Here is a 57,671-nt window from a genome sequence, read left to right on the forward strand (position 1 = left end):
AACCATGATTAAAATACTGGTGGCCATAGTGGAGAGGCAATACCCGTTCCCATACCGAACACGGAAGTCAAGCTCTCTTACGCCGATGATACTGCTCTTCAGCGGGAAAGTAGGTAGCTGCCAGTTTTTTTTATTTAACTTACTTTTTTCAAGGCTCCCTAAAACTTGGGAGTTTTTCTTTTTAACCCGCTGAAGAGCAGTGTAGGACCCCTAGAGCGCCGGAGGCGCGAGCGGCCGGCAGTGCGTAGCACTGGCGGGTAAGCAGGAGCTTTGCTCCTGCGACGAAAGCAGGTAGCTGCCAGTTTTTTTATTTAACTTACTTTTTTCAAGGCTCCCTAAAACTTGGGAGTTTTATTTTTTAACTTTCCCGCTGAAGAGCAGTGTAGGGAGCCTAGAGCGCCTGGAAGGCGCGAGCGCTCACAAGCGGCCTGCAGCCGCTTGTGAGTAAGCAGACGCATAGCGGCTGCGACGGAAAGTAGTGTAGGGAGTTTGAACTCCATGTTGTAAATCAGTGCTTCTGACGTAACTGCCTGTGAGTCACAAGACTTAAAATTTATCAGATTAGACTTCCAATTTTGATGCTTTCACAAGCACCAGTCTGTTCTCTAAAAATAATAGACTTCCCTTTATCAGCTTTGCCTTGGGAAGTTTTATTTTCAATTTTGAAGCTTTTAATAAAATTCGTCCTCTCCACATAGATTTACCAAAGTTGCTTAAATCCCAGTGAATACAAATCATAAGTATGAATTGAAGAATAATCTGAAAGACCTTTACCTTTTAGATATTTTTTTGTGCGGTTAATTTCAATTTTGACAGAATCCGGATTATCAGGATCATAAATAAAAGCTGCATTATTTTTTAAAAGGTAAGTTCCCTGACTGAATAATATATGTTCTTTCTCTACTTCAGCATACTGATCAAACGTGTTGTCGCTGTAGTATATCCACAATGTATCAATTAAATTGTCCTCATTATCTGAAAAAGGTTGTTTATCAATTCCAGAAAAAATTGCAATTATGTGTTTTTCTTCTTCTGTTTTTACGTTCTTTTTATTACATGAAACAAGTCCTGAAACTAGAAGAATTGTTGCAAATATAATTGAAATATGTTTTTTCATAGAAAAATCCTCACTGTAAAAAATTATAACATAGGGAAAGTTTAAGTCAAAAATTTTTGATGGCAGCAGGCGGGAGAAACGGAGGGCTTGTTCGGGAGCGGAGCGGACGAATGAGCGTCAGCGAACCCGTAGTTGCGACTGGGAACGGCGACTCGCCTATGTTTTCTTAAAAATGACAGACTTTGACTAAGTTTTGGGTAAAAAATGAATAAAAGTTGGTTAAATGTGGCGAAAAATGAAAGAAAATGATTGACAATGAACGAATGTGAGTTAAAATGAATTCTAGAATGAACGAGAATGACAGGAGGACGTCAAAATCGTTCAAAATAGGAGTTATTTTTATGAAAAAAACATTAGTTAAAATGGTTTTGGCCGGGGCTATGGCTTTGAGTTTTATGAGCTGCGGCAAAAAGAAAGTTGACATTGGAATCGTTCTTCCAACTAACGCAGAACCTCGCTGGAGTCGTGAGGGTGAAAATTTTGCTGCTCTTGTAAAGGACAAGTTTTCTGCTGAAATTATGTACAGCCAGAGAAGCTCGGATCTTGAGCGCACAAACATCGACTCGCTCATTAACAAGGGAATGAAGGTTCTTATTATTTCTACACCGGAATCTACTGCTGCTGCTTCTGCTATCGAAGAGGCTCACAAAAATGGCGTAACTGTTATCTGTTATGACCGTCTCATTTTGAATACTGATGCTGTAGACTACTTTGTAACTTTTAACTTCCACAAAGTTGGTATGGCTCAGGCTCAGTATCTTCTTGATAAAACTGTACCTGGCAGCAAGGGAAACTCTTTGTTCCTCTACGCTGGTGCTCCATCTGATAACAATGCTTTCCTTATTTTTGGCGGTGCCTGGGAAGTTTTGCAGCCTAAAATTGTTGACGGAACTTTTGTAATCCGTAACTCAAGCAAGGCTGTTGCTCTTCAGAATAAAAAAGAGCTTACACGTGCTGAAATGGCTGAAATCATCGATCAGATTACTACTGACTGGGATTTTGATGTTGCTAAAAAACGCGCTGCTGATAACCTGACTATGCTTAAGGACAGCGAAAAGGGTGTTTGCTATGTACTTTCTCCTAATGATGGTACTGCACGTTCTATGGGTGATGAATTTGCAAAGGATTCAGCTGTAACAAAATACTACACAACTGGTCTTGATGCTGAACTTGCTTCTTTGCAGTACATCGTTGACGGTAAGCAATCTATGACTGTATTCAACGATACAGATACTCTTGAAAAAGACGTTCTTGAACTTGCTTCTAAGATTCTTGCCGGTCAGCGTCCTACTATGACTGCTTTCAGTGATAACGGTAAGAAAAAGGTTCCTGCTCAGCAGTCGGCTATTACTGCAATTGATAAAGACAATATTCAGAAATTAATTGATATTGACTATAATGGTGCTAAGACAAAATTACAGATGTAATTTAAGTTAAAAACGGCGGGTCCTTCGGGACTCGCCCGCACCAGGAGTTTTTTTATGCTTTCAGAAGCCAGACAGAGTAAAATCGTAAATCTTGTAAATGAAAACCGCAGTATGACCATCCAGATGCTGATGAAGGAACTGGATACGTCGGAATCTACTATCCGTCGGGATTTGAATGAGCTTGATGCTCAGGGCAGAATTGAAAAGGTTTACGGCGGTGCAATCGCTAAAGATATTACTTTTTCACGCAGGGATGAAAGCGTAAATTTCAGAAAAGAACAGAATAAAGATTCAAAAATTGCAATTGCAAAATATGCTGCATCGCTCATCAATGATGATGATTTTGTTTATCTGGATGCAGGTACTACTACGGAACTTATGATTCCTTTTATTACGGCAAAAAATGCCACTTTTGTAACAAACGGATTTTCGCACGCAAGAAAGCTTTCTGAAGCAGGTTTTTTAACGTACATTCTTGGCGGCGAAATCAAATTTCCAACTGAAGCTGTGGTTGGAGAAGAGGCTATCCTCACACTTTTTAAGTATCATTTTACCAAGGGCTTTTGGGGCAGCAACGGCGTAACACCTTCGGGGGGCTTCAGCACTCCGGACGTAAAGGAAGCCCTTGTAAAACAAATGTCTATGAACCGCACCCGCGAGCGTTATGTGCTTTGTGATGCTACAAAGTTTTCGCAGATTTCTTGTGTTACTTTTGCGGATTTTTCTGATGCAACTGTAATTACTTCTAGTCTGGGAGATGATTCTCAGGGCTATCGTTCATATAACAATGTAATTGAGGTAAAAGACTGATGATTTATACTTTGACGGTAAATCCATCTTTGGATTATATAGTTGACGTTGAGCATTTTCAGACGGGGGCAGTAAACCGTACTAAAGCTGAAAAGATTTTTCCGGGCGGAAAGGGAATTAATGTTTCTATTGTCTTGCAGAATCTTGGTTTTAAGAATAAGGCCTTGGGCTTTACGGCGGGCTTTACGGGAAATCAGATTGAAAAACTGCTTTGTGAAAAAGATGTAGACTGTGATTTTATCAGAGTTGAAAATGGTTTTTCCCGCATTAATGTAAAACTTCGTTCTGACAAGGAATCGGAAATTAACGGTCAGGGACCTTCTATCGGACAGGCTGATATCGATGCTCTTTTTGAAAAGCTTGATAAGCTTTCTAAGGATGATGCTCTTGTTCTTGCTGGAAGTATTCCCCAGACTCTTCCTCAGACTTTTTACAGCGACATTATGGCCCGGCTTGAATCTAAGGGAGTTCGTTTTGTAGTTGATGCAACCCGGGATTTATTAAAGAAATCTCTTGCCTATAAGCCTTTCCTTGTAAAACCTAATAATCATGAACTGGGAGAGATTTTTGGCGTGGAACTAAAAACCCGTGATGAGGTTATTCCTTATGCCCTTAAGTTTAAGGAAATGGGAGCTCAGAATGTTCTCGTTTCTATGGCGGGGCAGGGTGCTGTTCTTGCGGCTGCTGACGGTAACATTTATCAGGGGCCTGCGCCGGAATGTAAACTTGTAAACTCTGTCGGGGCGGGCGACTCAATGGTTGCCGGCTTTATTGCAGGTTATATAAAGAGTGGTTCTTATAAAGAAGCCTTGAAAATGGGTCTTTGTACGGGAACTGCAAGTGCCGCTTCTGAAGAGCTGGCAACAAAATCGGATGTAGAGAAAATTATTTCGTCGTATAAAGCGCTTGATTAGTTTTGGAGGACTCTTCGGGGGCTTTTTATAGAAAAAGTTTTCATAAGAAAAATAGGAGGAATTATGAGAATCAAAGATTTGTTGAATCCGGCTTGCATTAAGCTTAACGGATCTGCAAAAAACAAAGCTGATGCCATTGAACAGATGGTTGCTCTTATGGCAAAAAGCGGAAACATTAGTGATGTAGAAGTTTATCACAAGGGTGTTCTTGCCCGTGAAGAAGAAAGTACAACTGCCGTTGGTGAAGGCGTTGCAATTCCGCACTGTAAGAGCGACAGCGTAAAGGCTCCATGTCTTGCCGCAATGACTCTTCCTGCCGGAGTTGATTATGATGCTCCTGACGGAGAGCCTGTAAAGGTTGTTTTCCTTATTGCTGCTCCTAATACTAAAGAGAATGTTCACGTTGATGTTTTGAGTAAGCTTTCGGTTCTGCTCTTGGATGAAAACTTTACTTCATCTCTTTTGAAGGTAGATTCTGTTGAGAAATTTATTGCAGCTGTTGATGCAGCGGAAACTGCAAGAGATGCTGCCGACGCTGCACAGAATGGTTCATCGGAAGGAGCTAAAATTCTTGCTGTTACAGCTTGTCCTACAGGTATTGCCCATACTTATATGGCTGAAGAAAACCTGAAAAAGGCTGCTGACCGCGCTGGAGTTACAATTAAAGTTGAAACACGTGGTTCTTCTGGTACAAAGAATGAATTGACTGCGGCTGAAATTGCAGGTGCCACTGCAATTATTGTTGCTGCTGACGTAAACGTTCCTATGGGACGCTTCAACGGCAAAAAAGTTATTCAGTGCCGTGTTGCAGAGGGAATTAATAAAAGCGATGAGCTTGTTTCAAAAGCATTAAAAGGAGACCTGCCTGTGTTTACTGCAAAAACATCTGATACAGAAAAGAAAGCTGGTGGAAATTCAGCTTATAAGCACCTTATGACTGGTGTTTCACATATGCTTCCATTCGTAGTTGGCGGCGGTATTCTTATTGCTCTTGCCTTCCTCTTTGACGGTATCTACTGTAAGATGAACGGAATTACTCCTGACGGAACTTTTGGTTCTATGCTCCCTATTTCTGCCTTCCTTAAAGGAAAAGTTGGTGGAGTTGCCTTCGGCTTTATGCTTCCTGTTCTGGCAGGTTTTATTGCTTACAGTATCGCTGACCGTCCTGGTCTTGCTCTTGGTTTCCTTGGCGGTGCAATGGCTGCTAACGGAACATCGGGCTTCCTTGGTGCTCTTGTAGCAGGTTTCTTTGCAGGATATACCTGTCTTTTGCTGAAGAAATGGTTCAGTGCTCTTCCTAAGAGTCTTGATGGTCTTAAACCAGTTCTTATCTATCCTTTGATTGGTATGGTAATTGTAGGACTTGGCATGAACTACATTGTTGAGCCGATTGTAGGTGCAATTAACAGCTGGATGAATGCTGGTCTTAATCATATCAGCGGAACCAGCGCTATTCTTCTTGGTCTTATTCTTGGCGGAATGATGGCTGTTGATATGGGTGGTCCTGTAAACAAGGCTGCTTACGTTTTTGCAACTGGTATGCTTGCTGAAGGTCACTATAATATTATGGCTGCTGTAATGGTTGGCGGAATGGTTCCACCTATTGCAATTGCCCTTGCAACAATCATTTTCAAGAATAAATTCACAGAAGAAGAAAGAAAGGCTGGTCCTGTAAACTTCATTATGGGCTTCTCTTTCATCACTGAAGGTGCAATTCCTTATGCTGCTGCTGACCCGGCTCATGTTCTTCCTTCTTGTATTGTAGGCTCTGCTGTTTCCGGTGCTCTTTCTATGGCATTTAAATGTACTTTGATGGCTCCTCATGGCGGTATTTTCGTATTCCCTGTAGTTGGAAATCCTGTTATGTACATTGTAGCTCTTTTGATTGGTTCTGCTGTTACCTGCTTAATGTTAGGAACTTTAAAGAAAGACGCAGCATAAAAATGTTGTCCACAATTTGCAGTTAACCTATGCTGCCACGCAACTTTACATTCGCAAAGTTGCGTGGCAAGGTTTGTAAAAGGTTTGTAAAACTTTTGTAATAATAAATCCTCTGTTCGGGTCATAAAGAAGTTTTCTTTATGACCCTTTTTTTTAAGGATTAGTTGTTGCTGAAGAGTGGAGTTGAAAGGTAGCGGTCACCTGAATCCGGGAGAAGAACTACGATATTCTTTCCTTTGTTTTCAGGGCGGGCAGCAACGATACTTGCAGCCTTGAGTGCGGCACCACTTGAGATACCGACAAGGATTCCTTCGCTCTGTGCAAATTTGCGTCCTTCTGTGAAGGCATCTTCGTTTTCAATTGTGATGATTTCGTCGTAGATTTTTGTATTCAAAACATCTGGAACAAAACCAGCACCGATTCCCTGGATTTTATGAGGACCGGCTTCTCCCTTTGACAATACTGGGCTTGTAGCTGGTTCAACGGCGATAACTTTTACATTTGGATTCTGTTCCTTAAGATATTCACCAACACCAGTAACAGTTCCGCCAGTTCCTACGCCGGCAATGAAAATATCAACTTTTCCGTCTGTCTGTTTCCAGATTTCAGGTCCTGTTGTCTTTTTATGAATTGCAGGGTTTGCAGGGTTTACAAACTGTCCTGCGATGATTGAACCAGGAGTTGCAGCGTGAAGCTCTTCTGCCTTAGCGATTGCTCCTTTCATTCCTTTTGCGCCTTCTGTAAGAACAATTTCTGCACCGTAAGCTTTAAGAAGGTTTCTGCGTTCAACACTCATTGTGTCCGGAAGGGTAAGAATAGCGTGATATCCTTTAGCTGCTGCAACAGCTGCAAGGCCAATACCGGTATTACCAGAAGTTGGTTCGATGATTGTAGCACCAGGTTTTAAGATTCCTTTTGCTTCTGCATCTTCAATCATTGCAAGGGCAACGCGGTCTTTAACACTTCCTGCAGGATTTAAATATTCAAGTTTTGCAAGAATCTTTGCATCTTTGATATCTGATGCCTTTGCATAGCCGTTTAACTGTAAAAGCGGTGTTCCGCCAATCAATTCCAATGCGCTCTGTTTTATATCTGCCATAGTCTGCTCCTGTCTGCCGTTGTCCGGCCAGTTTTTTTTTGATTACCCATTATGTTAGTAGGTTTTGTAATTTTAATTTTATATTATTTCCCTACTTTGTCAATAGGTAATTAAACGGAAAGTGAAAAAATATGAAGGGTAGTGGGGGATTCGGCTTTCAGTCGAAGACGTTGGTTAAAAAATAAAAGAACTCCTAATTTCTTAGAAGTTCTTATTAAAATATCGGGTATACTGGATTCGAACCAGCGACCTCAACGTCCCGAACGTCGCGCGCTACCAGCTGCGCTAATACCCGTAAAAAAAATATAAAATAAGGCAGGAGTATGAAGGTCGCTGGAAGCGACATCAAAGTCCCGAACCTGAAAATAGAAAATCCGTTAAAAAACAGGCTGCGACAGCGGGCTGTTTTAGGATTTACTTACGAAAATCGCGCTACCAGCTGCGCTAATACCCGTAAAAAAAATATAAAATAAGGCAGGAGTATGAAGGTCGCTGGAAGCGACATCAAAGTCCCGAACCTGAAAATAGAAAATCCGTTAAAAAACAGGCTGCGACAGCGGGCTGTTTTAGGATTTACCAAACTTCGCGCTACCAAGAAAAGGGTAGTCACAAATAAAAAAGCCTTCCGGATTGGAAGGCTTTAGCGCGAGTGACGGGGCTCGAACCCGTGATCTCCGGCGTGACAGGCCAGCGCGATAACCAGCTTCGCTACACCCGCGTGATGTTTAATAATATATACTCTTCTCTTATTTTGGTCAATAGGTCAAAACAGAAATTTTGAAAAATTTTTAATTTTTTTTTCACTTTTTTTTTGCTGGGGCAGAGGGCTTTTTCTATGCTATAATGGAAGTATGCTTATAAAAAAGTTTGAACCTACATCTACCGGACTTTGTAAGGTTACGCCGGATTCCGGGGCGATTTTTTATATCAGGAAAGAATATCTTGTTCAGATTGATTTTGATTCGATTTTTGCAGGCGCGGAGTTTAATGAAGAAGAAACTTCTGAACTTCTGGATGCAGGGCTGGCGGCTGTGGTTGAACTTAAGGCAATTACTTATCTTGCCCGCTGCGAGCAGTGCCGCTTTAATCTGACTAATAAGCTTATTCAAAAGGGCTTTCAAAAAAAATACATAAATCAGGCGCTGGACTTTCTTGAAAGCAAAAAGCTTTTGAGTGATTCTCGTTTTGCAACTGCCTGGCTGAATGGCAGGCGGCTTAATCACTATGAAGGACGGACTAAGCTTGCGGCGGAACTGGCGGCAAGGGGAATCGGGCGGGAAGTAGCAGAGCAGGCGCTTAATGAATTCTTTACTGAAAATGATGAAGAAGAAATCTGCCGTAAAGCTTACGAAAAACTTTCGAAAAGTAAGTCTGGCGAAAAATTGACAGCGGCTCTTGTAAAAGCAGGCTTTTCTTACAAAAGGGTAAAGTGTATTATAAATGAAAGGGGCTCTACGCCCGAGAATTGAGCAGCACGAAGTGGTTACCGCCTGAAAGGCGGGAACTGACCGTTAGGGAACTGCGAAATGCGAGTAGGAAGGGGGACTTGCGCCAGATGAAAAATAAAATTAAAAAACTGACCTTTATTGCGGGGCTTTGTGCAATTTTTTCTTCCTGTAAAAAAACGCTGGAACTGGATATTGCCGAAATTGATGCGCTTCAAAAATCTGTAGACTATGAGCTTTTGAAAAAATCCCGCAGCAAACCTTACCAGGACCAGGCTTATGTGGCCGGAAAGGTTGGCGGAATCTGGCACGATTCTATTATTTCTGATCCTAAAACTTTTAATCAGCTTGTGGGCTACCGCGACGGTGCCAGCAATGCAATTATTTCCAAGACAACTGACTATCTTTTTGATTATGAATCTTCGGTGCGGGAGTGGAGGCCTCATCTTGCGTCTGCCCGTATTGAAGTGGACGAGGCTGCGGGTACTTTGACGGTGCATTGTACAATCCGCGAAGATGCCTTCTGGACCTGGTATAATTCTGATAAAAAAATCCCGGTTACCTCTGATGATTTTGTTTTCTGGTACAACGAAATTGAAGGAGATCTGGAAGCAGGACTTGGCGGTTACGAAGGTCAGTGCATTTCCATGCCGGACGGTTCTGAACGCCACATTGACTGCATAAAGCTGGATGACAAGAATTTTGACTTTGTTTTCCCCCGCATTGTTGCTGAACCTTATCTTTCTGTAAATATGGACTGCTGTCCTTCCTTTATATTTGCGCCTGCAAAAAAGAAGGGCGGAATTGCGGCGGTGAAGAATCTTTTTAGTGTGGATGTTGATCCAAAAACTATTCCTTCCTGCGGAATGTTCTATATTACTGAGTATGTGCCTTCGCGCCGTCTTGTTTTTACAAGAAACCCTTATTACTGGGAAAAGGATGAAAATGGAACTTCAATTCCTTATTATGAGCAGCTGGTATGTCAGATTGTAGGCGACCAGAACACTAATTATCTTTTGTTTACTCAGGGCAAAATGGAAGCCTATGCGCCCCGCCCGGAAGAACTGCATGATGTTGTAAACAATCAGAAGGAAGATTATACGGTTTTTAATGCGGATGGTTCTATGTCCAGCCAGATGTGGAGTTTTAACCAGAATCCTCTTCATAAGGAGGAGGCTTACTATAAATGGTTTACAAAAAAGGAATTCCGCCAGGCTATGAGCTGCCTTGTAAACCGCGAAAGAATTATAAGCCAGACTTACCGCGGACTTGCTCAGCCTCAGTATTTCTTCTTTCCACCAAGTAATCCTTATTACAATGAAAAAATCCAGCTGGAATACCGCTATGATCCGCAGAGAGCCCTGAAGCTTTTGAAGGGGCTTGGCTTTACACAAGGGGCAGACGGCATTCTTTATGACTGGGAGGGTCTTCCTGTAGAGTTTGACCTTTCTATTAATTCTGGAATTACGGTAACAAATGATATGGCTCAGATTATTTCTGATGAAGCTTCAAAAATCGGAATTAAAATTAATGTGCGCCAGACTGATTTTCAGAAAATGGTGGAGTCTATTACTGTTACTTACGACTGGCAGTCCTGCTTTATTGCCTTTGGTGCTATTTCCTTTCCGACTCAGGGAAGCAATGTCTGGCAGTCCAGCGGTAACTTTCATGTCTGGTATCCAATGCAGAAAAGCCCTGCTACTGACTGGGAAGCCCGCGTTGACCAGCTTTATGAAGAGGGCGCCTATACGGTTGATCATGGGGCTGCAAAAAAAATATGGGACGAATATCAGAGTATAATTCTGGAAGAATGTCCGATAATATATTTAGTGCGCTCGCGAAGTTTTTTTGCTATCCGTAACCGCTGGAATCTTGAAAACGTTTATTATGATAACCGCCACGGAGCTTTGACAGAACACGTTTTTCTAGACAATTAAAACAGGGTGATTTAATATTACATTATAGAAGACTTTTTTGATTTATGCGCTATAGAAGCAGGGTAAACAGACTTACACTTTTGATTATTCTTTCTCTTTTTGTACTGAATTTTTCATCCAGAATAATTAAGTCTTTTTATGATAAGAGCGTAGTTGCAAAAAATCAGACTGTAATTGATGACGCAATAAATCGGCTGCAATATAAAAAGGAGTCTCATGAGCAGGATTTAAGGCTTATGCTTCCTCTTTTAGATTTGAAACATCTTTCTGACGGACAGTTGGCGCAGATATACCTGCTTGTTACAACCCTGCATTATAGTGCCGGAGATATGACATCCTACTTTAAGGATATTGGAAAAGCATTATTTTACTGTAAAAAAACAAATAATACAGACAGCACGATTTATCTTTATGCCAATATGGCAAAATACTTTCTGGAAGTCTGCGGAGACCAGGAAGCCTATGACATAATTAATGAAGCGGCTTCTTTTGGTTCCTTTTATGAATGTTCGAATGTACTTACCCGCATTCAGATTTTTCAGGTTTATTCAGCATATCTTCTTCATATAAGAGATTATGACAGGGCTCTTCTGGCTGCTCATCAGATTATTTCTGATGCCCCTCTTACGGAAAGTTTTTCTCCCTTTTTCCCTGTAAGTTTTGAACGGGCAGGCTATGCAATCAAGGCTATGATTCTGTTGAATCAGGGAAAAATCAATGAAGCTTATGTTATGGCCTGTTCCCTTTTTGAAAAATATGCTGATCCAAATGAAAAAATAACTCAGTTTAATGCCTTTGATTTTTATATGCCTTTATATTATATAAAGACAATCTGGGCCTTGAATCATCAGGAGTATCAGATAGCAATTGAAGCCTGTGAAGAATACGGAAAACTCTGTGATGAAAACTTCTTTATTCAGAAAAAAATTCTGCTTACAGGACGGCTTATGAATGAACTCCCACTTTCTATGGCGAAAGAAAGAGGTCATTTGTACCAGGAGATTTCCATTGATTCCAGACGACTGTCTGCGTCTTTACTTTCTGAAAATACAAGGCTGTCTAAAGAAAAATTTAATGGAATAATGAATGAGCTTATTCTGAAGAGTGAACTTAAAGAGAAAACGAGGGGCGTTCTTCACGTAGTATTGGTCAACTGTTTTGTTGTTGTTCTGGTTCTTATTTTTTTTTATATAATTTTCAGCGAAATGCAGCTGGACGGTCTTACAAAGCTTTATAACCGCCGTTCCCTTAATTCCCGTATTCGTCAGCTGGAAAAATCAAATAAGAATTATGCTGCCATAATGATGGATCTGGATGACTTTAAGAAGATGAATGATACTTACGGTCATGCTTTTGGTGATGAAGTATTAAAATCTGTTGCTGCAGCTGTTCTTGAATTTGAAGGAAGACTTATAAAGGCTTACCGCTATGGCGGAGAAGAGATTGTTCTTTTATTCGAACATATACCTTTTGAAGATGTAATACGGATAGCTGAATCAATACGGACTAAAATCTGTAAGATAAAATTTTCAAAAGATGTTCGGATAACTGCAAGCTTTGGAGTGGGCTCAAAACCTGGAACCCCTGTAAAGCAGGCTGATGAAAATCTTTACTATGCAAAGGCCAGTGGAAAAAATATCACTGCCTATAAAATTGACGGAAAACAGTATCTTGCTGAAAGACGGCTGGAAATAAGAAATCCTATGCCGGATACAAAATAAAATAAAAAGTACGGGTGGGGCATGAATATAATTAAAAAATCACTTTACCAGATAAAAAGACCCTGGGTGGCCTATAAAGCAAAGGCTCCTATGGCAGCCTTTATAACAGGGCGCCTTATTACAATGCTGGTTCTGCTATTTCTGCTGGGCTTTTCGCTTTTTGGCCTTATGGAACTGGCGCCGGGGGATATCGTTGATCAGATGATGAGTCAGCAGATTATGTCCAGTATGGAAAACAGTCCTAAAAAAAGCGGATCAAAATCTGAAGATGATTTACTGATGAACGAAAAGCAGATGGCTCAGCTGAGGGCGGAATTCGGACTGGATAAGCCTTTTTACGTTCAGTATGCAAAGTGGCTGAACCGCGTTATCGTCCATCACGATTTAGGAACCAGCCTTATTTCGCGGGCTCCTGTAAGTTTTTTAATCCGCAGTCGAATCTGGAATTCAGTTTTGTTAAATCTGATTTCCCTTGTTTTTATTACGCTTTTTTCTTTTATGCTGGGAGTTTATTTTTCTAAGCAAGGCGGGAACTAACGTTGATACTGCCGTTACTTTTTTTGCCCTTTTTTTTCACGCCTTTCCGGGGCTGCTGCTTTTAATTTTAGCCCAGCTTTTTGCTGCAGTTACTGGAATCTTCCCGGTTACTGCCTATCCTGATTTTTCTTTTGCTGACGCGCCTATGCGTTTTACTTTCAGCTATGCGCACCACATTTTTCTGCCGCTTTTGGTTTCTTTTGTAGGCGGGGTTGGCGGCACAATGCGAATGATCCGCGCAACAATGCTTGACCAGATGGGTATGCCTTATATTTTTGCCCTGCGTGCCCGGGGAATCAGTGAGCGCAGGGTTTATCTTAATCATGCCTTCCGCAATACGCTAAATCCTTATATTACGGGAAGTGCAAACCTTCTTGCCTCGCTTTTCAGCGGCTCTCTGGTTCTGGAAATTATTTTTGCATATCCTGGAATCGGACGCCTTATGTACGAGGCTGTAATGCAACAGGATATCAATCTTGTACTTGCAAACTCTATGTTTATTTCTGCCCTTGTTTTAATTGGCATGATTATAAGCGACATTCTTCTTGCCCTTGTGGATCCAAGAATCAGATACGGAAAAGAGTAGGGGGAGTATATGAAAAAGTTTTTTGATTTTTTGCAGGTTCGTCGTCTTGCCCTTATTTCGCTTGTTTTTCTTGCCCTGGTATATTTTGTAATGATTTTTGCGGAATTTTTTGCCCCTTATCCGGCAACTTTTTCCTGGGAACAGAATTCTTATCATCCCGCAAACGTTCAGCTTACCCTGCAGGGTCCAAAAGTCCGTGAATACCGTGTAATTAATCAGATTACCTGGGACTATGCCCGCGTGCGAAATGCCGAATATATTCACAAGCTGGTTTTTTTTGTAAAAGGCCAGCCTTACAAGCTTCTGGGCCTTATTCCCTGCCGCCGCCACCTTTTTGGCTGCAAAGACGGCTATCCGGTTTACCTTTTTGGTGCCGATAACCTTGGCCGCGACCTTTTTTCCCGCATAGTTTACGGAAGCCGAATTTCTCTTACGATTGGTTTTGTTGCAACAGCTGTCTCCCTCCTGCTTGCGGTTCTGCTTGGCGGCATTTCCGGCTATTTTGGTGGCGCTACCGACTGGAGCATCATGCGACTTTCCGAGTTTTTTATGCTGATTCCGTCGCTTTATTTTATTCTCTTTTTGCGCTCACTTTTGAATGCAAAAATGGACACCGGCACTTCCTACATGATAATCACCCTGATTCTTGCCTTGGTCGGCTGGCCTGGTTCTGCCCGTACAATCCGCGGTATAGTCCACGCCGTTAAGCGCGAGGAGTTTGTCGTAGATGCAGCACTGGAAGGCGTTCCTTCTGTGGTCGTAATTTTCCGCCATATAATTCCGCAGACTGCCAGCCTTTTGATTGTAAGTACCGCCCTCAGCATTCCGGGCTTTATTATGAGCGAAACGACCCTTTCTTACCTGGGCCTTGGAATTGCCGACCCTGCCGTAAGCTGGGGTAGCCTTATCAACCGCGACATTTCCACCCTTTCTAACCTCAAGAATTTCCCATGGCTTTTGTACCCGGTTCTTATGCTGCTGCTGGTTACCCTTGCCTTTAATTTTATCGGCGACGCGCTGCGAGATTTCTTTGACCCTTATAATGCGGTCTTCTCTAAGCGAAAATTTAAATGTCAGCAGAATGCGAAGCAGGCTGCTGAGGTTTCCGTTAACGGCACTGATGATGGAGATGTGATTACGACGGAAACCGCCCCCGCAACGCCCCCGCTACTTAGCGTACAAAACCTCCACGTCACTTTCGATGTCCTTCAAGGCACCGAGTTTGTTCCTGTTGAGGCCGCCCGAGGTGTCAGCTTTGAACTTCACCGCGGAGAAATCCTTGGCATTGTAGGAGAGTCTGGAAGCGGAAAATCTGTAAGTACAACTGCAATCCCGGGACTTTTGCCTCGCAACGCTTCTGCCCGCGGTTCTATTTTTTACAATGGGGTAGATTTAATGAAGCTTTCTCAGGCAGAACTTCGACAATACCGCGGGCAGAAAATCAGCTTAATCTTTCAGGAACCTGGAAGAAGTTTTGACCCGCTGCAGAATATTGGAAGCGTTTTCTGGGAAACTTACCGCATTCTCCAGCCTGAAATTACAAAAGAAGAGGCTTACAAAAAGGCCGCAGACCTGCTTGCCGAAGTTGGAATCCCGGAACCTGCATCCCGCCTTACAGCCTTTCCTCATCAGTTCTCTGGCGGCCAGCTTCAGAGAATCGGAATTGCACTGGCCCTTGCCCAGAACTGCGAACTTTTAATTGCAGACGAGCCTACAACAGCCCTGGATGTTACGATTCAGGCTCAGATTGTTTCGCTTTTACTGCGACTTAAAAAAGAACGAAATCTTTCTATTATATTCATTAGCCATAATATTGACCTTGTGGCTCAGATTTCTGACCGCATTGCCGTAATGTACCGGGGAAAAATCATGGAAAGCGGAAAGCCTGCGGATGTGCTTAAAAATCCAAAGCACCCTTACACAAAGGCTCTGGTTGGCGCTGTTCCTCAGTTTGGAAGTCATTATAGCCAAAGCCGCATGCAGTCAATCAGCGATGAAGAGCGGGTAAAACTCAACCAACTCGCAGATCAGCAAGGCTCTGAACTTTCGGGGGAAAACTAATATGGAAAATATAATCGAAGTAAAAAATCTATATAAGCAGTTTAACCTGGAAGCAGGCTTTTTTGCAAAGAACAAACAGAATGTTTATGCGGTGAACGACCTTTCTTTTGATGTTGAACGGGGTACAACTTACGGAATTGTAGGCGAATCAGGCTGTGGAAAAACTACCACTGCAAAAATGCTTATTCAGCTTTACCGCCAGACAGGGGGCGAGATTTTTTATTACCCGGAAAGTGGAGAAAAGCTTTCTCTTGCTGCCCTGAATAAAAAGGAACTTTCCCGCTATCGTGAAGAGGTAAAATATATCTTTCAGGATCCGGCGCGCTCGCTAAATCCACGAATGTCGGTTTTTGACGTAATTACGGCAGGGCTGCGATATTCTTCTCTCTGGCAGGGCAAAAAAGAAGCCCTTGAGCGGGCAGAAACAATCATTAAGGAAGTTGGCTTAAAGGGCGAAGATTTATTCCGCCGCCCCGCAGAGTTTTCCGGCGGTCAGCGCCAGAGAATCTCTATTGCCCGCGGCCTTATTATGAATCCCCGCCTTATTCTCTGCGACGAAGTTGTAAGCGCCCTTGATGTTTCAATTCAGGGGCAGATTATCAATCTTTTGAGTGACCTTAAGGCAGCCCGAAATCTTACCTACGTTTTTATTACCCATGACTTGAAAGTTGCCTGCTACTTCTGTGACAAAATAGGCGTAATGTACCGAGGTGTACTGGTGGAAGAAGCTCCTGCTGCTGATTTGTACAAAAACGCAGCACATCCCTACACAAAACTGCTTTTCAACGGTGCAAAAGGGGAACTTTCTTCTTCTAATAAGGAAGTAAAAACAACTCTTGAAAAGGAAAACTGCTGTCCATTTGCCTACCGCTGCCCACATGCTAGTGACCGCTGCAGTTCAGAACTTCCTCAATTCCGCCAGCTGGAAGAAGGTCACAGAGTAAGATGTTTTTTGGACTAGCTGATAGTGACTGATTGAGAAATCTTCGTTTTTTCTATATACTTACAAAAATATTTAAGAACTTTCGTCATACTTAAGAGCGCATTGTTCAGGGCATGACGGAAAACAGGGGTACAATATGATTACATTGAAATTTGGCGGAACATCTATGGCAAATGCCCGCCGCATCCTTTCGTCTGCGGACATTATTATTAATCGTGCAAAAGAAGACAGACTCAGCGTTGTTGTCAGTGCCGCAGCTGGTGTTTCTAATGCGCTTCAGGCTGCAATTGACGGTTGTACCACCGGGACCCCTGCCGGGACATTCGTTTTTGACATTAAGAAAATCCACGAAGAAATCTGTTTTGAACTTCAGTCTAAATTGAAGGGCTTTGATGCAGAAAAAGTTCTTGCTTCTCTTCAGCCTAACTTTGATGAACTGGAAAAACTTCTTGCGGGCGTCGGCTCTTTCGGCGAATGTCCTGATACTGTTCACTGTCGCATTATGGGTATGGGTGAACTTTGTTCTGCTCCGATTATGGAAGCGGTTTTGCGAGCAAAAGACCAGAGCGTAATGCTGCTGGATTCCCGCAAATACGTATTTACAAACGGAAACCAGAAGGAAGGTGAGGCTGATTACGGTCGTTCTGCCGAAGCCTGCAGACCTTTCCGCGACGGCGAATCAAACAGCCAGACCCGCATTCTTTTGTTCCCGGGCTTTATCTGCTCATGGATTAAGGGTAGCGGAGCATCACCTGTAATGGGCTTGCTGGGCCGCAACGGTTCAGACTTTTCTGCCGCAATCATCGGAACCTGCTTTGGCGTAAAACGCGTTGAGTTCTGGACTGATGTTGACGGTGTTTACACTGCTGACCCTCGCGTTGTAAAAGATGCAATCTTAGTTGATGATATGAGCTACGAAGAGGCTATGGAGCTTTCTTTCTTTGGTTCTAAGGTTCTTCACCCAAAAACTCTGGCACCTTTACAGGCAAAGGGAATTGAAGCCTGGTCTTTGAACAGCCACAATCCTTCTGCCCGCGGTACAAGAATCGGAAAAGGTCCTTTTGAAAGCCGCAAAAAATTCAGCATCTGCGGTATTTCTTCTTTGAAGCACGTTTCTATGGTAAGCGTTGGCGGAACTGCAATGCGTGGACGTACAGGAATGGCAAGCCGCGTTTTCAACGCCGTATCTTCTGCCGGTTCTTCTATCCTTTTGATTACTCAGTCTTCTTCTGAATATACAATTTCCTTCTGCGTACGTGACAGCGAAGTAGACACAGTACGCGATGCAGTTGCAAAAGAGTTTGAACTTGAAATCCGCGAACGCATTATTGACGAAATTGAAGTTATCAAAGACTGTTCAATTGTAAGCGTTGTCGGCGACGGCATGATTAAAAACCGTGGTGTTGCTTCTAAGTTTACAAACGCTCTTTCTTCTCAGGATATCAACATCATCGCTCTGGCACAGGGTTCAAGCGAACGCTGTATTTCTGCTGTTATCAGCGGCGAATTTACCGACACAGCTGTTAAGGCTGTACACCGCTTCTTCTTCCACACAGCTCAGAGTATTGAAGTTTTTGCTTTTGGTGCGGGAACAATCGGTGGTACTTTAATCGACCAGATTTACCAGCAGCACGATAAGCTTTTGAGCGAAAACGTAGACATTAAAGTTCTTGCAATCACAACAATTGACGGAATGATTTTGAACGAGGACGGAATTGACCTTTCTAACTGGCGCGACCAGATGAAAAATCCGGAATTCCCATTCAATTCTGATGCAAACGTTGAACAGATTATCAGCTTTGTAAAAGAAAAGAAGCCTCTGAATCCTGTTTTTGTTGACTGTACTGCTTCTTACGATTTGCCGGACCGCTATCTGGACATTTTGAATGCAGGAATGAGCATTGCAACTCCAAACAAGCGCGCAAACTCTAAGAACATTGAGTTCTACCACGAGCTTCGCCGCACAGCAAACAAGATGCACCGCCGCTTCCTCTACGAAACAAACGTAGGTGCAGGTCTTCCAATCATCGATACTTTGCAGAACCTCTATAAATCTGGCGATAAGCTTTCCAGCTTCAACGGAATTATGTCTGGTTCTCTTTCTTATATCTTTGGAAAACTGGACGAAGGTGTTCCTTTCAGCAAGGCTGTTTTGGAAGCAAAAGAGCTCCGCTACACAGAACCTGATCCTCGTGATGACTTGAACGGAATGGACGTTGCACGCAAGGCTCTTATTATTGCCCGCGAATCAGGCTATGACATCGAGCTTGACGACATCACTTTGTACAAGGTTTTCCCAGACAGCTTTGATTCAACCGGAACTGTTGAAGAGTTCCTCAAGAAGCTTCCAGAAGTTGATGATTACTTTGCAAAAAAGATTGCCGACCTAAAAAAAGCTGGCAAAGTTTTGCGAATGGGTGCTACAATAAAAGATGGAAAAGCAAGCGTTGGAATGATGGAAGTCGGTCAGGATGATCCTCTCTACGGAGTACGCGGCGGTGAAAACGCTTTTGTATTCTACACAGAGCGCTATCAGCCGATTCCTCTTACAGTCCGCGGATACGGTGCCGGTGCCGGAGTAACTGCTGCCGGTGTATTCGGTGACATCCTGCGCACAGTTTCTTTTAATCCTGAAAGATAAGGAGATTTTTTATGAATAAGTTCGTACTTTCTGTTTTAGTAGAAAACCACGCCGGTGTACTTAGCCGTGTTTCTGGTCTTTTCAGCCGCCGTGGATATAATATCGATTCCCTTACAGTTTGTGAGACAAACAAGCCGGGACAGTCGCGCATGACAATCGTTGTAAACGGTGATGAGTACATTCTTGAGCAGATTCAGAAGCAGCTTGCAAAGCTTGTAGAAGTTATTTCTATCAAAAAATGCGAAAAATCTTCTTCAACCCAGCGCGAAATGGCTTTGATTAAGGTAAAAGCCGAAGGCACAAACCGCGCCGTTATCATCGAAACCTGCGAAATCTTCCGCGCTCACATTGTTGACGTAGGAATTGATTCCGTAATCGTAGAAGCAACAGGAAGCGAAGACAAAATCGACAGCCTGGTAAGACTTCTGGAACCTTACGGAATCCTGGAATACGTAAAGACCGGTCTTACTGCAATGGACCGCGGGTCAACAATAATGTAATGCGATGGTTGTAAGGACTTCTTACAACTTCCGAATGCACTGTACCATCGCTTAACTTGCACTGGCGTGCAAGTTCATGGGAATTTTGCGAAGAGCTTCCGTTCAGCACGGAAGCCTTTTTTTTTATACTTTTACTTCAAAGAGCCCATCCTTATTACAATAAGCGTAAATCTTCTGAACGCCTGCAATCTTAAAGCGGGCCTCAGCGTTCTGCTCGGGGTAGAGCTTTGTCAGCTGAATGCTGTCTGCTCCAGCCGCCGCTATGAAGGAAATGTAATGTTCCTTTGTCATAGGGTGGGGCAGGCTAACGTAGTATTCGTCTTCTATAATTTCAATTGAAATCTGGTGGGCGCCGGCAGGTGACGCCTCAGCCTCCTGGGCAGGCAGCCTTATCCCGCAGCAGCTTACCACCGCTTCCCCGGAAGAAAAAATCACGTTGCCGCAAACCGGGCAGACATAAATCTTGCTTTTAGTCATGTTACAAGCCCGGTTTTTGTTCTGAATGCAGTCCCCCGAAAGCAGTTCAATTACAGAAATATCAAGCGCCTTAGAAAGTCCTTCCACAAGACTGATATCCGGAAAGCCCCGCCCGGTTTCCCATTTGCTCACCGCCTTACTTGTAACAAAAATCTTTTCCGCCAGCTCTTCCTGAGTCAGCCCCTTTTTTTCACGAAGCTCTTTTATTACAGCCCCTGTTATGTAATTGTTTGTCATAATGCTACCTCTTAAACTCTCTCATATTTTCCGTACGGTATGAAAAAAGTTTAGCACGGCAGGCGTACAGACGCTACCTACGCGTGGTAGAGAAGGAGGATATGATTTGTATCAGGAATTATTTCTTTTCAGCTTCAATCTGCGTTTTAAGCTCAATAACCTTTTCTACCGGCAGCCCCTGGGCCTCTGCGATTTGTTCAAAAGTTAGCAGCTTCATTTTCAGGAGATTTGTTGCGGCTTCAATGGCTTTTTGCTGAGCGCCCTGAACGAGGCCTTCTTCCATTCCTTCTTTTCTGGCGGCTCGTTGAATGTCTCTATCATGTAAATTCATAGCGGCGTAATCACTCCTGAATTTCTCGTTATCCTTGATTTTCTCGACAAGCTTTGAAAGACGGTTGGTAAAATCATCTTTTCCCGGCTCATTCGTGCTTATAAAATGCAGAAAGGCTTTTATTTTTTCATCCTTTTCTGATTCATATGCACTTGCATTATAAATCACAGTGAGACTTTTGTCATTCAAATTAACCCGGGCATTTTCCTTGCAGACATTCTGAAAGGTGTAACAGGGAAGGCCGTAAGGAATCTTTTTCTCTTCATCAATAAAGAAAGGATCCTGCTTGCAGATAAAAAGAATGTAACTTTCCTTCAATTCCGGATAATCCTGACCTTTCATAAGACTGTCCATATCAATCATCGACTGGTAATATCGCGTACGTTTACCTAATGCTTCCTGGGGATAGCACTGCAATTCAACATCGATAATTTTGTCATCGTCTTTCAGGTAAACATCAAGGCGGACACCCTTCGTCGTGTAAAAAGGCTTAATTGCTTTTTCAAGCTCTGGATATTCAACGTGTCCTACTTTAATGTGCAGAAGCCTTTCTACAAGCTCAGCACTTATTTCAGGATAACGCATAACTTCCTGAAACATTCCGTCGTCGGCGAAAGTCAGTTTATCCACCGGCTTTTTGTCATAAATTGTGATTTTGTCAGTCATATTTTCTCCAAATTTTAATATTAACTCTCTACAGTTAATATGGCCCTGACTTTGCAAATTTGACAAAAATTCGGAAAAAATCTTAGAAAATTTAGAAGAAAATTTTAATAAAGACTATAAAGTATTATATGTATGTAAATATGGTGTGGAAAATCCGGGCGTGCCCGCTTGCTCCACTTTGTTCCGCAGGCGGTCGGGCTATCCGCAATTCCGCTTTCGCTCCAGCCTCCTCGGTCACTTTGTGCCCTGCGGTGGCCACCTTCGGTGTTGCTTCTATCCCTTGTCTATGAGGCTGATGGCGATAAGCTTTATATATTTCAGTGCATGCCCGCAACTATTTTTCTTTATACTTAAAACAAAGACTTTCCAACAATTTGAAATCAGAACAAAATTTAGCGATTTTTCCTGTTTCCATCTGTTTATCATAAAGTTTATTTGCCTTAGAAATTATTTGCGGTAAGATTTTTACACAAAATGTAAACTCTTTATTCATAAGATTTTTATAATTTCTAACATCTGTCGAGTCATTCATTTTTTGTCTTAAATCAACTTTTGAATATAAACCTTCTTTTATCGGAAGCATTTTTTTCAAATCAATAACAGAAAGTATATGTTTTACCGAACCATCCGGATTTTCTTTATAAACTGCATTTTCGGAAAGATTTGCTTTCTGACAATTTTCATAAACCAAAAATCTGTCAGTATCTGTATTTCTCCATGATCTATGTTTTTCTTTTGCAGATGAAATCGGAATAACATACTGATTCTTATCTTCATTAATTAAGATTCCAAGATATGGTTTATTATCATATCCAATGGATTTATAGTAAACTTCAGAGCAATGTTCATGAAGATATTTAAGATATTCTTGATTTATATTTATAAAAGTCAATTTATCTTTTAATTTAAACATACATATTCCTAAAAAACTAAGACCGCCCGAAAATCGGACGGTCTTTCTTAAAGTTCATCTCTTTACGGATTGAAACCGAAGGTTAATGGAGACCTTCTGATTAGAATATACTATATAATAATATTGTCGTCAAGAAAAAAAAGTATCTTTTTTCTTCCTTTAAAAATATAAACTTCCCGCAGAGTAACAGGAAGTATTTTTTCTCTCATCTGGCCGCATCCGCCTGCCTGCGGCAGGCGGTCGGGCTTTTCGTCGTTCCGCTTTCGCTCCAGCCTCCGCACTCCCTCACGTTGTTCGGTCGCTTGCGGTGGCCGCCTTCGGCGCGGCTACAATCCCTTGCGCAGTTTTTACTTCCCAGCTTCAATCTGCATTTTAAGTTCAAGAACCTTTTCTACAGTCAGCCCCTGAGCCTGTGCAATTTGCTCAACAGTACCTAGCTTCATTTTAAGGAGATTTGTTGCGGCTTCAATGGCTTTCTTTTCTTCGCCCTGTTTGAATCCCTCAGCCTCACGTATATCGCCATATTCTTCTACAATCTGACTTGCCATTTGTACCCCCTGTTCATCCTGTTTGTGGAACTTAACCTTCTGGGCAAGCTCTTCGAAATACATTTCATCGGCGTTCACGGCTGAAAAATCGTGCATTAATTTGCCGAGCGGGTTATCGCCTCTATAGTCGCCGTTGACGTACATTATATTACAGCCGTCATCAAATGGCAAATACTTGCCGTCCTCATCTTTGATATCTAGAATCTTGTTCACGCAATAAACAGGTTTCCCTTTACAAAATAAGTCATGCTCCAAAATAAATATAATATACAAATTTGGCAAATCCTCAAATCTGTCATTATTTTTCAACGTATGACTATCCAACATTGCCTGATGATACCTTATTCGACGTCCTCCAGCCCCTTTCTTTACCCTCTGAATTTCAATATTGTATTCAGTCTTAAAAATATCTTCCGCCACAACATCCAGCTTCACCGAGCGCCCAAACAGATTATGCTTTTCAACCTGCGTCATAGATTTCGTCACAGTAAGGTCGTTTCGGTTAAGTAGAATTCTTATCAGCAATTCCGTAGCCTTTTTATCTCCGCTGAAAACAACCGTCATAAGCTCATCATCGATAAGTCGTAAATTCCGAACCCTCTCCAGCACCGCCGGGTTAATGTTATCAAAAACTGTCTCTTGCATTTTTCTGCCTCCACCATACACTAGGCGCAGACAGCAAAAATTCGGAAATGAATCAAGAAAAAAAATTCAAAATTTAGAAGAAAATTTTAATAAAGACTATAAAGTATTATAGATGTGTAAATATTGTGTGATTTATCCGGGCGTGCCCGCTTGCTCCACTTTGTTCCGCAAGCGGTCGGGCTTTTCGGTGTTCCGGCTTTCGCCTTCATTCCTTCACTCTGGTGGTAAACCACCGCCGCTCCGGAACAGCCCTTACGGGCTGAACCTACAATCCCTCACGCAGTTCTTACTTCCCAGCTTCAATCTGAGCCTTAAGTTCAATAACCTTTTCTACCGGCAGCCCCTGTGCCTGCGCAATTTGTTCAACAGTTAGCAGCTTCATTTTCAGGAGATTTGTTGCGGCTTCTATGGCTTTCTTTTCTTCGCCCTGTTTAAATCCCTCGGCTTCACGAATATCGCCATACTCTTCTACAATTTTACTTGCCATTTGGACTCCTTGCTCATCCTGTTTATGAAATCTTACTTTTGAAGCAAGTTCATCAAAATACATATCATCGGCGTTTGACGTTGAAAAATCATGCATTAATTTGCCAAGCGGGGTATCACCCCGATAATCACCATTAATGTACATTATATTACAGCCGTCATCAAATGGCAAATATTTGCCGTCCTCGTCTTTGATATCGAGTGTTTTGTTTACATGATAAACGGCCTGTCCTCTTTCAAACATATCGTGTTCCAGAATGAATATAATATACAGATTTGGTAAGTCCTTAAATTTTTGACTTCTATTGAGTGTATGACTATCAAGCATTGCCTGATGATAACGAATTCTTCTAGGATCCGCACCTTCATCTGCTCTTTGGATTTCAATATTGTATTCAGTTTTAAAAATATCCTCCGCTACTACATCCAGTTTTACCGAGCGCCCAAACAGATTATGCTTTTCAACCTGCGTCATAGATTTCGTCACAGTAAGGTCGTTCCGGTTAAGTAGAATTCTTATCAGCAATTCCGTAGCCTTTTTATCTCCGCTGAACACTACTGTCATAAGCTCATCATCGATAAGTCGTAAATTCCGAACCCTCTCCAGCACCGCCGGGTTAATGTTATCAAAAACTGTCTCTTGCATTTTTCTGCCTCCACCATACACTAGGCGCAGACAGCAAAAATTCGGAAATGAATCAAGAAAAAATCTTAGAAAATTTTGAAGAAAATTTTAATAAATCCTATAAAGTATTATAGGTATGTAAATATTTAAGATTAAAAAAAATGTGCGCATCCGCCTGCCTTGCGTTTTCTCGGCTATTTGCTTTAATTTTTTTTTCTCATCTGGGCGTTCCCCGCCGCGGGGCGGCGGGGGCGGGCGTTACGCGGCTTGCCTGGCGGCCGGTCTGCTGACGCAGACTGCTTCGCACCGCTTCATGCCCTAACGCATTTAACAGGAATTTATTTAATTATGCCAAATGCAGGTAATAACTGAGCGATAGTAGAAAGATTGCTTGTGGCAGCCAAAATATTCTCAACTATTTCTAAAGGGGATTTACCGCTTTTTGTAATCTCATCAATTTTTGCAGCATCTTTTACATCTTTTTTTGCCGATTTTATGAACTCATCTTTTGCAGTCTCATCATTTTTGTAAAGAACTGCACAGAATACGGAAATCGGCATCTCAACCTTACGGCTGTTAAGATAGTTATCGGCAGGGTAGCCGGTTATTTCCTCAGCGGCATTAGCCAGATTCTTTTTTATATGTGGATAAGGCACACTTAGCAAAACATTTTTATTATCTTTTTGCAAATAAATCTTTATGCTTCCGTTTGAAATTCTTGTTTTTAGTTCTGCTATAGATTCTTCCACAGATTGAGGCTTTTTTGCTCTGGCATTTGCCGCCAGTCTTAGCGCAGAAAGTTTTGTTTCTGTAATATGAAGTTCGTTTTCAATTTCGTTTTCCCTCATGGAGGAATCTATATAACCCAAATCTGTAATCAATGAAAAAACAAGAGTATCTATCTCTGATTTTGGAAGCACCCCAAATCCAAGTGACAGGTATTTTTCCAAAAACTGTTGAACAAATATTGAATCTCTTTTTTCGTTGACTGAATATTCCATAGTTTTTTACTCCATCTTTTTTTGCCTTTGCGTTCCCCCGCCGTCGTCACTTCGTGCCACCGGCGGGGCGGGACCACAGGTACTGCAGCCCCTAATTTAGTTTTATTTTTTAGTTAAAAACCCTGATACAACAAACGTTTGTTGACCAGTTACATACATAAACACCCTCCCTCAAAGCTTCATTCACATTATCCTCTTCAAATTTGATATATTGTCCGTTTCCACGGCTATCTAACGTTGATGATAAGTAACCAGCTTCACATTCATTATCATCTGCTGGCATCGCATCATCTTCAAGACTTTTTCCGGTACATAATTTACAGGCTTCATTTACAGTAGACTTCTTTGTCCAAATATCATAAAGTTCTGGAAGAGACGGTATATACCAGCCGTCTTCAAAATCTGTGTTTTTAACATGACTGCCTTCTTTATCTTTGTAATTAATTGCAAATTCAAATGCCGGATAGTGTGTTAAATCGTCTGTGTCGTCCACTGTGTCTTCATTTTCTTCAAGAAAAGCTTTAATCTCCGCCAAATTATCACTTCCATCAGTATCACCAGTAAATGTTCCATTATCATAATTACAGTTACACACTATAGATTCGACATTACGCACATTACCAAAAGCGTCATCTATAACCAATTGCGATGAATGTGTAAACAATTCTAAACCAACCTTATTCTGCAAGATTCCTACCCCATAAGTTTTAGAAGCATCAACCTTATAAATAATGGCAATTGATTTTTCTTTCTGTTCGTCGGTAAGTGTAAGGTCTGAGGTATATGGTGTGGCTGAGCCGTCAGTAAATACAATGTCGCCAACTGCTTTCTGGGCATCTGGCTTTTTTGATCCAACAAACCATTTTGCAGTAATTTCGATAGTTCCTGTAATTGGTGTTGTAAAGTCAAATTCAGTATCTCTGACAAACCAGCCTTTGAAAGCGCTTCCTTCTTTTGTCGGGTCGGCAGGTTTTGTAGCTGTTTTACCATATTCGATTTCCTGCGAGTCAATGTTTGCAGGTGTTCCACCGTTTGTGTTGAAGGAAACTGTGTATGTAGCAGTACTTTCTGTCCACTTTGCGAAAAGTTTAATATCACTTGTAATTGCTGTATTAAAATCAAATGCTGTATCAGAGAGTGTTGTGCCTTCGTCTTCTGAAGTATACCAGTTGTCAAAGGTGTAGGTCATACTTTCTGTCGCATCTTTTGCTGGGTTTGTTGGGCGTGTTGCCTTGTTCCCATGAATTATATTTTGGCTTGTAACTGTGGTGTTTCCGCCTTTTGTATCAAAAGTTACTGTGTGTGTAACTGCATTTTCTGCCCATTTTGCATAAAGGGTAATGTCCTTTGTAATGGCTGTGTCAAAATCAAAGGCTGTATCAGAAAGAGTAGCGCCTTCGTCTTCTGACGTATACCAATTGTCAAAGGTGTAAGTGTTGGCTGCTGTTGCAGTTTTTGTCGGGTTGTCAGGTTTAGAAGCCTTCTTTCCGCTTTCAATCTTCTGGCTTGTAACATCTGTTCCGCCATTTGAATTGAAGGTTACGGTGTAATAAGTTGTGTCATCTCCTGAATCCTGCTGGCAGGAAGTAAAGGCAAAGCCCATTGCCAGAGCCGCCAGCAGAAGAAGAGATTTTGTAAGTTTTTTCATCAATTTTTCTCCTAAGAAAATAAAATTATTCTTAGTATAGCACCGCCCTTTTCCCCTGTATTCAGTGAAAACTCACTTTTTTTTGTGAGTTAACTCTATATATTTTTGCAGACTTATGAATTACAATAATCGTATGATTGAAATAATCAGCCTAGATGACCACGAAATGATAAGCCTGGGGCTTAGAAGCATATTTGCAGAGACTAAAGATATAAGACTGAGCCACTTCTGTAAGACAAAAGCAGAACTCATTCCTCTTATTGAAGCAAAAAGTCCACAGGAATTAGAAAATACAATTGCTATGCTGGACATAAAGCTTGATAACGAAAGCGGCTTTGATTCTGCTGATTATCTTGTTGAAAAGGGAATAAAGTGCCTTATGTACACTTCTTTTTCCAATGCGGGCTTTATCCTCAAAACTATGGAGCACAAAATTAAGGGCTTTATTTCCAAAAGCGCCGTCAATTCAGAAATCCTGGATGCAATCCGGGCTGTAGCCCGCGGCGAAACCTACATCCAGAAAGATTTAATTTCCGACATGATGTATGTAAGCGGAATCCTTGTCACCCTGACCAAAAAAGAGCGCGAAATGTTAGATTTAATTTCCGAGCATCTTCCCAACGAACTGATTGCCGAACGCCTGGGACTTTCCAAACGCACCATCGAAAACTACGTTTCCCGCATCTTCGACAAGTTCAACGTCAAGAACCGCTACGAGCTGGGCCGGTATTTGTAAAAGGGAAGGCGGCGGGCAAGCAGAAAAACTCCCCAGGCGCAAAGGTGCAGATGAAGCGGTCTGCAATGTTTACCGGAATGCGGACGGCGATTTGCAAAAGCAGTTTTGACTCGAATTTATTGTCCCATAAGAAGGTAAGGAAGTCTGTCTGGCTGCTTGCGGCCTTGTAGGCTTCGACATAGCTTAGAATGTAACCGATGATTCCGCCGGAAATACTCATTACCAGGCAGAGGACAAGGCTTAAAACTATCAGTTTTACAAAAATTGTCATGCTGCTGTCTGTTTTTTTGATAAAGAGCATTTTAAAATATCCTGCGGTCAGGGCAGCAAGAAAATGGCAGATTACAAACCAGTGTCCAAGTTCCAGACTCCTGTTCAGGCTGAAGTCAATCAGATGATAGAAAAATCCCGCAAGAACTCCCCACCAGGGGCCGGCAAGAAAACTCAGCGCCATAATAAAAATTGTGTCACAAAAAAGCGGCAGATGGTTTACCCAGGCTACAAAATCACAGATGATATAATCTAAAAAGCCGCAGAGAATGCTGAGGATAAAAAATAAAACTCTCTTCCGATTTGAAAAATCAAAGGGAAAACTCATACTTTATTATATCATTTATATGGAAGAATGTGTTATATTTTTAGTGATGAAAAAACTTATCTTCTTTATTTTATTTGTTTTATTCTCTTTTTCGGCTTTTGCCCACAAGGCTCAGAAACAGACAGAAAAACTTATGCCCGAAGCTCTTACTCAAAAATGGCTGGAATGGGAAGCGGCAGGGGAGGAAGAGGCCCAGCTCCTGCTTGAAGAACTTGCAATTGAAATAAAGAAGGCCCAGCCCTCTGATACTGTAATTTATTATTTTCCGGAAGCAAAGGAAATTCATGAAAATCTGGTCAGCGGCATCAGAAAGGGTGATAAACAGAAACTTGCAGAAAATGTTGGCCGCTGGGAAATACTTCAGAAAAATCTTGTAAGCTTTCAGCTTGAGCAGGTTTATTATTCTTACAGGATTTTGATTCTGGTAATTATTCTGACGCTTGGTATGTCGCTTGTCTTTTTAATTCTCTATCTTGTAACTTACAGACGCCGCAAGGAAAACCTTGCCTATACTGCCCAGGTGATTAAAACTCAGGAGGCCGAGCGCGAACGTATTTCAAACGAGCTTCATGATACTGTCTGCCAGGATTTGCGCGTGCTGCAGTTCCAGCTTAAAAATGAAGAATCCGTAAACCTCTGTAAAAAGATTGCAAGCGATGTCCGTAACTCCTGCTATGCCCTTACTCCGACAGATTTGAACGAAGGTCTTTTTGAAGCCCTTGTTTCCCTCTGCGAAGTCTTAAAAAAGCAGAGCGGTCTTGAAATTATTCTCTGTATTCAGAATGAAGTAAAAAACAATCAGGACTTTAAGAATTTCCCAAAAGAAAAGAATCTGAGCATTTACCGCATTGTGCAGGAAATCCTTTCAAATGCCATAAAACATTCCGGCGCAGAAAAAATAAGCGTGCTGGTCAGAACCTTTGATGAAAAGAATTTTAAAATAATAATTTCAGACGGCGGAAAAGGCTTCGACTTAAAAAGCGCCCTCAAAAAGAAAAATCATTTCGGCCTAAAAAACATCCAGACCCGCGCCAAAAGCCTTGGCGGCCAGGTAAACTTCTTCACCGAAGAAGGCGAAGGCACCCAGGTTTCGGTTACTGTGCCCTATTAAAGGGGCTTTTTAAAGGAACATTACGAAATAAATCGGCAAATATGTAATTCCATTTTCATCGGTATAAATCTGGCCTTCATTGGACAAGACTATTGCCTTTGAGATATTGTAATCCTTGTTTTTTAAGAAAGTATTTAAGGCTGAATGTATGTAATAATCTTTTCCAGATTTGACTTCTATAGGCAGGATTGAAAGCGAATCATAATCATTGATTAAATAATCGACTTCACCCTTTGCTTTATTGTCATAATAAAAAAGCTCTTTTCCATGTGCCTTTAATTCCTGTGCCACGACAGCTTCATATACAGTTCCAAGATTTATATTCTTTTCGCTGTCCAAAATTGCACGGATATTGTTTGCGTAAAGAATAGAAGAAAGAATGCCTACATCATTTAGATAAAGTTTTAAAAGATTTTTACCAGAATGTTCATCAAGCGGAAAAACCGGAGTTGAAATAGCTTTGACTTCAAGCGCTATTCCGGCATTTATAAGATAATCAAATTCATCCTGATAGTTTGAAAAACGTTTTCCTTTTTTATTTTCAATATCCTGAACAATAAGTCGCTTTTTCTTATTTTCCAGACTTGATGGAATCATATCAAAAATTCGTTTGATTTTAAGCTTATGTTCAAAATCATATTTTGAGGCATCCATTCCATAATATTCATGAATCTGATTTTGAATGTTACGAACAGAAACGATATTGTTTGTTTCAATAAAAGTTTTTACCGCATCAGGAAGTCCACCGGAAAGAAGGTATTTTTTGAATAAAGAGAGCATATTCTTATGAAGATTTTCTTCAAGACTCTCCCTGTTTGTAAACTTTTCTTTCAGCGAAGAAATTGCAACTTCACCAAAATTATTTGCGATGAGGAATTCTTCAAAATCCATTGGATACATATGTTTAACTTCTATGCTTCCTATTGGAATTGAAGAAGTTTGTGAAAGTGTAATGCCTAAAAGCGAACCGCTTGCAATATAGGTAAAACGATTTTCCTGATTAAGAAATTTCAGTAAAGTAAGTAGATGAGGATAAGCTTGAATTTCATCAAGAAAAACAAGAGTGTTTTCTTTTTCTTTAAGCTTATTTCCCGCCAGCATGCTCAGTTGAAGATAAAAGTCAGCAGTGCTTTTTGTATTTTCAAAATATCTGTTGTTAAGTGAATCTTCAAGCAGGTTGATTTCGATGTAATTTTCAAATAGTTCTGTTCCTGTTTCACGGATTATATATGATTTTCCGACTTGTCGGGCTCCATCAATTATGAGTATCTTTTTTGTATTTGATTTCAGATAATCTGAAATGAATTTTTTTATTTTTCTGTACATAAAAACTCCTAAAAAAAATACACTTTTCTATGGAATTATACAGTTAAAATATACACTTTTCTTTATAAAATCGCAATTAAAATATACACTTTTCCTAATACTATTTTATATGCTGCTGTTTAACTTGGTATTCATCTGCTACATTTTCAATTTTGACAATTTAAATCTCTATTCTTATAATTAAACTATGAAAAAGTCATTAATATCATTTTTATTTATTTTTCTTGCCGGATTTTCTGTTTTTGGGGAAAATGGCCTTTATGTTTCACTTTCAAAAAATAATTTTTATTCCTGGGATGGCTCAAATGCCTCTATGGATGCTTCGAATAAGCTTACGGTTTCTAACGGGAATGGCGGCTGTGGTGCGGGCTTTTATTTTAAGGCAGATGCTTCCTCTTATAAATATGCAAAAATCAGTTATCAGAATCTTTCGATTCCAAATTTTGTGGTAAGACTTCAGTATGCGGACGGGGCTTATTCTGAAGTTTATCTTCAGCCTCATTTTCAAAGCGTTTATATTGAGCTGGATTCTTCCAGAAAATCATCCATAACAAATCTGAATTTTATGACTTGCCAGAGCGAATATCAGACTGGCAAAAAAACAAGCAGCGTTACGCTCAAAGATCTTTCTTTTGTAAATGAAAAAACTCTTTCAAAAAAATCTGCAATCGCAGATAAAAAAGACGGTGCTTTTGATGATTCAATAACAGCCCTTGAAGTTTCTGATAAGCTTGCTTTAGGTTACAGCATGGGCTGCGGGCTAAACCGTTGTCCTTTTTACAACGATGAAAAAACTTCTTTTGCGGGTTTTGGGTTTCAGAATAATTATGACCAGAATGGAAAACCTCTTGTCATGCAGTTAGAATCTCAGAAAAGTGCGCTTGGAAATCAGGCTGGTGGAATGGCTTTTGAGCTTTGTGAAACGGCACTTGTTACAAAAGAATTTATTGATTCAATCCGGGATAAGGGATTTAAATCAATCAGAATTGCTGTTACCTGGTTTCCTCACATAATCGATCAGAATTATACGATTGATCCTTATTTTATGGAGAGGGTAAAAGAAGTTGTTGACTGGGCCATTAGTGACGGGCTTTATGTTCTTATGAATGAGCATCATTCGATTCATGCTTTTTGTCCTGCTCCACAATATGCTCAGGGCTATAACCTTACAAAAGAGGCAATGCCTGAGTCTGAACGCTATTTAACTGCAATTTACCAGCAGATTTGCCAGACTTTTAACGGAAGTTATGACCAGCATTTGATTTTTGAAATCTTGAATGAGCCTCGAGTTATAAGAAAAAAGAATAATGCTGATAAAAACTGGGATATGTGGGCTCCAAGAGCTTCTCTTCTGGATGATACAGGTCTTTCCGAGCCAACAAAAATCTTAAATGAATATAACCAGTTGATTGTAGATACAATCCGAAACAGCGGTGGAAATAATGCAAAGCGTTTTATTATGGTTCCGACTTATGCAACGGATTACAGCACAGTTTCAAGTAAGTATTTTGTACTTCCTCAGGACAGTGTACAGAATAAGCTGATGGTTGCAATTCACTGGTATCCGCTTGGCTTTAATACTGAAAATAAAAAGCGTGATTCTTATTCGCCAGCCTTGAAAAAGAATTTTGAAAAAGTATTTAAGGCTGCAAACGAGCGTTTTGTTTCCAATGGAGTTCCTGTCTGTATTACAGAATTTGGAATTGAAAACGACAGCTGGTACGATATTCGCCGTAAGTGGTTTGAATCGCCGGAAGTTGACAGGGCAGAGCGTCTTTCCTGTCTGAGTGATTTTTCTTTCCTTGCAGGAAAATACGGTCTCTCTGCACTTGTATGGGACGATGGCTGTGTTCATTCTGTTATCCGCCGCATTCCGCCATATGCTTCTTTCGACGGCGATGATTTTATTTCCGGTATGGTTAATGCATGGGAAAAAGGGCGGTCTTCTGAAATTAAAAATGACAATAAAACAGAAAGCAAAAATGTCGGAAAAGCAGAAATTCAAAAAGAAACTTCTCTTCTTGTGTCTGTTGTAAAACTTGATGCTGAGGACTGGTCTTCTTCCTGTTTAATTAACTTAGCAGAGGTAAAAGAAGGGCTTATTTTGAAATTCTCTGTTTCAAAGCTTTCATCTGCTGCTTACAGTCAGTTAAGGCTTTGCCCGGAAGATTCCTGGACTTCGCTCGCTATGAAAGAAGCAGATTTTTCTTCGGCTTCAAAAACACTTCTTTTGCAGGATTCTGCTGACGGAAACGGAAAAAATATTACCCTTAATGCAAAAAAGGCTGTTTTTTCTTACAGACTTTCAGCCGAAGACGTAGAAAAAATTCAAAAGACTGGTTCTCTTGTAATCCGCGGTTATGGGGTTAGAGTTGAGGCTGTTGAGGTTGGAAAGTAAGTTTATTTACGACTTTCCGTATACTCTCATTATTTTTGAAATAATGATGTCTTCGAAATTTCTTCTGCCGTCTATAACAGCAAGAATATTTACAAGGTCACCTGAGATTTCGTAGATAATTCTGTAGTAGCCTTGAATCAGCTCTCGAAAGGTTTCAATTCCTTGCTTTTCAAGTTCAGGAACAATTCTTCCGCTTTTAGGAAATTCCTTTAAAGAAAGAATATTTTCCTCAAATTCTGAGATAGTTTTTTCTACATATTTTTGACTTAAGGATTGGTAATATGAGATTATTTCGCGTAAATCATCCTTTGCAAATTGAGAAACAATTACTTGATTTATAGCCATTATTTTAAGAATTCCTTGCGTAAATCTGCAAATACTTTTTCAGCAGGTTCTGTGCGTCCTGCTTTTATATCCTTTTGTGAAAGCTGAATTATTTTTAATAAGTTAAAGGCGTCTTTCATTTCTTGATATGAATTTACATCAATAAGAACAGCTCTGCTTTCTCCATTTTGAGTGATAATCAGAGGTTCTTTTTTTTCATTTACAAAGGTCATCATATCAGCAGCATTTGTCTTTACATAGGAAATTGGCTTTATGCATTCAGCAAGGTTTGTAATCATTTTCAGGTTACCTCCAAGTCATTATATAGTACTTTATAAAGACTACAAAGGCAAGGGAAAGCTTTGCATTTTTTTGATGGGTCTTATTTAATTTTCCGCCAGACAGCTTCGTTTACGGCGAAGGTATTGGGTGCCAGTTCTTCTGCGGCGGCAAGGCGGAAGATTTTTAGCTGCAGGGGGAAGGCTAGGTCGGACAATTCTTTGATATCAGGGAGATTTTTTATCTGGGGGGCAGTCCCTTTTACTGGAAGACTGTCGCAGAGAATGAGTTCTGCACTGCAAAGGCCGGACTCTGTGCTTATACGTGAATGACTGCCTAATACCACCCGCTGCAAATTTTCAGAAAAGTAGACGCGTGGCTCTTCGAGTTCTACTTTTAAAATGCTCTGCGAGAGCTCCTTCAGTTCATCCTTTATCAGCTTTTTATTGCCGGAAAGAGAAAACTTGTCTTCAGGGAGAAAAATCCACAAGGGGGTATTCTGGTAAAAAATTGGCTGCTGCGGGGCATTTGCTTCTTTTATAAAGGCCTTCTGCACTTTTACCAGCTGGGCTAGCTGATTAGGATTGGGGATAAGAACGAGCATGGGGATAGTATAATCTTTTTTTAATTTCTGTTAAACTAGGGTTATGGGTGGAAAGAATATTTTTAAGTCAGCATTTAAAGGCGTTTATATTCCTGTAAAAAAATCGGTGCGCTGGTTCAAGCGGCTTTCGCGCAATATGAAGTATTTTACGCTTGGCCTTGTGGTTTTTGTGCTTTTTGACCTCTACCTTTTGTGGTATTTTTTTACTTTTGGCTCGGCAACTCCTGTAAAACTCGAATTTACATACGATAAATCTTCTACCGAGCTTACGGCTCTGGATTCTGCGGCTCACAAGGGCTGGATTAAGCAGGCGAATTACGCAAGTTTTATGTTCAGTCAAGAGCAGCTGGAAAAAATCAGGGAAAGTTTTGAGCGCTGCGGTTCTGCTTCTGTGATGGTGCGCCTTAAGGTGCTTCCAAGTTCCCGCCAGAAAAAGTTTTTCGAAAATGCGGTCGATTTGCCTTTGCAGCTGGGTTTTTTGACGGAAGAAGATTTTACTGCCAGGGGAAAGTTTATTTCTCAGGTTTATGGCGGCGGAAACCGTCTTGTGGCTCAGGGAAACCTTCAGGAGCTTCCTGATGTTTTTGATATTTCTGTGGCCTTTAAAAAAGATGAACTTATGGCTGTGGCTTCTGGGGCTGCTTCTTCGGCCTCTCTTCCACGCGGATTTTTTGTTTTTTCTACTTTAAGAACCAGAATTGTGGCTGCCTGCATTACCGATGCAATGCTTGGTTTTGATGTCAGTTCTGAAATTCCCCGCTATGGTTTTGCCTACAGCGGCGGAAAAATTGACACTTCCAATTCCAGCTACGATTTTTCTAATGCTTCTACTGTTTTTGATTTGCGAAATCAGAAAAATCCTTTGCCGGAAGTATGTGTTGGACTTTATAACGTGCCTAAATTCAAGTCTACCCTGCAGGATAAGGTTATTGTTGAAGTAAACGCCGGCGGAGAAAGGCTTTTTATTAATAATGTTCCGGGCGCCACAAGGGTGATTATTCCTACGGCTGCCCTTAAAAATCCTTATTCCCGAATGACTTTTTCTTCCAATAAAATGTGCGTTTCTTCTCTTTTTATGAAGGTTTCTGACGGAGCCTTTAAAAAGACTGATTTTATTGAGGCTAATAATATTCCCGTAAATTCCGGTGAAGTTCTCCTGCCAGTTTCTGCAGATCCCGGCTTTATTTTGAATTATGATATGCTCAAGTGGCGCACTTCTGATTATGAGATTTTTGAATGGGACAGATTTGACCGTATCCTCTTTTTTGATACCAGAAATTACGAGGTTCAGGATAAATTCTTTACCCGCCTTGCATATTTTGTAGAAAAGGAAGGCTTTAAGGGCCGTCTTTTGACAAATGACCAGCTTAAAGGTATGCACGGTTACAACGCCCACGATTACAGTGCAGAAAGCATGGCAAGATTTTTTAATGCGGCTGTTGATTCCAACTTCCGTTTGAATTACGAAGAGCAGCTTTTGAAAAAAATTTTGCTCGTAAACGGCTTTTTTGAAGCAGACGGGGCTTATGTCCGCGCAAATGAAGGCGGACTGGTTTCTGTTTCCCGCGAAACTCCGGACTGGAGCCGTCAGAATCTTCTGGCTCATGAAGGCTGGCATACAATTTTCTTCCGTGATGAAGAATTCCGTAATTTTGTTGCAGCTGTTTACGGCACAATTGATTATGATTCCCGTCAGTTTCTGCTGGATTACTTCCGCTCTCAACCTTCTCTTGGCTACGATTTGAATGACGAATATCTTATGCACAACGAGTTTATGGCCTACATTATGCAGCAGCCTTTGAGCGAAGTTTCAAATTATTTTGTTCACCTTGCAAACCGGGGAACTGTTATGGCTGCAACTCCTTATTTGTGCGCCTATATCCGCGAAAATAAGGCAGCGGCTTTTGAAGATGCGGCCAGCATGATGAATGATTTTGTTTTTGACCGTTACGGCATTGTCTGCGGAAACATTTCGATTGTAAGAAGATAGAAGACAGGGCGGTGGGCTTTATCTGCCCTGCCTAAAATTCGTCCATTACGTTTTTCAGCGCCCCCAGGGTTGAAAGAGGACCGTGCCCCGGCATAATTACAGTCTGGTCATCCATTGTGTAGATTTTATTTTTGATGTTTGATTCCAGAATGAATTTCGAGTAGCTGGAGTTTGTTGAACCAATGCTTCCGGCTCCCAGAACGTCGCCCGTAAAAAGTACGTTTTCAATTTTATAAACCATTGAATCTGAGGTGTGTCCCGGAACTGTCATATACTGCACGTTCAGCTTGGCAATTTTAACGTGGCCGTCGTTTGAAAGAACGGTTGTGTCGTCTCCCGCAACTTCCCAGTCGGCAGCGTAGATTTTTGGTGAATAAATTTTCTGCAGGGTTTTAAGGCCGTGAACATGGCTTCCGTGATTGTGGGTAATCAGAATGCCGGAAATTGAAAGTCCGTTTTCTTCTATCTGAGAGATGATTTCGTCGGTTACCTTGCCCGGATCTATGATAATAGCTTCTTTTACTGCTTCATTTACAACGATATAGCAGTTTGAAAATCCGCCAGGATTATGATGATAGTATACTTTCATTTAATCACCGTCCACAATTGAGTTACCGAACTGAAGGTTATCCAGACCGCCCGAAAGATTTTCAGGATTATCAAAAATGGCTTCTCGTGTATTTGACATTTTGAAGGAAACATTCTGACGATCCGAGTTCTTAAAGATTGTCTTTTTAAGGTTGCAGTTTCTGAAAGAAGTGTTTACAAGGGTTGCCTTAATAAAGCGGGAAGAAAAAAAGTCTGAATTATCAAAAGAGCACTGAAAAGCCTTGATCCCGTTAAAATTGCACTGCTTCATATCGCTGGAGTTAAATAGCGTATGGGTAAGGGTGCTGCAGGAGAAGGTTGAAAAAACTGTATTATTCTGAATAAAGTTGCAGTCGTTAAAGAAGGCAAAGTCAAAAATTGAAATACGTACAACTGAATGTTCCCATTTGATGTTCTGAAAAGTACAGTGGGAAAAATTACAGCCGAAAAACTTTTTATTTGAAAAATCTATGTCTTTAAAAATAATTCCGCAGGCATTGAGTCCTATTATTTTTTCGTGATTTTTGATGTAGTTGTAGATTTCTGCCTGTGTTCGGCCTGGATCGGGGGTGTGGTCAATGCAGTAGCCGCGCTCGGTTTTTATATTACCGAATTCGTCAAAGGAAGAAAGCGCGTCGTCCTGACAGCTGTTAACCAGACATTTATTAATTGTAAACATATTTTCTATTATAATATTGTTAGCTCAGTTTTTCAATTTTATATCTTGCGATATTGTGATAGAATAAGTTTATGAATTTTGGATTTATTCGCGCGGCAAGTCTTAGTCCGCGTCTTGTTGTCGCTGATTGCAATACAAATGCAGAAAATATAATTAAGGCCGCTAAAGAGGCAGAGAAGGGCGGTGCAAAAATTGCCGTTTTCCCTGAACTTTCTATAACAGGTTATACCTGTGGAGATTTATTTTTTCAAAAATCCCTGCAAAAGTCTGCAGAAGCAGCACTTTCTTCTATAATTAAGCAGACTTCTGACCTTGACTGCCTTATTTTTGTGGGTTTACCGGTGGCTGCCGGGGAAGGCATTTATAACTGTGCCGCAGCAATTTTTAAGGGACAGCTTCTTGCCCTTATTGCAAAAACATTTCTGCCAAATTACGGAGAGTTTTACGAGCGACGTCAGTTCACTCCTTTCCAGCCTGATATGGAAACCCGCTTTATTTCTTTTGCAGGCTTTGATGCCCTTCCTTTTGGAACTGACATTCTTATTTGTGATCAGAATAATCCAGAAATAAAAGTTGCCTGCGAAATCTGCGAAGACCTCTGGACTCCGCTTCCGCCTTCTACCCGCCATGCCTTGAACGGGGCAAATGTGATAGTAAATCTTTCTGCCGGAAACGAGATTATCGGAAAGGCTGATTACCGCAGAAATCTTGTGCAGAATCACAGTGCAAAGCTGATTGCAGCTTATGTTTATTCAAATGCAGGAAAGGACGAATCAACTCAGGATATGGTTTTTGCTGGCCATAAACTGATTTGTGAAAACGGCTCTATTCTTGCCCAGTCCCAGCTTTTTGGCGAAGACGAAATTATTTATGCTGATATTGATATTGAACGACTCTGCCAGGAACGCCGCCGTACAACAAGCTTTGGTTTTTCTGTAAATCACGCTCCGCTTGCAGCAGATTATACAACTGTAGAAATTGCTTTAAGCGGGGAAGAGCAGGGGGATGTAAAAAAAGGCTCTCTCAAACGTTTTGTTGACGCTCATCCTTTTGTTCCGTCTGATAAAGCAAACCGTACCCTCCGCTGCGAGCAGGTAATTACCCTTCAGGCTCAGGGCTTAGCAAAACGCCTGCGCCATATCAACTGCCAGTCAGCAGTAATCGGACTTTCGGGTGGTCTTGATTCAACTCTTGCCCTTCTTGTAACCTGCCGTGCCTTTGACCTTTGTGGTTTTGACCGCAAGAAAATTACTGCAATTACAATGCCTTGCTTTGGAACTACAGACCGCACCTACAAGAATGCCTGCAAACTGGCAGAAGAATGTGGTGCAAACTTAAAAGAAATTCCTATTGCAGACGCAGTCCGCCAGCATTTTAAGGATATTGGTCAGGAGGAAAGCCTTCACGATGTTACTTACGAAAACGGCCAGGCCCGCACCAGAACCCTTATCCTTATGAACTACGCTAACAAAACAAACGGAATCGTAATCGGTACTGGAGACCTTTCTGAACTTGCTTTGGGCTGGTGTACCTATAACGGCGACCATATGTCCATGTACGGTGTAAATTCTTCGGTTCCAAAGACCCTTGTCCGCTATCTTGTTGAATGGTTTGCAGACCAGGCGGAAGGGGACGCTTCAAATTCAAAGAAAAGCTTTGCTTCCGTACTCCGTGACATCCTTGATACTCCTGTTAGCCCAGAACTGCTTCCTCCAACTGGCGGAAAAATCAGCCAGGTTACAGAAGACCTTGTCGGCCCTTACGAACTTCACGACTTTTACCTTTATTATTTACTCCGCTTCGGCTTCAGTCCAAAAAAGATTTTCTTCCTTGCAAAAAACGCCGAACTTCCTTACGACGATGCAACAAAAGTCAAATGGCTGCGCACTTTCTACCGGCGTTTCTTCAGCCAGCAGTTCAAGCGTTCCTGCATGCCGGACGGTGCAAAGGTTGGTACAATCAATCTTTCTCCCCGTGGCGACTGGCGAATGCCAAGCGATGCTTCTGCCGCAGTCTGGCTTAAGGAAATCGACCTTTTGGAAGAAGAAATTAAAGGCGGAAAAGAATGCTAAGCTATCAGCACGCCTTTCACGCAGGAAACCATGCCGACATTTTAAAGCATCTCACACTTTTTTTTGTGCTTTCTTCCCTCAATAAAAAGGAAAAGCCCTATACCTATTTCGATACTCACTCGGCAAGCGGCCTTTACGACCTTCTTGATAACCGCAGCCAGAAAACAGGTGAAGCAGGGCAGGGAATAAGCCGTCTTATTTCCTCAAAGCTGATGATTTCCGGCTCGCATTCCCTCCTAAGCGATTATCTTTCTCTGATTGACCGCTACTATTCCAAAAATTTCTATCCAGGCTCGCCGGAAATTGCCAGAGTTCTTTCCCGCCGGCAGGATTTTCTTGTGCTTTCTGAGCTTCATCCCCAGGAAATTGAAAATCTTCGCCGCAACATGCTTAAAACTCCTTTCTGCCAGGCTGCCTGCAGCCAGATTCAGATTCACGCCCGTAACGGTTTTGAAATGCTTAAGGCCCTTACGCCGCCAAAAACAAAGCGGGGTGCCGTATTGATTGACCCAAGCTACGAAGAGATCTCTGATTATATTGACTGCGCTAAGACAATTTCTGCCGTAAATAAAAAATGGACAAATGGAATCATAATGCTCTGGTATCCTCTTCTTGCTCACCGGGAGTCAGAAATAAATCAGATGCTGGATGATATTCAGGCTTCTGCACGTTCTGTAAATCCAAATATTGAAATCTGCGATTTACGTCTGCAAGTTGCCGCAAAAGACAGTCATAAGGAAATGTCCCTTAAAGAATATGAAGAGAGCGAAAAAAATCCGCCTCGTCTTTACGGAAGCGGAATGCTGGTCTTAAATGCACCCTGGCATCTGGAAGAGGAAGTAAATTCTTGTCTGGAAGCTATTTCTTCCTGCCTTTCTTCCACCAGTCAATAATTTTCTGGATTAAATGCTTGAAGAATAAATAAATTCTGTAGAAAAAGCCTGGATTTCTCAGGCGTTCAAGTCTCATGTAGCCCTGCAGAAGTTCCTGATCTGTAAATTCTTTTCGCTGGTTGTTTTCTTCAATTTCCATTTCCAGCTGTTCAACTTCTGTAAGGTTATCAACTATGTTTGCCTGAATGTTTGTCCAGCCCAGCTGAGTTGCTGCTGTAAGACGGCGTTCTCCTGCAATCAGTTCGTAGCGGCTGTTTAGGGTAATAGGATTTAAAAGACCATAAGTTTTCAGGCTGTCCTTAAGATTTTCAAGGTCACCCAGATCTTTGCGAACTCTTTTCTTTATCTTAATATCCTTAATCGCTACTAGCATTCAGTCTTATTCCATCAGATAGTTATAATCATATTCTACAGTCTGTTTTGTTTTAGCGCCAGTATTTTCATTTTCTTCCTGGACAAAATCTTCTGACTTACGGCGAGGAGGCACGTAATTAGAATTAAGGAAGTCAAGGTTCAGTTTAAGAGGACTTGTGTCTACATTCTGAGTATAGCGCTGTCCAGACTTATACATTTCGCGTTCAAGACGGTTTACTGCAATAATTGAGTTAGACTGACTTGAATGAACCGGACACATTTCTGTAGGCTGGGTTCCTTCAAGATACCACTGAGTTGTTTTGTGGTCTCCGCAGCCGTCTGTAAGGATTTTTCCACTCACAGAACATACTGTTGCTTCTACAATGCCTTCAAGAGGGCGGCTGAACTGTTTAAGAGGTAAATCTGCGTGAACCTTATCAAAGTATTCACCCCAGGCATAACCGGCAAGGGTAGCACCTGTAATGTTCAAACCAAGCGACTGACCAGGCTTATCAAAACCGAACCAGAAGGCAGCTGCATAGTAAGGGGTAAATCCACAAGTCCAGGCATCAGCCCAGTTCTGAGTTGTACCGGTTTTACCGCCGGCTGGCATTGTATATTTTTTGCCCTTTTCGTCGTGATAATCAAAGTGCCAGCTCTGGGCGCTCAAGGTACCGCCGTTGAAAACTGTCTGCTCAAGAAGTTTTACCATTACGTAAGCTGTCTGAGGAGAGATAACCTGAATCTTATCACCTTTTGCAGACTGAGCCTTTCTGATATCAAGCTCAGGATTCAAAATTACGTTTCCGTTTTTATCTTCTACAGTGCGGATTGCCATTGGAGTAACGTCTTTACCGCCGTTGGCAAAAATAGCGTAGGCTCTTGCCATTTCAACGGGGCGGACAGAACAAACTCCAAGACCGATAGGGTAGCCCGGAACAAAGGCACGGCTAGGAAGTTCTTCTTTTGTAATGCCAAGAAGGGCAACAGCGCGGTTAATAGCGGCTTCAAAACCGATTCCGTCAAGAACCTTAAGAGAAGGAACGTTCATAGAACGGGTAAGGGCGTGGTAAACTGTTACGTCGCCTTCCCATTCTCCCTTGAAGTTCAAAGGAATGTAAGGTTTGCCGTCTGCGGTATGGAATACAACCGGCGAGTCAGAAATGATTGTTGTCGGCGTAAATTTCTTGGAATCAATTGCTGCTGAATAGTAAAGCGGCTTAAAGGTAGAACCCGGCTGAACCTTAGCCTGAGTTGCACGGATAAACTGGTTTTCCTGATCGAATTTACTTCCGCCAACAAGAGCGTCAATGTAGCCTGTTTCGTGGTCAAGGGCTATCATTGTTCCTTCGATAGTAGTCTTTTCATCAGCCTGCTTTGAAATTGCAACTGCACGGTTAATGATGTTGATTTTAAGTCTTTCAGAACCGTTCATCATGGAAATAACGTCCAGAACCGGATTTATCTGATTAATGAATTCTTTATTTGCAACAAGTTCAGTTCGCTGTTCGCTGACTTTAAGGCCTGGAATATTGAAAAGAAGAGCCAGCATTTCTGAAATAGGAACATAGGTTCCGTAGGCAACACCGGCCTTTGCGGAATGTTCTTTCTTATAGCGGGCATTTGCATTGCCTATCCATTTTTCCATTACTTCCTGAGCAATTTTCTGATGGGCAAGATTTAAGGTTGTGTTTACGGTAAAGCCGTCTGTGTAAATATTGTCTGAACCGTACATCATGCTGCCAAGTTCACGGCGAACGTATTCACTGAACCATGGAGCCTTGTCATCCCTCATCATGTAAGCAGAGGAAGAGGTTCGGGTATAGTCAAAATCTGCCCAGAAGTCATTGAAAGATTCGTTTGCTTCTGTTTTTGTAATAAAGCCCTGTGCAACCATTGAGTCCAGAACGTTCTTCTGTCTGTCCATTGCACGGTTAGGATGATCAAAAGGATTGTAAAAAGCCGGGTTAGAAAGCTGAATTACAAGAATTGCTGCTTCTGCCGGGGTAATTTCTGTTGCTCCGTGACCAAAATAATATTTTGAAGCGGCGTTTACACCGTAAGTACCGCCACCAAAATAAATCTTGTTCAGGTAAAGCTCAAGAATTTCATTTTTTGAATAACGGCGTTCCATCTGAATGGCCCACCAGAGTTCCTTAAGCTTTCGGGTAATTGATTTATCGTTACGGTCGCAGTAAAGGGTTCCGGCAATCTGCTGGGTAAGGGTAGAACCACCACCAAGTGAACGGCCTGTAAGAATACCAAAGACGCCTCGGAAAATAGCCTTAAGGTTAAAACCGTTATGAGAAAAGAAAATGCGGTCTTCACGGGTAATAAGGGCATCAACAAGGTGCTGAGGTAAATCCTTAAAAGCGATGATTTCGCGTTTTTCATCAGAAGCGAATTCCGTAATTACTTCGCCGTTTATATCCAGAAGTTTTGTAGGAAGGGCTGTTTCAAATTCAGTAATGTATTCAGAATTTATGATATTTCGTGTTGCTGCAAGAGATGCTCCCAGCGCTGCCCCGATGCCGATTGCAAAGAAAAATAAGACACAGGAGAGAATAAGCGGAGCTTTCAAAATTTTCTTCATAATGTACTATTATACCGTTTTTTTGAGCATACGAACAAGAGTGCGTTTTTTCTACTATTATTACACTTTATTTTCATCATAATTTGCAAAAAAATCTGTTGTTAAAATGCAGTTCTTACAGTATATTTTAAGAAAGAACTTGACTGGCAAAAAATACAAGTTTTTATAGGAGCAAATTATGGCATACAAAATTAATGACTCATGTGTAAACTGCGGAACTTGCGAACCAGATTGTCCTGTTGGAGCAATTTCTGAAAGCGGAGACAAAAGAGTAATCGATGCTAATGCATGCATCAGCTGCGGTACTTGCGCTGCTGAATGTCCAGCTGAAGCAATTGTAGAAGAGTAATTTCGTTTTTCGATTTTACTTTAAAAAGACAGGTTCTCTGGCAGGAATCTGTCTTTTTTTATTAAGGGTTTACTACAACCCCTAAAAAGCTAACAGGAAGATGATAAAAAAGATTTTTACTGCCCTTTTTATTTATGTCTTTTCTCTTTCTTTTCAGTGGGCTCAGGCTGCTGATGCTCCTTTTATTATAGAAAAGAATAGGCTTCCTCTTATTAACAGCCTTGATCCTTATCTTAAAAGCGGGGCAGAAAAAAAACAGGTTAAAAATGAAGAATTGATTCAGTTCATTTCCATCGTACAGAACAATTCTAAGGCTGTATTTGCCGGCAATGATCCTGAATTTCTTTTCTTTAAGTATGATGTAAAAAACTTCACCGTCTATGAACTCTGTGCCCGCTGTAATATTAATTATGATACAATTGTCACACTTAATTCCATTTCCAGTAAAGATGATGTAATCAAAGGAAAGTCTCTTATCATTCCTACCGTTCAGGGTCTTTTTATTCCCCTTGATAAGGGAAAAACTTCAATAGAAGTACTTCTTCAGGAAAATTATAAAAATCAAAACTTAACAAATCCGGCCTTATACTTTACAATTGAAGGACGAAGTTTTGTGTTTTTGCAGGGAAAAAGGCTTTCTCCTACAGAACGTGCTTTTTTTCTTGATTCCGGTTTGAGGCTGCCGCTGGAAGAAAATACTTTTTATGTTTCTTCTGAATTCGGCAGACGCAAAAATCCGCTTTCAGGGCAGATTAAAGATCATAACGGAATTGACCTTGCTGCACAGGAAGGAACTCCGGTCTATGCTGTAAAAGACGGAGATGTGGCTTATGCTGTAAGTGATGATCCGACCTTCGGTAATTACATCATTTTAAGCCATGATTTGGGAAAACAGACCAGTGTCTATGCCCACCTTTCAAAAATCTTTGTAGACCAGTACAGTTTTGTAAAAAAGGAACTGTAATCGGACTTGTGGGCCATACTGGTATGGCAACCGGGGATCATCTGCACTTTGAAATCCGTAAGGGAGGAAAGGCTCTTGATCCGCGTGAAAAATTTGAATTTTAATTTCAGGTGTGATGAAGGGATTTTCTGGATTAAAAAAATTATCAGTTTTTGTTTTCTCTCCTCTGCTTTTTTCTGCAGGCTCTCTTCTTTTTGCAGAATCTTTCAGAACCAGTAAACTTCATTACGCCGCAATAGAACAGGAAGCTGGCTTTGAGGTTCAAAAGAGCCTTGGTACAAATGAATCCCTTGCGATCAAACTTCCTCAAAACAGCAGATTTATAGAAGGAATTGAAGTAAAGTTTGATATTCCGGAAGACGTTGCCTACTGGCAGGACTGTGTTGCCTGTTCAGTTTACGATAAAATCTCTCCAAAGCCTTCGGAAGAAGAAATTGACTATTCAGGTTCACGCATGTTTGTAAGCCCTCTGCCATCAAGACTTTCCTGGGTTTTACAGATTCCTCTGAAGAAAAACAACAGTCTTAAGCAGAATCAGTACACAAGTCTTATGGATCTGGTTGATTTTGCAGACGGCCTGATTTTTATAAGACTGCAGCCGGTTATGAAGGGGGTTCCGGAAGAAACTTTAAATTCCAAAATAAAGACTTCCATTAAACCAATTCTTTCTGACAAGGGCGAACTAACCCTGGTGCTTTCTACCCTGAGCGACAAAAAGCCTGAAAACTGCACTGTCTATGTTGATGAAAAACTTGTAACTCTTTCAAAGAACAATACAATCCTTTTGGACAAGGGTGTTCACGACCTTTCTGTTACATCTGATGCCTACAGAAATGAGGTCCGCACTGTAAGAATTGAGCAGGCAAAAAATACTGAACTTAAGATTGAACTTAAGAGCATTGAGCCGGCGGTTTTTGTTACTGCTCCTGAAGGAACTTCTGTTTTCCTTGATGATAAGGCCTTTAAAAATCTTGGAAAGGAATATGTAATTTCGGAAGGGGAGCATAAAATCCGCTTTACAATCGGCGATTATGAAATTACAAGAACTCTCAATGTCATTAAGGGCAAAACCTACAAAATCAACTGTTCTGTAGATCTTCAGATAGAAGAAGAATAAAATTTTTCATAAATTTTCAAAATTTTCTTATAATTACTAAAGTTTTTAGCACATATGCCCGATATTATAAATGTCAGGGACATTTTCCCCTCCCACCCATGTCCCTGACTGCCTGATTAAGGCATGGCGCTGATTCATTCAGCGCCTTTTTTTTGTTTTAACCCTAGTAGTAAAAGTCTTTTATTTTGCATTATACTTACAGTCAGAATTATTTAAGGAGAAATTTATTTTATGACTAAAAAAGAAATCGCAGCTTATATTGATCATACTCTGCTTGCTCCTCAGGCAAGAGTTTCTCAGATTGAAAAACTTTGTGATGAAGCTAAAAAATATGGCTTTGCTTCAGTTTGTATTAATCCAAGTTATGTTTCTCTTGCTGCAAAACTTTTGGAAAATAGCCCTGTAAAGGTTTGTACAGTTGTAGGTTTTCCTCTTGGTGCAACACCTTCAGAAGTAAAGGCTTTTGAAGCTGCTGCCTGCATTCAGAAGGGGGCTGATGAAGTTGATATGGTTATCAATGTTGGTGCCGCTATGGACGGGCGTTTTTCTGAGGTTGGTGCTGATATTGCCGCTGTAGTTGAAGCTTCACGTGCAGAAGGTAAAAAGGTAGGAAAAGAAATCTGCGTAAAAGTAATTCTTGAAACCTGCTATCTTGATGATCATACAATTGAAAACTGCTGTCTCTGCGCTAAAAAGCCGGAGCTGATTTTGTAAAAACTTCTACAGGTTTTGCAATTCTTAAAGATAAGGAAGGAAAGCTTCTTCCTAATGGTGCTACTGCTCACCACGTTGCTTTGATGAGAGAAACTGTAGGAAAAGATATGGGAGTTAAGGCTTCCGGTGGAGTTCGCAATGCAGAGCAGGCTTTGGAAATGATTAAAGCCGGTGCCAACCGCATTGGAGCTTCAAGCGGTGTAGAAATTGTAGCTGCTTTTGAAGACTAAGACTTTATTGGTGCGGGTTTAAGCCTTGCACCAGTAAAAGGTATTATTTTCAATTAGAACTTTTACAAGCCCCATGTCATGCATGGCGGCTAAATAGGATTTGAGCGTGCTCCGGATTAAAACGGACTGCCCGAATCCTAATTTTATTTCATTCAAATCTGCAACTTCTTTTAAGAGTTCTCCGCTTGTTTTTCTTCCTTCTGCAATCAGATTAAGTAAAAGCTGCTTTGTTTCCAGAATGGCAAGAGAATCCATTTCTATAGTTTCGCTAAGATTTTTTTCTATGCAGTCTCCATGTCCCGGAACGCACCATTCAAGGTTTTCAAGAAGAGAAAGCTTTTCAAGTCCCTTCATAAATTTCAGGGGATTGTTCATAAATGGAATCCAGAACTTTGAAAGTTCTCCGCGGGTAAAAATACCGTCTCCTGCGTAAACGACCTTTTTTCCTTCTTTATCAGAATATATTACGGCAGTCATCTCAAAACTGTGTCCGGGCAGGGTAAGAAAAGTAATGCTTCTTCCGCCTGTAAGTTTTACTTTTGTCTCTTCGTTGATTATCTTTGAAGCTTTAGAAGGCTGAGGCCTGAAATATGCCGTCTGAATTTCGTGAGGTGGAGTTCCGCCCCAGATGTCTGTTGCCTGTAATTCCGGGTTTTCTATGTAAGGAAGTTCCAGCTTTGAAATCCAGACCTGGCAGCCAGTCTTTTTCTGAATAAACAAATTACCGCCGGCGTGGTCAGTGTGCCCGTGCGTGTTAATGATTGCCTTAATCCTGTATTTTTCGCCGGCTTGCTCAAAAAATTCATCCAGAATGGAAAGAATGTATTCCGCGTCAATTTCCGTAGTTCCGGAATCAATCAGATAAACCTTTGTTTTGCCAAAGCCTTTTTCTGTGATAACACCTATATTTGTTGAAGAAGGAATAACATATGCCCCAGGCATTAGTTGAATCATTTTTTTTGAAAGTTCAGACATGGCTTCACCTCACATAAAAGAACAGGCTGCCCAGGATCTTCCCGAACAGCCTGCAATGCTTCAATTAAAAAGAACTGAATTAGTAGTTTGTAGCCTTTTTAATTGCCTTTACAGTGTAGCTGTATTTGTGGTCATTGATTGTAAATACTGCTGTATCTCCAACCTTTTTATTCATAATTGCGTTTCCAAACGGTGACATGTAAGAAATAACGTTGTTGTCTGGATCTGATTCCCAAGGTCCAAGAATTGTAAATACTTCGTCTTTTCCAGAGTCGCTGTTTGTAAGAGTTACAACTGTTGCGAATGAAACAACAGAAGTTGTAGAAGTTGTAGGGTCGAAAATTACAGCGCGTGCAATTTCTGACTGCAAATTCTGAACTTTAAGAGTAAGCATGTGCTGCTGTTCGCGTGCTGCCTTATATTCAGCGTTTTCTTTCAAGTCGCCCTTAGCGCGTGCTTCTGCAACGTCCTTAGCGTTTTCTGGAAGAAGTACGTTCTGGATATTGTCAAGTTCAGCCTTCTTTTCTTCAAGTTTCTTAGCTGTAACCAGCATACCCTTAGCCTGCTCTGAAGATTTTTCTTCAGATACGCGGAATTTGAAGTCTGGGTATTTTTCAAGAATCTTGTTACGAGTCTGAGACTTAGCTGTAGGGTCGTCAAACGGTGTATCATCAATAAGTGTGTACATCTTAACAACAAGGCTTTCGTCTCCGCTGAACATAAACTTAAAGAGTGCATCGTCTTTGAAGAGCAGGGTAGTAGCAGTCTTCTTAATCTTTTTGTTCTCTGTTGAGTGAACGTGGTTAAGAATTTCGCGCTCTGCAAGCTGAATGATGTTAATCAAAGTGATGAGCTGTTTTTCGTAGCTTACGCCTGCGTTCTGGTACCATTCTTTATCCTGGCATTCCTTGAACATAAAGAGAACTGCTTCGCGGTAGTCCTTGAACTGTTCGAAGGCAACTTTGATGAACTTCTGAACGTCTTCTGTGTAGCCGTCTTTAATAAGAGTGTCCAGCATCTTCATATCAAGTACAGTTGGGAACATTCTGATGTACTGTGTCTGCCAGTCTGGAAGAAGTCTGATGCAGCTGATAAAGTCTGCACGAAGACTTGTATTCTTAGTGTCTTTGAGTTCTTCGTAGATTACGCGAGGATCTTCAATTTTGTTGTAAAGATCTGCAAAGGTTTCGCGTGTCTGGAAAGCGTACTGCTTATCTTCTGTACCGATTCTCTTAACAACAAGGTAAGCTGCAAGAACCTGCTCGTCAACGCGGCTGATGTTCTTGAGGTAGCTTGTGAAGTATGAGTACATTTCTGCGAAGTAATCGCTTGTGTTATCTGTAATGTCGTTGTAGAAGAACTTCATCAAGATATCTACGCGGGCAAAGAAAGCTTTCTGAGCCTTGAACTCGTTAGAAAGCTTTTCTTCCGGTGTGATTTCGTTTTCACGTACTGTGTACATGTTGATATCGTTAGGATCTACGCCGAATTCAGCATTTGATTCAAGAATTTTCTTTGCTTTCTGGTTCCAAGAGGTCCATTCACCTGTAGAAAGGATTGAAGGAACAAGTTCTGCCTTGATGTGCTTGAAGTCACAGTTATTGTTGTAGCTCTTGATGATTGTTTTAAGAGTCCATTCTGTACCGTACTTTTCTTTTCCGTCTTCTTTGTAACCCTTAACCATCTTGATAAGGTCATCTTTTGTTTTTGTAGCCTTAAGAACCCAGATGTGGTCTTTTGTAAGAGGTTTAAGAGCAGTTACAGCCATAGAAAGCTTCATGCTCTTGATTCCAACTACTTTACCAAAGTTGATTTCGATTGAATCACCGTCAAGCTTGCGGATTCTACCAACACCCCAGTTGCGGTGGAATACAAAACTTCCCTTATCAAAAGCAATGTGTTTTTCAAAGTCGTTGATAGCTTCGAATACGTTGCGGTAGCTCTGTCCAAGGTTAGAAGAGCGGATATAGTTTTCAAGCTGTGAGTGACCTTCGTAGCGGCCGCGGTAACATTCAATAATCTGATTGCGGGCCCAGGTATCTTTTGGATCAACTTCAAGGTTCTGTTTAAGAATGGAAATTGCAATCTTCCATTTTTTGTTTGCTTTATACCATTCGTACAAATCCTGCATGAGGTTTGTAGTTTTTGTTTCGCCCATAGATTTTGCAATCTTGCGGCGGAGAAGCTGGAAAAAGTCGAATTCAGCTGGCATAAGTTCAATAAGTTTTGTCCAAACTTCTTTTACGCCGTTATAGTTGTTCTGGTTGATAAAGCGGAGAATTGCCTTTTTGTAGTATTCAATGGCAGTCTTCATCAGAACTTTTTCGTTAGCAGGATCTTCTTTTGAAGCTGCTTCAAAATGTTCACCCAAAACCTTTGCAAGAACTGCTTCTTCAAAGTCAACTTTTACCAGTGTTGCGTAAATTTCCCAAACCTTGTCCTTTTTGTCAGGATCTGCAGCGTAGCAGTCTGCAAGAGTTCTGAGGGCAAAGCGGTTTGTGCTGTCATCGTTGAGGATGTCTTCACACAATGATTCAACAACGCTTTCTTTGTGATTTTTAAGGAAAATGTCTACAAGGGTTTCTAGGTTAGAGTTATCAAGGACACCTTTTTTAAGGTCTGTAATACCACAGATATAAAGAGCGATGATGCTGTCTTTTGAGTGAACGAGCTGCTCTTCACAAATAGCATAAATCTGGTCTACGCAGTTTTCATTGTTTGCCTGCTCCAAAATTTTAGCCAGTTCTTTAATGTCGCTTTCTTTGTAATTGCTGATAGCGGCTCTTGTCCAAGTTGCTTCTTTAAGCATGTCCTCTACTGACTGAATTAAATCTGCCATAGTTTTAACTCCTGTGTAATCCCGCATGGGATTTTATGTGATAAACAAACCCTTGTGTTTATTTAATGTACGCTTCGTAAATCGAAGAGTCCAATAATTTAATTTTTAAAAGAACTTCATTAATTTTGGCGGCACTTTCATTTGTAAGAACGTAGTGGTCAATCAGCCAAAAATAACTGTTCAGCATCTTTGGAACGAGTATTTTTGCATTACAGGCAGGATCCTTAAACTCGTTTTCCATTGCATAAATATTTTTCCGAAGCTGGCCTGCTTCCTGTGAATTGAGTTCCCTTTTTACATTGAAAACTCCGTTCAAAACTCCATAAACCGGAATCCAGTAAAGCTGCTCTTTTTTTTCAAAGCCCTTTTCTCTTGTCTGGGTAATCAGACATTTGATAAGTTCCGAATCCAGAAAATCAAGTTCAATGAATTCAGGCGCCTTAAAAAAAGCTTCGCGGAACAAAACCTTTCCAACCCTGTCGTCTCCGCAAAGAGAATAACAGTCGGCAAGTTCTGCAAGAACCGATGCCAGATTAGGATGGGTGTTGTTCGCCTCTGTAAGACAGTTTCTTGCGTTTTCAAAATCCCCAAGCTTTTTGTAGCAGATGCCAGCCTTTCTGTAGATGTCTGCCCGCTGGAAAGAATCCTTAATTCCGTCAACAATTTTCAAGAAGTGAAAAAGTGCTGAAGAAAAAAATCCCTTCTGAACGGCAAATAAAACCGGTTCGTAAACAAAAGTTTCGTGGGATATGAAATTCTGAAAAGCCCGCCATTCAGAAAGAATGTTTTCACTCTGAACGTAGGAATCTTCTGTATCCTCAAGCCTTTTAAGGGCATCAATCCAGAAGATGCAGCACTTGTTGGCATAGGCAACCTCTTTTGATTCAATATCAATTTCAAAGAGATTACTGATAACCTTTTGTGCCTGCTCAGGCTGCCCGTCTTCAAAAAGCTGAATGACTTTTTTCAGGCCGGCTTTTGTTTCTGTCTCCATAATCCTATAAATTTTATTCTACTTGAGAAAAAAAAATTAATCAACTGTAAAAAAGGAAAAAGCGGAGCAAAGTTTATACAGCACAATTGATTATATGTCAATGATAATTTTCAGTTATATTTAATTTTTTTTATTTAAGGGGCTTTTTATAAGTGCATAATATAGAAAAACTGTGGATAAACCGGGAAAAAAATATAAAATCATTTTCAAATGAAAACTCCTGTATTAGCGCCGTCTCTGCTTTCGGCCGATTTTAGCAGCCTGGAAAGGGCAATTAAGCAGATTGAAGATAATAATGGTTCTGTAGTTCATATCGATGTTATGGACGGAGATTTTGTTCCGGAAATTACATACGGTCAGCCGGTTGTGCGTTCAATCCGTAAGCTTACAGAGCTGCCTTTTGATGTTCACCTTATGACCTGGCATCCTGAAAATCAGGTAAAGACTTTTGCAGAAGCCGGAGCAGACTGGATTACCTTCCATCTGGAAGCCTGCGTTCACGCCCACAGAATTATCCAGCAGATTCACGAGCTTGGAAAAAAGGCCGGAGTTTCAATAGTGCCTTCAACCCCGATTTCTTCAATAAAGGAAATCCTTGAATGTGCCGATATTATATTAGTGATGACCGTAAATCCGGGATACGGCGGTCAGAAACTTATTCCATCTTGTTTAAAAAAGGTGAGTGAGCTTAAAAAGCTTAGGGAAGAAAACAATTATAACTATCTGATTTCTGTGGACGGCGGCGTAAATAACGACACCCTTCAGTCTGTGATTGACGCAGGAGCAGATGTGATTGTTTCCGGCTCTTCGTTTTTTAACGGCTCTCTAAATTGGAAGGCTTAATAGATGAAAAATAGAATCGCAGTAATTGCAGTTTTGGGATTGTCTTTATTTTCAGGTTCTCTGCTTTTCGGGGCTGCCAGCTCAAGCGGAAGCGGAACTGCTGCTTTTGTAGAAGGCTGTAAGGCTTATTCAGAAGGCGACTGGACAACAGCGGTTTTTATGCTTAAAAAAGCCGTAGCATACCCTGAAAACTGCAATGCCGATTCTTATTTTATGCTGATTTCTTCGGAAATTAATGCAGGCCAGGATAAGACAGCCCTTGATGACTGTGATTTTTATCTTGAAAACTATAAAAAATCCGTTTATTACCCTCGCGTTCAGTTTTACAAGGGTAAACTTCTTTTTAATCTTAACGAATACGATAAATCAATCATTACTTTAAGCGATTTCTGCCATCAGAATGAAAAAAGCGATTTGTATCCGCTGGCTCTCTTTTACATCGGTGAAGCCCTTTACGCAGGTTACCGCTATGACGAAGCCCGCCCGATTTACGAGCGGGTTGTAGAAAACTACCCTGACTGCGCTAAAAAGCCGGATGCCCAGTTTAAACTGGATTCAATCATTCAGCGCCAGAGGGAAGAAAAGCTTCTCTATCTTTTGAAACAGACCGGCGAAGAATATCTTTCTGCAAAAGAAGATTATGAGCGCCAGCTTAGAATGTATAACCTTGAAGCAATTGCCCAGACCCGTCAGAAATTAAACGATGTTCAGCAGGAAAATGCAGACCTTCAGCGTCAGGTTCGGGACCTTGAAGGGCAGCTTCAGATGATGAAGGGATCAAAGGCTTATTCAGCATCTTCCTATAATTCGGTTTCTTATAAAGAAGGTGTAGATGTTCCTAATGCCGAGCCTTTCAACGAAACCCGCGATCAGGTTCGTCTGCTTCGTAAAAAGGCAATAGATGCCCAGAGACTTCTTTCTGAGCAGAGTGAAGAGAATGAATCTTATGAAAATGAATATGAAGAGTAGGAACTGTATGAAGCTTTTAAAAATACTTGGACTTGCATTACTTTTTTCTCTTTTTGCCTCATGCAAGAGTACTAAGGTAGAGGCTGTTGAGCCTGGCAAACCTGAAAATGAAATAGAAAGTGAAAATCAGAAGGCTGTTGATTATCCTGTAAGAAAGGATCCTGAATTCTGGTCAGATAATTCCGGAAAGGCTCTTCCAATCAGCGACGGGCTTGTGGTTCTCCGCTATAAAAAACGTGTAGGAAGCTTTAATATTGCCCTTAGAAATAATGCCGATAAACTTATTCCTGTTTTTTCAACTGCAAATGAATTTACTTCAAGTGCCTTTTATTTAAAATCAAACAATAAAATCATCAAGCTGATTAATGACGGAAGCGTAAAATCAGGCTATACAATGAGTGATAAGGGACTTCGCATTACCTATGCAGTTCCTGATACCGCAGAAGTAATCGTAGAATTTATGGTTTTTCCTTCGGAAGAGGGCCAGCAGTCTGATATGGTAAAGGTTACTGCAACCGTTACAAACCGTACTACAAGACGCCGGGAACTTGCCCTTAAGGCTGTACTTGATACAATTCTTGGTGAAACAGATGATTATCACTTTTATACAAGGGCAAATATCCCTGTAAAAAATGAAGTCCTCTATAAAACAATGGAAAATGAAAAGTGGATTGTAAGCCGTAACCTTAATGCCGCAATGCAGATGTTCTTCTACGGCTCAGACTGTACTGCTCCTGAATGCCTTGCCCTTGGAAATTATTCTACCTTTGATAAAAATGAATGGCTGCCTAACATGTACAGCTACCGCCAGTTTGATTCGGTTTTTGCCTATAATAACTCTGCCGTAGAAGTTGTTTGGCCGACTTTCAAGCTTAATCCTAACGAAAGCGGAAAGTGTATTTTCTATCTTGCCTTTGCAACAGATTCTGATAATCCTAAGGGAGAAAAATATCTTTTCCCACATGAGGAAGAAGAAAACGAAGAAGTTGTGCTTCCTCAGACTTCAGAAACTCCGCTGGTTACAACAAGAACAATTGAACCTTATGCAGAGCGGGAAGAATATCAGCCTGCTGAGCAGGAAAATAAGCCAAGAATTCAGTTGAATCCTCAGCAGAAAAAGAAGGCTACGACTGCAAAAAAACGCAGTCAGCTTGACGCAAATAAATTTTCTAACCAGCAGCTTACTCCGGAATATGTTCAGAATCTTTTAGACCGCATAATTGCCCTGGAAGAGGATGATGCAACGTTAAATCGTGCAGAAATTTTCCAACTTAACGCAGAACTAGATGCAATTTTAGAGGTTTTAGGTTTATAATATCTGAGTTATGCGTCAGGATACTCTTACAGTTGCATGGAAGTATATGAGCCGCCGTCGTTTTTCTACGGCAATCAAGCTTTTGGAAGACAAGGCGGACACCTATCAGGAACATTTTGATTACTATTTAGAGCTCGGAATTGCCTGTCTTTACATAGGTGATATAGGGGCTGCCTCATCATATTTTCAGCATGCAAGACGCTTAAAGATGACAGATTCAAACCTGCTTTTAGGACAGGCTGCAATCTTCTTGCGCCGCGGCGAAACAGACCGTGCCCTTCAGTATTATCTTGAAATTAAGGAAAATGACCCTCAGAATAAAACTGCCGGCGAGGCAATTGAGTTTGTCCGCACTCATGGTGATTATGATACAATCTGCCGCTGGGTAGATACCGGCCGCATAGAACAGTTTTATCCTCCTCTTGGAGTAAATACCGACAGGGTCTGGGGAATAGTCCTTCCTCTTGCGGCCTGCCTTCTTGGCTGTGCCCTCTTTTTTGTACTCTTTCCGGGGCGAAAACCTTATACTCCTTCCCGTGCAGATTTAGGAGCTCTTGAGCTGTCTGATGAAGAAAAAAAAGACGCAAGGGAAAGTGATTTATCCGGCCAGACCTATCAGTTTATTTTGTCTGATAAGGAAATTGCAAAAACTTATTCGGCCGCAATTCAGTATTTTAACGAACACCGCGATAATGCTTCTCAAATTGAAGTAAACCGCCTTGTAAACTCAAATGCTTCTTCTGCAATCAAACAGAAGGCTCATGTTCTTTCAACTTATTTTGAAATTCCAGATTTTGATACCATTAAGGATATTCCCGATTTTGCTTCGGTAAAAGAAAATCCTTCCCTTTATGATGACTGCTGGGTAAGCTGGGGCGGAAAGGTTTCTAACGCAAACACCTATGAGGACGGCTCTTATTCCTGCGATTTTATCATTGGTGATGAACAGCTTCGCCACTACGAAGGAACCGTTCTTGTCCGCTTTGAAGTTGTCCCTAATGTAGAAAGCGACCAGTACGTTAAGATTTTAGGCCAGCTGGAAGTTTCAGGCGGCACTGTTACCGTAAAGGGACGCTCGCTTTATCAGACTGTAAGAAAATTATAACCTACTTGTCTTAATACTTGTAATTTATATAATTTTTCTGTAAATTTGTTAAAAATTTTTGTAAATTTTTGTCAAAACGTGAAAATCAAAGCCATATTATATACAGGGAGGAAGGTGGCTAAATGTCAGTAAATACAAACGCTCCGATGGATAATGCGGAGAAAATGAAGGCTCTGGAGGCGGCTCGTCTTCAGATTGAAAAACAGTTCGGGCAGGGCGCAATCATGAAGCTTGGCGACAAGGCTAATGCTTCTGGTATTGATGTTGTTCCGTCTGGTTCCATTCTTCTTGATGAGGCTTTGGGAATCGGTGGTTACCCTCGCGGACGAATTATTGAAATGTATGGTCCTGAAAGTTCGGGAAAAACAACTCTTGCTTTGCACGCAATTGCAGAAGCTCAGAAACTTGGCGGTGTTGCAGCCTTTGTTGATGCAGAACACGCTCTGGACCCTGTTTATGCAAAAAATCTTGGCGTAAATATTGATGAACTCTGGGTAAGCCAGCCAGATACTGGTGAGCAGGCTCTTGAAATTACAGAAAATCTTGTACGTTCAGGTGCCGTTGATGTAATCGTAGTAGACTCTGTTGCAGCCCTTACACCGGAAAAAGAAATTGAAGGTGAAATGGGTGATGCTGTTATGGGTATGCAGGCCCGCCTTATGAGCCAGGCTTTGCGTAAACTTACAGCAATCATCGGAAAATCAAATTGTATCGTAATCTTTATCAACCAGATTCGTATGAAGATTGGCGTTATGTTCGGTAACCCTGAAACTACAACCGGTGGACAGGCTTTGAAGTTCTATTCTTCTGTTCGTCTTGAAATCCGCCGTATCGAAACAATCGACGGAAAAGGTGATGATGATGCAATCGGAAACCGCGTACGCGTAAAGGTTGTTAAGAATAAGGTTGCGCCTCCATTCAGAAAGTGCGAACTCGACATTTACTTTGGAAAGGGTATTAACGCAACTGCATCGCTTCTTGATTCTGCCGTAAAACACGGAATCGTTGATAAACGCGGTGCCTGGTACACAATGGGTGAAGATAAAATTGGTCAGGGTAAGGAAAATTCTGTTGCCTTTATTGAATCTCATCCAGAAATTGCTGCTCAGATTGAAGAAAAAATCCGTGCAGAAGTTTTCCCGGGACAGGTTCTTAAAAATAAGGACGGCACTCCGGTAGATACAGCTGCAAAGGCTAAAAAGACTGCAAAGAAGGCAGACGACGCAGCTGCTTCAGCACAGGAAGGATTATTCTAATTGAAACGCGTTTTACTGGGACTTGGATCAAATAAAAGTTTCGCTGGAAAAACTCCGCTTGAACTCTTGAGCGGAGCCGAGAAACGTTTGTCTTCAGTCCTTGTAAACGCAAAATTTTCTTCTGTTTACAGAACCCGCGCCATGTATGTAGAAAATCAGGATGATTTTTATAATATGACAGCCGTGGGCTTTGTAGCTGA

At 41.2% G+C, this 57,671-nt stretch carries 48 protein-coding genes, 2 tRNA genes, 1 rRNA gene and 2 pseudogenes (1 of these 53 running past the window's edge); 30 read left to right on the forward strand and 23 right to left on the reverse strand.

What is annotated here, in order from left to right; translation table 11 throughout:
- Window positions 1–15 precede the first annotated feature (15 nt).
- Window positions 16–126 (forward strand): 5S ribosomal RNA (rrf, locus tag MSI_RS05970).
- 574 nt (window positions 127–700) lie between these two features.
- Here rrf and MSI_RS05975 read toward each other — a convergent pair.
- Window positions 701–1,117 carry a hypothetical protein gene (locus MSI_RS05975; protein ID WP_009104738.1) on the reverse strand — a complete coding sequence of 139 codons (417 nt, stop codon included), beginning with the start codon at window positions 1,115–1,117 and terminating at the stop codon, window positions 701–703.
- 341 nt (window positions 1,118–1,458) lie between these two features.
- Between MSI_RS05975 and MSI_RS05980 the strand changes: the two genes are divergently transcribed.
- From MSI_RS05980 to MSI_RS05995, 4 genes are all read left to right on the forward strand, one after another.
- Entirely contained in the window at window positions 1,459–2,544 is a 1,086-nt protein-coding gene (locus MSI_RS05980) for a sugar-binding protein (protein WP_009104741.1), read from the forward strand.
- Between the two features lie 54 nt (window positions 2,545–2,598).
- Entirely contained in the window at window positions 2,599–3,354 is a 756-nt protein-coding gene (locus tag MSI_RS05985; protein ID WP_009104743.1) for a DeoR/GlpR family DNA-binding transcription regulator, read from the forward strand.
- Window positions 3,354–4,268 (forward strand): 1-phosphofructokinase, encoded by a 915-nt coding sequence (gene pfkB / locus MSI_RS05990; protein ID WP_009104745.1) that lies wholly within the window; start codon window positions 3,354–3,356, stop codon window positions 4,266–4,268. Before MSI_RS05985 ends, pfkB begins: the two co-directional genes overlap by 1 nt.
- 63 nt (window positions 4,269–4,331) lie before the next feature.
- On the forward strand, window positions 4,332–6,209 hold the full coding sequence (locus MSI_RS05995; protein WP_009104749.1) for a fructose-specific PTS transporter subunit EIIC: 1,878 nt from the start codon (window positions 4,332–4,334) through the stop codon (window positions 6,207–6,209).
- A 160-nt stretch (window positions 6,210–6,369) separates the two neighbouring features.
- Here the strand turns inward: MSI_RS05995 and cysK are convergent, their stop codons facing one another.
- From cysK to MSI_RS06010, 3 genes are all read right to left on the reverse strand, one after another.
- A complete protein-coding gene (gene cysK / locus MSI_RS06000; RefSeq protein WP_009104752.1) occupies window positions 6,370–7,308 on the reverse strand; it encodes a cysteine synthase A in 939 nt (312 codons plus the stop codon).
- Between the two features lie 222 nt (window positions 7,309–7,530).
- A tRNA-Pro gene (locus MSI_RS06005) sits at window positions 7,531–7,603 on the reverse strand.
- A 349-nt stretch (window positions 7,604–7,952) separates the two neighbouring features.
- A tRNA-Asp gene (locus tag MSI_RS06010) sits at window positions 7,953–8,026 on the reverse strand.
- Between the two features lie 133 nt (window positions 8,027–8,159).
- Between MSI_RS06010 and MSI_RS06015 the strand changes: the two genes are divergently transcribed.
- The 8 genes and pseudogenes from MSI_RS06015 (at window position 8,160) to ilvN (ending at window position 19,679) form a co-directional block, all read left to right on the forward strand.
- Window positions 8,160–8,777, forward strand: coding sequence for a regulatory protein RecX (locus MSI_RS06015; protein ID WP_009104753.1), 618 nt, complete (start codon window positions 8,160–8,162; stop codon window positions 8,775–8,777).
- Between the two features lie 86 nt (window positions 8,778–8,863).
- Window positions 8,864–10,690, forward strand: coding sequence for an ABC transporter substrate-binding protein (locus tag MSI_RS06020; protein WP_009104756.1), 1,827 nt, complete (start codon window positions 8,864–8,866; stop codon window positions 10,688–10,690).
- A 44-nt stretch (window positions 10,691–10,734) separates the two neighbouring features.
- Window positions 10,735–12,411, forward strand: coding sequence for a GGDEF domain-containing protein (locus MSI_RS13905; RefSeq protein WP_009104758.1), 1,677 nt, complete (start codon window positions 10,735–10,737; stop codon window positions 12,409–12,411).
- 21 nt (window positions 12,412–12,432) lie between these two features.
- Window positions 12,433–13,534: pseudogene (locus MSI_RS06030) on the forward strand (ABC transporter permease).
- Between the two features lie 9 nt (window positions 13,535–13,543).
- Window positions 13,544–15,595, forward strand: coding sequence for a dipeptide/oligopeptide/nickel ABC transporter permease/ATP-binding protein (locus tag MSI_RS06035; protein ID WP_009104764.1), 2,052 nt, complete (start codon window positions 13,544–13,546; stop codon window positions 15,593–15,595).
- A 1-nt stretch (window position 15,596) separates the two neighbouring features.
- Window positions 15,597–16,556, forward strand: coding sequence for an ABC transporter ATP-binding protein (locus tag MSI_RS06040; protein WP_009104766.1), 960 nt, complete (start codon window positions 15,597–15,599; stop codon window positions 16,554–16,556).
- Window positions 16,557–16,674: 118 nt separating this feature from the next.
- Complete coding sequence (gene thrA / locus MSI_RS06045) at window positions 16,675–19,179, forward strand: bifunctional aspartate kinase/homoserine dehydrogenase I (protein ID WP_009104768.1); 2,505 nt, start codon at window positions 16,675–16,677, stop codon at window positions 19,177–19,179.
- Between the two features lie 11 nt (window positions 19,180–19,190).
- Complete coding sequence (gene ilvN, locus MSI_RS06050; protein ID WP_009104770.1) at window positions 19,191–19,679, forward strand: acetolactate synthase small subunit; 489 nt, start codon at window positions 19,191–19,193, stop codon at window positions 19,677–19,679.
- A gap of 123 nt (window positions 19,680–19,802) precedes the next feature.
- Here ilvN and MSI_RS06055 read toward each other — a convergent pair whose 3' ends face one another.
- The 7 genes from MSI_RS06055 to MSI_RS13910 all read right to left on the reverse strand — a co-directional run bounded on the left by MSI_RS06055 (window position 19,803) and on the right by MSI_RS13910 (window position 27,256).
- Window positions 19,803–20,393 carry a helix-turn-helix domain-containing protein gene (locus tag MSI_RS06055; protein WP_009104772.1) on the reverse strand — a complete coding sequence of 197 codons (591 nt, stop codon included), beginning with the start codon at window positions 20,391–20,393 and terminating at the stop codon, window positions 19,803–19,805.
- Window positions 20,394–20,511: 118 nt separating this feature from the next.
- On the reverse strand, window positions 20,512–21,390 hold the full coding sequence (locus MSI_RS06060) for an Rpn family recombination-promoting nuclease/putative transposase (protein WP_009104774.1): 879 nt from the start codon (window positions 21,388–21,390) through the stop codon (window positions 20,512–20,514).
- Window positions 21,391–21,724: 334 nt separating this feature from the next.
- Window positions 21,725–22,303, reverse strand: a complete 579-nt coding sequence (locus MSI_RS06070; RefSeq protein ID WP_009104776.1) for a type III toxin-antitoxin system ToxN/AbiQ family toxin — start codon at window positions 22,301–22,303, stop codon at window positions 21,725–21,727.
- Window positions 22,304–22,650: 347 nt separating this feature from the next.
- The gene (locus tag MSI_RS06075; protein ID WP_009104778.1) at window positions 22,651–23,496 is read right to left on the reverse strand and encodes a PD-(D/E)XK nuclease family transposase; all 846 of its coding nucleotides are present in this window, start codon (window positions 23,494–23,496) and stop codon (window positions 22,651–22,653) included.
- A 286-nt stretch (window positions 23,497–23,782) separates the two neighbouring features.
- Window positions 23,783–24,628: a PD-(D/E)XK nuclease family transposase gene (locus tag MSI_RS06080; RefSeq protein WP_009104782.1), complete on the reverse strand. Its 846-nt coding sequence runs from the start codon at window positions 24,626–24,628 to the stop codon at window positions 23,783–23,785.
- A 317-nt stretch (window positions 24,629–24,945) separates the two neighbouring features.
- Window positions 24,946–25,608 (reverse strand): Asp-tRNA(Asn)/Glu-tRNA(Gln) amidotransferase subunit GatC, encoded by a 663-nt coding sequence (locus MSI_RS06085; RefSeq protein ID WP_009104784.1) that lies wholly within the window; start codon window positions 25,606–25,608, stop codon window positions 24,946–24,948.
- A 109-nt stretch (window positions 25,609–25,717) separates the two neighbouring features.
- Complete coding sequence (locus MSI_RS13910) at window positions 25,718–27,256, reverse strand: InlB B-repeat-containing protein (RefSeq protein WP_009104786.1); 1,539 nt, start codon at window positions 27,254–27,256, stop codon at window positions 25,718–25,720.
- A 133-nt stretch (window positions 27,257–27,389) separates the two neighbouring features.
- Here MSI_RS13910 and MSI_RS06095 point away from each other — a divergent pair, with 133 nt between their 5' ends.
- Window positions 27,390–27,992, forward strand: a complete 603-nt coding sequence (locus tag MSI_RS06095) for a LuxR C-terminal-related transcriptional regulator (protein ID WP_237706488.1) — start codon at window positions 27,390–27,392, stop codon at window positions 27,990–27,992.
- Here the strand turns inward: MSI_RS06095 and MSI_RS06100 are convergent.
- Window positions 27,958–28,590, reverse strand: coding sequence for a hypothetical protein (locus tag MSI_RS06100; RefSeq protein ID WP_009104790.1), 633 nt, complete (start codon window positions 28,588–28,590; stop codon window positions 27,958–27,960). The genes MSI_RS06095 and MSI_RS06100 overlap by 35 nt on opposite strands.
- Window positions 28,591–28,636: 46 nt before the next feature.
- Here MSI_RS06100 and MSI_RS06105 point away from each other — a divergent pair, with 46 nt between their 5' ends.
- Window positions 28,637–29,701 (forward strand): sensor histidine kinase, encoded by a 1,065-nt coding sequence (locus MSI_RS06105; protein WP_155815510.1) that lies wholly within the window; start codon window positions 28,637–28,639, stop codon window positions 29,699–29,701.
- Window positions 29,702–29,710: 9 nt separating this feature from the next.
- On the opposite strand, the gene MSI_RS06110 is transcribed toward MSI_RS06105, so the two are convergent.
- Window positions 29,711–31,027 carry an ATP-binding protein gene (locus MSI_RS06110; protein WP_009104794.1) on the reverse strand — a complete coding sequence of 439 codons (1,317 nt, stop codon included), beginning with the start codon at window positions 31,025–31,027 and terminating at the stop codon, window positions 29,711–29,713.
- Window positions 31,028–31,214: 187 nt separating this feature from the next.
- On the opposite strand from MSI_RS06110, the gene MSI_RS06115 reads away from it, so the two are divergent.
- Window positions 31,215–33,425 (forward strand): glycoside hydrolase family 5 protein, encoded by a 2,211-nt coding sequence (locus MSI_RS06115; RefSeq protein WP_009104797.1) that lies wholly within the window; start codon window positions 31,215–31,217, stop codon window positions 33,423–33,425.
- A gap of 6 nt (window positions 33,426–33,431) precedes the next feature.
- Here the strand turns inward: MSI_RS06115 and MSI_RS06120 are convergent, their stop codons facing one another.
- From MSI_RS06120 to MSI_RS06130, 3 genes are all read right to left on the reverse strand, one after another.
- Window positions 33,432–33,770: a type II toxin-antitoxin system RelE/ParE family toxin gene (locus tag MSI_RS06120; protein ID WP_009104800.1), complete on the reverse strand. Its 339-nt coding sequence runs from the start codon at window positions 33,768–33,770 to the stop codon at window positions 33,432–33,434.
- Window positions 33,770–34,048 carry a type II toxin-antitoxin system Phd/YefM family antitoxin gene (locus MSI_RS06125; protein ID WP_009104802.1) on the reverse strand — a complete coding sequence of 93 codons (279 nt, stop codon included), beginning with the start codon at window positions 34,046–34,048 and terminating at the stop codon, window positions 33,770–33,772. The genes MSI_RS06120 and MSI_RS06125 overlap by 1 nt, the downstream gene beginning before the upstream one ends.
- An 83-nt stretch (window positions 34,049–34,131) precedes the next feature.
- Window positions 34,132–34,584: a hypothetical protein gene (locus MSI_RS06130; protein WP_155815512.1), complete on the reverse strand. Its 453-nt coding sequence runs from the start codon at window positions 34,582–34,584 to the stop codon at window positions 34,132–34,134.
- A 91-nt stretch (window positions 34,585–34,675) separates the two neighbouring features.
- Here MSI_RS06130 and MSI_RS13915 point away from each other — a divergent pair, with 91 nt between their 5' ends.
- Window positions 34,676–36,622 (forward strand): hypothetical protein, encoded by a 1,947-nt coding sequence (locus tag MSI_RS13915; RefSeq protein ID WP_009104806.1) that lies wholly within the window; start codon window positions 34,676–34,678, stop codon window positions 36,620–36,622.
- Between the two features lie 31 nt (window positions 36,623–36,653).
- Here the strand turns inward: MSI_RS13915 and MSI_RS06140 are convergent, their stop codons facing one another.
- On the reverse strand, window positions 36,654–37,211 hold the full coding sequence (locus tag MSI_RS06140) for an MBL fold metallo-hydrolase (RefSeq protein WP_009104808.1): 558 nt from the start codon (window positions 37,209–37,211) through the stop codon (window positions 36,654–36,656).
- Window positions 37,212–37,889, reverse strand: coding sequence for a pentapeptide repeat-containing protein (locus tag MSI_RS06145; protein ID WP_009104809.1), 678 nt, complete (start codon window positions 37,887–37,889; stop codon window positions 37,212–37,214).
- A 71-nt stretch (window positions 37,890–37,960) separates the two neighbouring features.
- On the opposite strand from MSI_RS06145, the gene MSI_RS06150 reads away from it, so the two are divergent.
- Both MSI_RS06150 and MSI_RS06155 read left to right on the forward strand, forming a co-directional pair.
- Window positions 37,961–39,961 carry an NAD(+) synthase gene (locus MSI_RS06150; protein ID WP_009104810.1) on the forward strand — a complete coding sequence of 667 codons (2,001 nt, stop codon included), beginning with the start codon at window positions 37,961–37,963 and terminating at the stop codon, window positions 39,959–39,961.
- On the forward strand, window positions 39,955–40,854 hold the full coding sequence (locus tag MSI_RS06155) for a 23S rRNA (adenine(2030)-N(6))-methyltransferase RlmJ (RefSeq protein ID WP_009104811.1): 900 nt from the start codon (window positions 39,955–39,957) through the stop codon (window positions 40,852–40,854). Before MSI_RS06150 ends, MSI_RS06155 begins: the two co-directional genes overlap by 7 nt.
- Here MSI_RS06155 and MSI_RS06160 read toward each other — a convergent pair.
- Both MSI_RS06160 and MSI_RS06165 read right to left on the reverse strand, forming a co-directional pair.
- Window positions 40,820–41,227, reverse strand: coding sequence for a ParB N-terminal domain-containing protein (locus tag MSI_RS06160; RefSeq protein ID WP_009104812.1), 408 nt, complete (start codon window positions 41,225–41,227; stop codon window positions 40,820–40,822). The genes MSI_RS06155 and MSI_RS06160 overlap by 35 nt on opposite strands.
- A 6-nt stretch (window positions 41,228–41,233) precedes the next feature.
- Window positions 41,234–43,801 (reverse strand): penicillin-binding protein 1A, encoded by a 2,568-nt coding sequence (locus MSI_RS06165; protein WP_009104813.1) that lies wholly within the window; start codon window positions 43,799–43,801, stop codon window positions 41,234–41,236.
- Window positions 43,802–43,979: 178 nt separating this feature from the next.
- Here MSI_RS06165 and MSI_RS06170 point away from each other — a divergent pair, with 178 nt between their 5' ends.
- The 5 genes and pseudogenes from MSI_RS06170 to MSI_RS15180 all read left to right on the forward strand — a co-directional run bounded on the left by MSI_RS06170 (window position 43,980) and on the right by MSI_RS15180 (window position 47,175).
- The gene (locus MSI_RS06170; RefSeq protein WP_009104814.1) at window positions 43,980–44,150 is read left to right on the forward strand and encodes a DUF362 domain-containing protein; all 171 of its coding nucleotides are present in this window, start codon (window positions 43,980–43,982) and stop codon (window positions 44,148–44,150) included.
- Window positions 44,151–44,250: 100 nt separating this feature from the next.
- A pseudogene (locus MSI_RS06175) lies at window positions 44,251–45,218 on the forward strand (M23 family metallopeptidase).
- An 11-nt stretch (window positions 45,219–45,229) separates the two neighbouring features.
- Window positions 45,230–46,231, forward strand: coding sequence for a PEGA domain-containing protein (locus MSI_RS06180; RefSeq protein ID WP_009104816.1), 1,002 nt, complete (start codon window positions 45,230–45,232; stop codon window positions 46,229–46,231).
- 231 nt (window positions 46,232–46,462) lie between these two features.
- A complete protein-coding gene (gene deoC, locus MSI_RS06185) occupies window positions 46,463–46,945 on the forward strand; it encodes a deoxyribose-phosphate aldolase (protein ID WP_009104817.1) in 483 nt (160 codons plus the stop codon).
- Window positions 46,946–47,028: 83 nt separating this feature from the next.
- Window positions 47,029–47,175 carry a pyrimidine-nucleoside phosphorylase gene (locus tag MSI_RS15180; protein WP_369759175.1) on the forward strand — a complete coding sequence of 49 codons (147 nt, stop codon included), beginning with the start codon at window positions 47,029–47,031 and terminating at the stop codon, window positions 47,173–47,175.
- A gap of 18 nt (window positions 47,176–47,193) precedes the next feature.
- Here MSI_RS15180 and MSI_RS06190 read toward each other — a convergent pair whose 3' ends face one another.
- The 3 genes from MSI_RS06190 to MSI_RS06200 form a co-directional block, all read right to left on the reverse strand.
- The gene (locus MSI_RS06190; protein ID WP_009104821.1) at window positions 47,194–48,150 is read right to left on the reverse strand and encodes an MBL fold metallo-hydrolase; all 957 of its coding nucleotides are present in this window, start codon (window positions 48,148–48,150) and stop codon (window positions 47,194–47,196) included.
- A gap of 79 nt (window positions 48,151–48,229) precedes the next feature.
- On the reverse strand, window positions 48,230–50,989 hold the full coding sequence (greA, locus tag MSI_RS06195) for a transcription elongation factor GreA (protein WP_009104823.1): 2,760 nt from the start codon (window positions 50,987–50,989) through the stop codon (window positions 48,230–48,232).
- A gap of 58 nt (window positions 50,990–51,047) precedes the next feature.
- Entirely contained in the window at window positions 51,048–51,983 is a 936-nt protein-coding gene (locus MSI_RS06200; RefSeq protein WP_009104825.1) for a tetratricopeptide repeat protein, read from the reverse strand.
- A 210-nt stretch (window positions 51,984–52,193) separates the two neighbouring features.
- Between MSI_RS06200 and rpe the strand changes: the two genes are divergently transcribed.
- The 6 genes from rpe to folK form a co-directional block, all read left to right on the forward strand.
- The gene (gene rpe / locus MSI_RS06205) at window positions 52,194–52,826 is read left to right on the forward strand and encodes a ribulose-phosphate 3-epimerase (protein WP_009104828.1); all 633 of its coding nucleotides are present in this window, start codon (window positions 52,194–52,196) and stop codon (window positions 52,824–52,826) included.
- Window positions 52,827–52,829: 3 nt separating this feature from the next.
- On the forward strand, window positions 52,830–53,795 hold the full coding sequence (locus tag MSI_RS06210; RefSeq protein WP_009104830.1) for a tol-pal system YbgF family protein: 966 nt from the start codon (window positions 52,830–52,832) through the stop codon (window positions 53,793–53,795).
- 7 nt (window positions 53,796–53,802) lie between these two features.
- Window positions 53,803–55,110: a hypothetical protein gene (locus MSI_RS06215; protein WP_009104832.1), complete on the forward strand. Its 1,308-nt coding sequence runs from the start codon at window positions 53,803–53,805 to the stop codon at window positions 55,108–55,110.
- 10 nt (window positions 55,111–55,120) lie between these two features.
- On the forward strand, window positions 55,121–56,215 hold the full coding sequence (locus MSI_RS06220; protein WP_009104836.1) for a tetratricopeptide repeat protein: 1,095 nt from the start codon (window positions 55,121–55,123) through the stop codon (window positions 56,213–56,215).
- 122 nt (window positions 56,216–56,337) lie between these two features.
- A complete protein-coding gene (gene recA / locus MSI_RS06225) occupies window positions 56,338–57,471 on the forward strand; it encodes a recombinase RecA (protein ID WP_009104838.1) in 1,134 nt (377 codons plus the stop codon).
- Window positions 57,472–57,671: the beginning of a 2-amino-4-hydroxy-6-hydroxymethyldihydropteridine diphosphokinase gene (folK, locus tag MSI_RS06230; protein WP_009104840.1), read on the forward strand. The gene runs 358 nt beyond the window's last position; only the first 200 of its 558 coding nucleotides appear in the window; its start codon is at window positions 57,472–57,474; its stop codon lies beyond the right edge, outside the window. It begins immediately after the preceding gene.

The organism is Treponema sp. JC4 (assembly GCF_000260795.1).
In the GTDB taxonomy this organism is placed as follows: domain Bacteria; phylum Spirochaetota; class Spirochaetia; order Treponematales; family Treponemataceae; genus Treponema_D.

What these genes read in the sequence shown, in the direction of transcription:
- MSI_RS05975 (WP_009104738.1), bottom strand. Translation starts at nt 1,117, where the DNA reads ATGAAAAAACATATTTCAATTATATTTGCAACAATTCTTCTAGTTTCA.
- MSI_RS05980 (WP_009104741.1), top strand. Translation starts at nt 1,459, where the DNA reads ATGAAAAAAACATTAGTTAAAATGGTTTTGGCCGGGGCTATGGCTTTG.
- MSI_RS05985 (WP_009104743.1), top strand. Translation starts at nt 2,599, where the DNA reads ATGCTTTCAGAAGCCAGACAGAGTAAAATCGTAAATCTTGTAAATGAA.
- pfkB (WP_009104745.1), top strand. Translation starts at nt 3,354, where the DNA reads ATGATTTATACTTTGACGGTAAATCCATCTTTGGATTATATAGTTGAC.
- MSI_RS05995 (WP_009104749.1), top strand. Translation starts at nt 4,332, where the DNA reads ATGAGAATCAAAGATTTGTTGAATCCGGCTTGCATTAAGCTTAACGGA.
- cysK (WP_009104752.1), bottom strand. Translation starts at nt 7,308, where the DNA reads ATGGCAGATATAAAACAGAGCGCATTGGAATTGATTGGCGGAACACCG.
- MSI_RS06015 (WP_009104753.1), top strand. Translation starts at nt 8,160, where the DNA reads ATGCTTATAAAAAAGTTTGAACCTACATCTACCGGACTTTGTAAGGTT.
- MSI_RS06020 (WP_009104756.1), top strand. Translation starts at nt 8,864, where the DNA reads ATGAAAAATAAAATTAAAAAACTGACCTTTATTGCGGGGCTTTGTGCA.
- MSI_RS13905 (WP_009104758.1), top strand. Translation starts at nt 10,735, where the DNA reads ATGCGCTATAGAAGCAGGGTAAACAGACTTACACTTTTGATTATTCTT.
- MSI_RS06035 (WP_009104764.1), top strand. Translation starts at nt 13,544, where the DNA reads ATGAAAAAGTTTTTTGATTTTTTGCAGGTTCGTCGTCTTGCCCTTATT.
- MSI_RS06040 (WP_009104766.1), top strand. Translation starts at nt 15,597, where the DNA reads ATGGAAAATATAATCGAAGTAAAAAATCTATATAAGCAGTTTAACCTG.
- thrA (WP_009104768.1), top strand. Translation starts at nt 16,675, where the DNA reads ATGATTACATTGAAATTTGGCGGAACATCTATGGCAAATGCCCGCCGC.
- ilvN (WP_009104770.1), top strand. Translation starts at nt 19,191, where the DNA reads ATGAATAAGTTCGTACTTTCTGTTTTAGTAGAAAACCACGCCGGTGTA.
- MSI_RS06055 (WP_009104772.1), bottom strand. Translation starts at nt 20,393, where the DNA reads ATGACAAACAATTACATAACAGGGGCTGTAATAAAAGAGCTTCGTGAA.
- MSI_RS06060 (WP_009104774.1), bottom strand. Translation starts at nt 21,390, where the DNA reads ATGACTGACAAAATCACAATTTATGACAAAAAGCCGGTGGATAAACTG.
- MSI_RS06070 (WP_009104776.1), bottom strand. Translation starts at nt 22,303, where the DNA reads ATGTTTAAATTAAAAGATAAATTGACTTTTATAAATATAAATCAAGAA.
- MSI_RS06075 (WP_009104778.1), bottom strand. Translation starts at nt 23,496, where the DNA reads ATGCAAGAGACAGTTTTTGATAACATTAACCCGGCGGTGCTGGAGAGG.
- MSI_RS06080 (WP_009104782.1), bottom strand. Translation starts at nt 24,628, where the DNA reads ATGCAAGAGACAGTTTTTGATAACATTAACCCGGCGGTGCTGGAGAGG.
- MSI_RS06085 (WP_009104784.1), bottom strand. Translation starts at nt 25,608, where the DNA reads ATGGAATATTCAGTCAACGAAAAAAGAGATTCAATATTTGTTCAACAG.
- MSI_RS13910 (WP_009104786.1), bottom strand. Translation starts at nt 27,256, where the DNA reads ATGAAAAAACTTACAAAATCTCTTCTTCTGCTGGCGGCTCTGGCAATG.
- MSI_RS06095 (WP_237706488.1), top strand. Translation starts at nt 27,390, where the DNA reads ATGATTGAAATAATCAGCCTAGATGACCACGAAATGATAAGCCTGGGG.
- MSI_RS06100 (WP_009104790.1), bottom strand. Translation starts at nt 28,590, where the DNA reads ATGAGTTTTCCCTTTGATTTTTCAAATCGGAAGAGAGTTTTATTTTTT.
- MSI_RS06105 (WP_155815510.1), top strand. Translation starts at nt 28,637, where the DNA reads ATGAAAAAACTTATCTTCTTTATTTTATTTGTTTTATTCTCTTTTTCG.
- MSI_RS06110 (WP_009104794.1), bottom strand. Translation starts at nt 31,027, where the DNA reads ATGTACAGAAAAATAAAAAAATTCATTTCAGATTATCTGAAATCAAAT.
- MSI_RS06115 (WP_009104797.1), top strand. Translation starts at nt 31,215, where the DNA reads ATGAAAAAGTCATTAATATCATTTTTATTTATTTTTCTTGCCGGATTT.
- MSI_RS06120 (WP_009104800.1), bottom strand. Translation starts at nt 33,770, where the DNA reads ATGGCTATAAATCAAGTAATTGTTTCTCAATTTGCAAAGGATGATTTA.
- MSI_RS06125 (WP_009104802.1), bottom strand. Translation starts at nt 34,048, where the DNA reads ATGATTACAAACCTTGCTGAATGCATAAAGCCAATTTCCTATGTAAAG.
- MSI_RS13915 (WP_009104806.1), top strand. Translation starts at nt 34,676, where the DNA reads ATGGGTGGAAAGAATATTTTTAAGTCAGCATTTAAAGGCGTTTATATT.
- MSI_RS06140 (WP_009104808.1), bottom strand. Translation starts at nt 37,211, where the DNA reads ATGAAAGTATACTATCATCATAATCCTGGCGGATTTTCAAACTGCTAT.
- MSI_RS06145 (WP_009104809.1), bottom strand. Translation starts at nt 37,889, where the DNA reads ATGTTTACAATTAATAAATGTCTGGTTAACAGCTGTCAGGACGACGCG.
- MSI_RS06150 (WP_009104810.1), top strand. Translation starts at nt 37,961, where the DNA reads ATGAATTTTGGATTTATTCGCGCGGCAAGTCTTAGTCCGCGTCTTGTT.
- MSI_RS06155 (WP_009104811.1), top strand. Translation starts at nt 39,955, where the DNA reads ATGCTAAGCTATCAGCACGCCTTTCACGCAGGAAACCATGCCGACATT.
- MSI_RS06160 (WP_009104812.1), bottom strand. Translation starts at nt 41,227, where the DNA reads ATGCTAGTAGCGATTAAGGATATTAAGATAAAGAAAAGAGTTCGCAAA.
- MSI_RS06165 (WP_009104813.1), bottom strand. Translation starts at nt 43,801, where the DNA reads ATGAAGAAAATTTTGAAAGCTCCGCTTATTCTCTCCTGTGTCTTATTT.
- MSI_RS06170 (WP_009104814.1), top strand. Translation starts at nt 43,980, where the DNA reads ATGGCATACAAAATTAATGACTCATGTGTAAACTGCGGAACTTGCGAA.
- MSI_RS06180 (WP_009104816.1), top strand. Translation starts at nt 45,230, where the DNA reads ATGAAGGGATTTTCTGGATTAAAAAAATTATCAGTTTTTGTTTTCTCT.
- deoC (WP_009104817.1), top strand. Translation starts at nt 46,463, where the DNA reads ATGACTAAAAAAGAAATCGCAGCTTATATTGATCATACTCTGCTTGCT.
- MSI_RS15180 (WP_369759175.1), top strand. Translation starts at nt 47,029, where the DNA reads ATGAGAGAAACTGTAGGAAAAGATATGGGAGTTAAGGCTTCCGGTGGA.
- MSI_RS06190 (WP_009104821.1), bottom strand. Translation starts at nt 48,150, where the DNA reads ATGTCTGAACTTTCAAAAAAAATGATTCAACTAATGCCTGGGGCATAT.
- greA (WP_009104823.1), bottom strand. Translation starts at nt 50,989, where the DNA reads ATGGCAGATTTAATTCAGTCAGTAGAGGACATGCTTAAAGAAGCAACT.
- MSI_RS06200 (WP_009104825.1), bottom strand. Translation starts at nt 51,983, where the DNA reads ATGGAGACAGAAACAAAAGCCGGCCTGAAAAAAGTCATTCAGCTTTTT.
- rpe (WP_009104828.1), top strand. Translation starts at nt 52,194, where the DNA reads ATGAAAACTCCTGTATTAGCGCCGTCTCTGCTTTCGGCCGATTTTAGC.
- MSI_RS06210 (WP_009104830.1), top strand. Translation starts at nt 52,830, where the DNA reads ATGAAAAATAGAATCGCAGTAATTGCAGTTTTGGGATTGTCTTTATTT.
- MSI_RS06215 (WP_009104832.1), top strand. Translation starts at nt 53,803, where the DNA reads ATGAAGCTTTTAAAAATACTTGGACTTGCATTACTTTTTTCTCTTTTT.
- MSI_RS06220 (WP_009104836.1), top strand. Translation starts at nt 55,121, where the DNA reads ATGCGTCAGGATACTCTTACAGTTGCATGGAAGTATATGAGCCGCCGT.
- recA (WP_009104838.1), top strand. Translation starts at nt 56,338, where the DNA reads ATGTCAGTAAATACAAACGCTCCGATGGATAATGCGGAGAAAATGAAG.